Raw genomic sequence first — 44,267 nt, 5'->3', positions numbered from 1 at the left:
GCCGACGCATATTAACAAAAAAAACAAACATCAACATTTTAAACCTTAAAAGTTAACAGTTTACTGTAGTCGGCTATTTAAAAATAATTAGGAGTTAGGTGTATGGGATATAGACTTGTGTTTACAAGCTTAGTTAATGACTTACTTTTACTTAACACTTGCCACCAGCGGCGGCACTGCCATCCGCTTTAAAGCACTTTAAGCTTCACGGTTATATCAGTTTTACAGATATTTAAGTGTTACAAATACAAAACTCCGCACAGGTTACTGTGCAGAGTTTTGTATTTTTATAGGCAGATAAATTTGCGCACTTAAGCCGCCTTCAGGCCGGTTTTCAAGTTTTACTTTGCCGTCGTGCATATCAACAATACGCTTAATAATAGCAAGGCCTAGGCCACTGCCCTCACTGCCTCGCGCAGCATCACCTTGTTTAAACGGTTCAAATACCGACTCTAATTCACTTTCAGGAATACCTGGGCCATTATCGTTTACCGCAATGACCACATACTTCTTATTGGAGTTATAATAACTAAGTACCTCTATATCGCCGTCAGAATAACGAATTGCATTTTCAATCATGTTAGTTACAACACGCTTTATAGCCACGCTGCTGAGCGGAATACTCTCTATACTTGGGTTACTTTTAAAGGTTATAGAACGCTGATGCTTTAACTCACAATTAACGACTTCACCCACTAACGCGTTTATATCTTCACAACTGAGTTCTTCGCGTTTGTGGTGACGTAAATATTCAATAAATTGATCGATAATACCGTTCATATCTTCAATATCGTAAATAATCCCTTCGCGAAGATACTCGTCTTGGTCGCTCATCATCTCGGTTGCTAAACGAATGCGGGTAAGTGGTGTGCGTAAATCGTGAGACACACCCGCCATAAGTAAACGCCGGTCGTTTTCAAGGGCAGCGATACCGCGCGACATTTGGTTAAACGCACGCGTTACTTCTATTACTTCAGTAGAGCCTTCTTCTTCTAGCTTGGTGCTAAAATCGCCTTTACCTACTTTTACAGCGGCTTGTTGCAGTGCTTTAAGCGGGCGGTTTAGGTGGCGTGCAAATAACCAACCACCTAGCACACTCAAAAAGCCAATACTTGATAAGTAAAACGTTAAAAATTCGAGGTTGTTTTCTTGATACCCTGAAAGCGGAATTTTAACCCAATAGCCAGGCGCTTGCGGGGCCTCTATCCAATAAACGAGTGGGCCAGTTTGCGTAATACGCACCCGCGCCGAGCCATTTAACTGCGCAGACATACTACGTGAAAGCATGGGGTATTCACGGGTTTGACCAAGCCCTTGGCGCATGGCTTCGCGCTGGGTCATGACATCAATACCGGTTATTTCAAAAAACTTTTCTGATAAGTCGTCGTTTATTTCTATACCGTCTTCCCAGTCAATAAAAACAGTTTTAACTTGCTTAGCAAGCATTAAATTCACTTGCTCTATGGTCGGTTTTACAACATATAAACTGACTGTTACATAAGACACAACTTGGTTTATAAGTAATAACGCCGCTACCAAAAATACAGTTTGCCCAAACGCACTACGTGGAAAAAATCCCATAAAAACTACTTTTCACCGTCAGGAACAAACACGTACCCTAATCCCCACACAGTTTGAATATAACGCGGGTTAGCCGCATCTATTTCAATCATGCGGCGAAGGCGCGACACTTGCACATCAATACTGCGCTCTAGGGCACTGTAATCTCGGCCACGCGCTAAGTTCATGAGTTTATCGCGGCTAAGCGGCTCTCTTGGGTGTGACACAAGCGCTTTAAGTACGGCAAACTCGCCGCTGGTTAGCGATATTGTTTTATCGCCTTCGCTCATTTCACGAGTGGCTAAATTAAGCGTAAATTTACCAAAGGCAATTAGGTTTTCTTCTGCGGCGGGCGCACCTGGCACTTCTTTAGCGCGGCGGCGTAATATGGCTTTAATGCGCGCAAGTAACTCACGAGGATTAAATGGCTTTGGAATGTAATCATCTGCGCCAAGCTCTAAACCAATGATGCGATCGACTTCGTCGCCCTTTGCGGTGAGCATAACAATAGGGATTTCGTTTTCTTTTTGGCGTAACCTACGGCAAATAGATAAGCCATCTTCACCGGGAAGCATTAAGTCGAGAACCATTAAGTGAAAGTTTTCACGCTCTAAAAGCCTATCCATTTGCTCTGAGTTTGCAGCGGTTCTAACAATAAAACCTTGCTCTACTAAATAACGCTCCAATAAGCTGCGTAAGCGCATATCGTCGTCTACAACCAATACTTTTGTCGTTTCGTGTCCCATTACCTGTTTCTTATTTTTATATCCAATTAAGTATTAATATAAATGAAAAAACAAATAATCAAAAACTAATTACGGCCTTAGATTGTTACTGAACATTTCAAACAACAATAATGGCTGCTTTAAACACTTTAAGCTCGACAAATTTTTCTAAGTTTATTACCGTGCCCATCATTAGAGCTAATAATTAAAAGTCGATGAAAACAAATTTAATTACCCGTGAAGGCTATTTGCAACTGCAACAAGAACACGACCACCTGTGGAATGTAAAACGCCCTGAAGTAACAAAAATAGTCAGCTGGGCAGCAAGCTTAGGCGATCGCTCTGAAAATGCCGACTATCAATATAATAAGCGACTGCTGCGCCAAATAGACCGACGTGTTCGCTATTTGCGAAAGCGTATTCCCGATTTAAATATTATTGATTACTCCCCCGTGCAAGACGGAAAAGTATTTTTTGGTGCGTGGGTCGAAATAGAAAATGAGCAAGGCGACATAAAAAAGTTCAGAATTGTTGGCCCAGACGAAATTTACGACAGAAAAGACTATATTTCTATCGACTCACCCATGGCTCGGGCGCTTATTAAAAAACAAGTTGATGACGATTTTGAAGTAATGACACCGCAGGGAAAAAAAGAATGGTACATAAACTCAATTGAATATCAAAAAACGGCTAAGTAGTATTTGATTCAGATCATATTAACTTTTGATTGTTTAAATTATCTCATTAGGCTATATATAAATAGCTCGCACATAATTTTAATGTGAGATTAGCAAAGGTTGTAATGGTTATGTCAAACGTAGTACAGCGCATATTTAGTAATGCCGTATTGTTTGCACTTTTTATGAGTGTGAGTTTGACTTTGCATGCCAGCAAGCAAAACACCAACCTTGAACACCCAACCGTTTTAAATAATTTAATTGCCTTAGATATTCCCGATCAGGCAACTCCTGACTTTGACGAAGATTCATTTGTTGATGTCACTTCCCTTAAGGCAGCTCAACCACTCCCTAAAGGCGCTCACTCTTTTTACAAGAGTTCATCTTTTAGCAGACCGTTTAGCACTGCGTACCAACGTGGGCCCCCTGTTATTTAATTTAATTTATTACTTTCAATTTAATTAAATTTTAACTAATAGGTGGATATTATGTCTAACTTTAAAGAATTACGTACCCAAAATATCTCTCATGGTGTTATTGCAAAATCATTTGCTGACAATCAACCGTTAATCGATTTGGCCTCACCCGCTTTAAAAATGGTGAATAACTTTACACAAAAAAAACCTGTTCGAGCACAGCACGAAACAATAATCGCTGATGCCCTAAAACAAACGAGCAGCCAGCAGTCTGACTTTGTATTAGTAATGGATGACGACCACAAGCTAATAGGTATTGTTTCAAGTGCTGATTTACAAAGTGCTAAAATTACTATTATTGCTCAACGTTTAAATACACCGCGAAATGAAGTGAGCCTTCGCCATGTAATGACCCCAATAAACCAGCTAATGGGTGTCAGCATGCAAAGCTTAAGTTATGCCTGTGTGGGCGATGCTTTGCAAACAATGGAGCATCAAGGGGCGATGTTTTTATTAGTAACAACAGCCAATAACGAAATATGTGGATTAATTTCAGCTCGCCAAATTGCTAAAACATTACATATTCCGCTGCACATTAGCCCAATTGCCACTTCGTTTAGCGACGTACTAGAAAGCGTAGACCACCCTCATTAGAGGTTGTTTTATCGCTTAACTATCTCAACCAAAGCAACCGTCTTAAAGCAAGTTAAATAGCTTGCTTTAAGAGCTTTTTATTACAACTTCATGTGATATTATTCAAGCAATTAGCCGACCCAGATATTTATTTCTGGTCTTATTTTTTGTTTAAAAAGGTTTTTGCATGAGCGATATCTCTGCACGTTTAGCCAGTGAGCTAAATGCACAACAACAACAAGTTGTTGCTGCAACAAAATTACTTGATGAAGGCGCAACTGTTCCCTTTATTGCCCGCTACAGAAAAGAAGTCACCGGCGGTTTAGATGACACTCAATTGCGCTTACTAGAGCAGCGTTTATCTTACCTTCGAGAACTTGAAGAGCGTCGTAGCTTTATTTTGTCGACTATCGAATCTCAAAAGAAGCTCACCGCAGAGCTCAAAGCCGACATCACTAGCGCGCAAAGTAAAACAGAACTCGAAGATTTATATCTTCCCTATAAAGCAAAACGCCGCACCAAAGGCCAAATAGCCATAGAAGCAGGTATAGAGCCCCTAGCCGATGCGTTATTTACCGACGCGAGTTTAAATCCTGAGCAACACGCTGAGCAGTACATTAATGCTGATAAAGGCTTTGATGACACAAAAGCCGTGCTTGATGGTGCTAAATTTATTTTAATGGAGCGTTTTGCCGAAGATGCAAAATTACTCGCTAAATTAAGAAGTCACATAAGCCAAAACGGCGCAATACAAAGCACGGTAATTAAAGGTCAAGAACAAGCGGGCACTAAATATCGCGATTACTTCGATCATCAGGAGCTACTTACTAAAGTTCCTTCTCATCGTGCATTAGCTATGCTGCGAGCTCGCAACGAAGGCATACTTCAATTAAATGTAAACCCTGAACCAAGTTCTGAAAACCCTGCTCAACTTTGTGCAAATATGATTGCACAGCACTACCGCTTAAATATTACCGACCAAACAGCGAGTGCTTGGCTTTTAAGCGTGGTGCAATGGGCTTGGAAAATTAAGCTAGGTTTACACCTAGAAAACGAATTTTTTGCAGCCATGCGCGAAAAAGCAGAAGCAGGCGCTATTGATGTATTTGCTAAAAACTTAAAAGACTTACTAATGGCGGCACCTGCAGGTCCACGCACAACACTTGGTCTTGATCCCGGTTTACGTACCGGTTGCAAAATTGCTGTTGTAGACAGCACAGGTAAACTGCTAACTACGCAAACTATTTTCCCTCATGCCCCGCAAAATCATTGGGATAAGTCGCTGCGTACACTAGAGCAACTTTGCCGCCAACACAAAGTAGAACTTATTGCCATTGGTAACGGTACAGCGTCGCGCGAGTCAGACAAATTGGTTGCTGAGCTAATGAAAGCAAATACCGAGTTAAAACTTAATAAAATTATGGTGAGCGAAGCTGGCGCGTCGGTTTACTCGGCATCTGAATTTGCAGCTAACGAATTTCCTGACTTAGATGTGTCATTACGTGGCGCGGTATCGATTGCACGTCGCTTGCAGGATCCGCTTGCTGAACTTGTTAAAATAGAGCCTAAATCAATTGGTGTAGGGCAATATCAACACGATGTGTCGCAAAGCCAACTCGGACAAACACTGACAGCCGTTGTTGAAGACTGTGTAAACTCGGTAGGTGTTGATTTAAATATGGCGTCGGTTCCTTTACTTACACGCGTATCAGGATTAAACAAAACCTTAGCGCAAAACATTGTAAATTACCGCGATTCCAATGGATCATTTACAAAACGTAGTGAGCTAAAAAAAGTAGAACGCTTAGGGCCAAAAGCATTTGAACAAGCTGCTGGTTTCTTACGAATTAACAATGGCAGCGACCCACTTGATAACTCATCAGTTCACCCTGAAGCCTACCCTGTTGTTAAGCAAATTTGCGAAAAAAACAACGCAGAAGTAACCACATTAATAGGTAACAGCGAATTTTTAAACAAGCTTGTTGCTAACGACTACACCAACGAAAAATTTGGTTTACCTACGGTTACCGATATTATTGCTGAGCTTGATAAGCCGGGTCGCGATCCACGTCCAGAGTTTAAAACGGCTGAGTTTAAAGCAGGTGTAGAGAAAATAAGTGACCTAAAACCAGGCATGATTTTAGAAGGTGTTGTATCGAATGTTGCTAACTTTGGTGCATTTGTTGATGTGGGTGTTCACCAAGATGGTTTAGTACATATTTCGGCGATTACTAATAAGTTTATATCTGATCCTCGCGAAGTAGTTAAAGCGGGCGACATTGTAAAAGTTAAAGTAGTAGAGGTAGATGCCTCGCGTAAACGTATTAGCTTTACCATGCGTTTAAACGACGAAATAGACACCAGCAACAAGCCAGCCCCTGCTGCACAAAAACAACAGCCGCGCACTAACAATGCGCAACCAAAAGCTGCTAAACCTAAACGTGATAGCGGTAATGCGGTTATGGGTAACGCGTTTGCTGATGCATTTGCGAATGCCAAAGTAAAAAAATAGCAGGCCATTTAGCATGTTTAGCTTTTAAGTAAAATCGGAAAGCGCTCTACGCTTTAAAATAAAAAAACCGCGAAAGCGGTTTTTTTAATTCAAATCAGTAAGCATTAAAAATAATTTATTGTGAATAGTTTAATATTCGAAGTTCAGGCTATTCGCTAAGAGGTTGCTGAAAAACCACTTTGTGTGGATGGCGAAGTTGCCATTTGATAAAAATTAGCAATTCGCCCTGCGCGTGCTTCCACGTCTGCATCTCGTGTTTGCTCTTCACTTTCTGCCGTTTTAGTTTCTTGCGTTTCACTGCTTGTGAATGATGCTTTGCTATTGTTTTCAGCGCTGTCGTCTTCCTCATTTTGAGGCGCTGCAAGTTCAGCCTGAGCTGCTACCAGCTTTTGAGTAGCGTCTGCCGCTATTGATCGATCAGCACCTGAAGGCTCCGCTGGAGCTAGGGCTGCGGCTCTAACCGTTTGCATTTTTTCTATGGTTGCTTGGGGATCACCTGGAATTTCAGCAACGTCAATTTGCACCTCGCCGCCCACTGCATAGTTAGTGCCGTCAGGGCCACGTTGATATTCGTAACTTGGCGAACCCGCATATTTACCGCCTACAGAAGCATGAGCTTGTTCGTGAATACGCACTTCAGTATCGCGCGCTTTTAGCTCTTTTATTTGCTGCTGCTCTTGCTCTAAAACTTGCTGTTCTTGCTCAGACTCTTGTTGCTGCGCTTTTTGCTCTTCAGACTCCTCTGGATTCTCGGCGTTTTCATCGTCGCGCGCTTGAACCACTTTTTCGTCAGCTAACTTACCCGATGCACTATACGTTGCACCCTCATTATTACCTGGTAATTTGGCTTTTTCAGCATCGCTTTGCGCTTTGGTTTCGGTATTACTTGCGCTATTTGCAGAAGGAGCAGGAATTACTTCCCGCAGTTGATTGTCACGACGAGCGGTTTCCGTATAAACATTGGCTGTGTTTATATTTATTGATGGAAATGGCGTGACAATATTCATTAAATTACACTTTAATGTCGACTAACGTACCCAGTACGTCATCAGCTGTTTGAATTGTTTGCGCATTAGCTTTAGCGTTAAATTCTTCAACTTTTAGGTTAACAAGTGATTCGTCAATACGCGCAGGCTGAGCAACCGGTGCTGTTACTGCTTCGTCTGGCGTTGCTGCAACTAACTGTCGCTGTTGTGCAAGTTGCGCATCATCTTGCTGTTCTATACTGGCACGGTTTATTTCTGCGCTGGCCTTTTCAATACCTTGGCTTGCACGGTTAAACCCTTCGACACCATTATTAAATACAGATCCGATTGACATGGTAAACCTCCACCACTTAAATATTGTTTAATTATCGCTCAGTTTGTGCGCAAAATAAAGCTTTACGGGACGCAATTATCGTCGCATTTTTAAAGCATTGATTTAACGATAGATAAAAACTCATTTTTGTGAGAAATAAACGGAGCATGAGATGCTTTATCTATTACTTGGTATTCAAACTCAGCATTTAGTACTGACATTTTAGCTATTGCTTTATACGGCACTAATGCATCTAAGCGACCAAATACACCCATAATTTTTACCGGACACGTTGCAAATAAATCGCGTAAATCATTATTTTGTAAAATATCTAAACCGGCCGCTAACGCCTCACTGTTGGGTGCTGAATATTGATTTAGCAATTGTTTAAGCTGCTTTATGTCATCTCTCGCTGACTCACTTCCCATAGCCTGAATAGCCAAAAAGCGCTCAATGGTTTTTTCTCTATGATTAACCAATTGGTCTTTAAACTGAGTTAGTACTTTTTCACTAATTCCCGGCCATTCACAATGCTCTGCAAAATAAGGTGTCGATGCGACTAAAATAACCTTCGATACTTTTTCAGGCCAATGTTTTGCAATGTATAGAGCAAACAAACCACCTAAAGACCACCCCATTAAAATAGAATGAGGTTTTAACTGTTGGCTTAATTGCATAGCGGCATCATGCAAATTATACGGGGTTGGTAATGTGGTTGCGCTATTACCAAACCCAGGCAAATCAAGGCTACGCACTTCTCCTGTATATAAGTTTTCAAGCTCTGGCTGTATGAGTTGCCAAACGCCTTGATTCATTCCCCAACCATGTAAAAGTACTAACTCTTTTTGCATATTTGCATATTCTTAACCAAACTTAGGCTCATAATAACGTTTAAAAAGATGATTGCAATGGAAGGCACTATCTCATGAAAGGTCTGTTTAACTGGCTGTTCCCGTCGTATTGCGTACAGTGCAAAAGCCCTGTAAGTGCAAGCCTAGGTTTATGCGAATATTGCTTAGAAGATTTAGCATTACTAGATGTAACTAAACACCCAAATTTACTTCACCGACCTGATATTGTTGATATGTTTCCTAACTGCGAATTTGACAGGTTATTTGCTTGCGCTTTTTACCGCCCTCCATTTGAGCAGTGGCTAACCCAACTTAAATTTAGTAACCAAATACATTACAAAAAAGCACTTCAGCAGGTTGTACACAGGCAGCTCAATGCGTTTTTTAAATACAGCACGCAATCTCCTGATTTATTTATAATTTTACCTTTGCATAAAAGCCGATTTTTAAAGCGAGGTTTTAATCAAGTAAGCCAAGTATGGCACCCTTGTTTGTGCTCTCGCGTTGTTTTAAATAATGCGCTTATTCGTAATAAAAAAACTCATGCGCAATCGCAGCTCACTAAAGCAAAACGTATTAAAAATCTAACCAATGCATTTATATGTACTGAAGATATGAGCGGTAAAACAGTCGCTATTGTTGATGACATTATGACAACCGGCGCAACATTAAATGCCGCAACTCAGGCTTTAAGGAAAGCCGGCGCTAAACAAGTGTGGGCATTCACAACCTGTTTAACGCCAATTTAGTTAATTTATGTTACTGACCATTTGCGCGGAATGTATGGCCTAAAAACAATGCATTGCTAAGCAATCGACTTGTACCATACCAGTAACCTCTAAATACGGGGTTGTCAGTCATAGCAATAACACTGCCGCGTCCGTACGAATGTGCTATTAAACCAGCGCCTTCAGCTACTTGTTCTACATTTACAGAGTCAGTAAAGCCAGCTAACAACGGGCGTTTTGTGTAGGTTAGTACATTAACAAAAGGGGCATCTGACGCTTCAAGTAACCATGTACTGTTTTTAAATACCGGTAAGGTGTCGCGCGTGAGTGAGAAGGTTAATGGGTGCGTTAAATCCACACTAGTGTTAAAAATAGCCCCAGCAATACGCTGACGCCCCGCTAGATGATCTTTATCGCCATAGCTTAGGCCTTCAGTTTTGAAAGCACCAGCTAAATCCTGTCGCGATAAATAATTTGCTTTAAGTAGTTGCTGGTCGACTAAAAATTTAGCGCCGCCTTTGTGGCCCCAAATAACACCGCCTTTTCTTACCCAGCTTTTAATCGCTACTTTTTCTGCATCTGTTAAGCTATTGTAATTGCCGTGGGCCAACACAATATGGCTATAATCACTAAGCTCAAGTGAACTTAAACGCGTCATTTCAACAATTGTGGGGGCAACACCTACAAACCTATCTAGGTAATACCACACTTCACCTACTTCGTACTGGCTAGTGCCTTGGCCGCCAATCAGTAAAACCTTGGGTGCTTTAACAACTGCCATAGAGCGTGAACCTAAATCAGCACCTTTACTGGTTAAGCCTGTTGTAATAGGTTTTATGGCAATACCAAATTCACTTTGCGCAGTGTTTAACAAAGAAATCCAGTTTTGCTGTGTTTGTAAACCAGCCGGAATAATAATACTCCCTGGCTCAAAATTTATGTCGCCCGCGCTCGATTTTGCCGTTAAGGCGCTCAATGCCACGCGTGCTTTTATACCTTGCTTTAATAATGTATTTAGCATTTTAGGCGCTAAGTAGTCGTCCCATGCAAAACCAAATGCATACGCTGACTCTAAACTTGTTAGGGGCGCTTTAGGTGCTTTATTCCAAGGTGTGTCTGCAACGTCTAGCCCCCAGTTACTTTTTACTTTTGCAAAGGGTAGATTGAATGCATGCGCTAATGTCCAACCAGATACATCGTAAAATGTATTGTCTGCAAAGTTTTTTTGCTCGCTAAATATCGCTTTAACTAGACGATATTGAGGCTGCGCTAAAGGCACATAATAGCTGTTGGTGGTAAAGTTTACGCCACCTGCTTTGAACGGTTTAGTAAGTTCAAATGCCTTTATTTTATGTTGCTCCAATAGCGCTAAAAAGTCAGTAATTCGGGTGCTGTCTTTTGCACCTTCAACAACATAACCTGCAAAGTTTTCATCACCTGCAAGCTCTGCGGCTTGATCATAAAATTTAGCTTGGTAGTCAAGCAATGCTTGACGGTTTTCAACCGCCGCTTTAAAGGTAGATAAGCTCGTTAGTAACTGATTTTTTATAGTAAATGGAAACGTTAAAGGGCCATTAATGGTCTCTTGTATATGGCCTCGAGAGCTTGCTTGCTCAAACAAAATACCTATACCTCCGTTCACGTCTGGGTAAGTTGAACCTTTACCGTAGTAAAAATCGTCAAAGCTTTCTTCTGTAAAATACAGTGCATTATTTTCATCCAATGTTTTGGCATGATAATTAGCAATTGCTTTGGTTAATGTTACGTTTTCAATTGGCGTAATTGGGTGCTTTCTACTTGGAATACCCGGCTGAAAAAAATAGCTGCTGTTTGGGCCCATTTCATGAAAGTCGGTAAGTACATTTGGTTTCCACTGATGAAATTTTGCAATACGCGCACGCGACTCAGGGTGCTGTAGCAATAGCCAATCTCGGTTTAAGTCAAACCAATAATGATTAGTGCGGCTGCTTGGCCAGTTTTCGGTATGCTCACGAGTTTTAGGATCTGATGACAAATTCATGCCGCGGTTACTGTTTGCCCAATTAGCAAAACGTGCAAGTCCGTCGGGGTTTAATGATGGGTCGAGCAAAATAACGGTATTGTTTAATAGGTTATTTATTTCATCGCCTTGTGCTGCAGCTAAGTAATAAGCCGTTAAAAGCGATGCATTGCTTCCCGATGATTCGTTACCGTGCACACTGTAGCCCATCCACACAACTGCAGGTTCATCGTTTGCTTTTTTGCTGTTATTACCCAAACGAGCCAAGTGCGCTTGGCGTATTTGCTCTATTTGAGTTAATTTATTTGGCGCTGTAACCGTTAGCATTACCAGTGGTCGTTGCTCATGTGTGCGGCCAATTATCTCAAAGTTTATTCTGTCGCTCTTTTGAGCAAGTACTTCCATGTAGCGCACGAGTTGGTCGTGTCTTACATGCCACTCACCTACTTGATAACCCAATACTTCTTCTGGCGTAGGAATGGCTGGGTCGAATACAACATCGTCTTCAAAATAGTATGAAAGCGGTTTTGCTACACTTGAAAAGCTCAGCATTACCACCATTATTGTTATTAATAAACGCATATAGATCACTCTAAAAATGTTTGTTAATTGCACGCTAGCATTGCTTAAAATAGATGCCAACTTTTTACGCTCAACACTAGCCGCAACACGATGAGCGGAGTATGATATGCAGTATCCGAGTAATTTAGTCAGGTATAAAGCCGTTTTTATGATTTCTATTTCCGAAACAGCACAAGCACATTTTGCTAAACTATTAGCAGATCAATCACAACAGACCAATATTCGCGTTTTTGTTGTAAACCCTGGTACATCACAAGCCGAGTGTGGTGTTTCTTATTGTCCAGAAGACGCCGTTGAAGACAACGATATTCGCTTAAATTTTAACGGATTTGATGCCGTTGTTGATGCTGAAAGTGCTCCTTTTTTAGAAGAAGCTGAAATTGATTTTGTTACCGACAAAATGGGTACTCAGCTAACGCTTAAAGCACCTAATGCAAAAGCACGTAAAATTGGTGATGATGCATCATTAAACGAACGTGTTCAGCACATGCTTGAAACAGAAGTAAACCCACAACTAGCTAACCATGGCGGCCAAGTAAGCCTAGTAGAGATTACAGCTGCTGGCGTTGCAGTACTTCAGTTTGGTGGCGGTTGTAATGGGTGTTCTATGATCGATGTAACGTTAAAAGAAGGCATCGAAAAAGAAATGATTGCTAAGTTTGACGAGATCACAGGTGTTGCAGATATTACTGATCACGAAGCTGGCGAGCACTCTTACTATTAAGCCAAGTAAATGCTAAAGCCTCTTATATACCGCTTAGGGAGCAACCCTAAGCTGAGTTTAAAGCGGTTTTTTCGCGGCGTAGCACTGTTTGTGCTAGCCGTGATTTTTATTTTTGCGGGTTACTATAGTCATTACAGTTTGCAAATTATTGGCGTTTTAATTTTAATACCTGCGCTATTTTTTGCTTTTTGGGGCTACAGTGGCATTTTTGCCAATCGCTTTTCGCAAGTAATAAAAGAAATAGGGCCCAAACATCACGATCCTGATCTGTGGAAATAAGCCTTAATCTAGCAGCTGATTATTAGCTTTAAGCGTTTGATATTTTATTATTAATGTAACTCCACGCATTAGCATAAAGCAGCTCATCGCAAGCCATAGCCCATTATTTTGCCAATCATTAAATACCCAAAATACACCAAAAAACCCAATAGCTGCCGATAGCAACATACTATTTCGCATATCTTTAGCGCGCGTTAAACCAACAAATACACCATCAAATAAAAAGCAGCTCATTGCTAATAATGGCAAAGCAATTACCCATGGTAAATATTGCGTAGCCTCATTAATAACCTCAGGTACGTTGGTTAATAGCGTAATTATATAAGCGCCAAACACAGCAAAAAACACGCTATAAATCACGCCAAATAATATTCCCCAAAATACACTTATTTTTACCCACAGCTGTATTTTACTTACACTTTGCTGACCTTTAGCTTGGCCTACTTTAGCCTCACTTGCGTAAGCTATGCCATCCAGAGCAAAGCTGACTAACATTAAAAAGTTTAGTAATACTGCGTTCGCTGCAAGGGTTGTTTCGCCAATACGCGCGCCATAAAAAGTCATAAAGCTAAAACACAACTGAAGTATTAAAGAGCGAATGAAAATGTCGCGATTTAAACTCAATAACCCTGCCATTTTTTTAAAGCTAAACCAGTGCGGAGTACTTAACACTACACCTTGTTTTTTTGCGAGTTTAGTCACTAAAAACAGCGCGAATACCAGCGCAGTATAATCAGCGATTAACGATGCCCATGCCGCGCCTGCTACAGCCCAATCTAAAAAAACAACAAAATAAATATCAAGCACAATATTTACACTATTTGTTACCAACAATAAGTAAAATGGCCCTCGTCCATAATGAACGCCTAACATCCAACCCAATAAAACCAAGTTACATAGTGCCGCTGGCGCGCTAAAAATTCGAATACTAAAATAAGTATAGGCCTCGCTTAGCACGGCATTATTAGCGTCTGATAAAAATGCTATTGCGTGTTTTATTAAAGGAGACATAGCAATAAGAAATAATGCCACTATGCTGGCAAGTAATAGGCTTCGTTTTAGTAAAGCAGCTAACTGGGTTAAGTCATTTTGGCCATAGGCTTGGGCAACCATGCCGGTTGTGCTCATTCTTAAAAAACCCGCGAGCCAAAATAAAATGGAGATAACAGCTGAGCCCAACGCAATACCAGCCAAATAATGAGCACTGCCTAAATGGCCAATGACCGCGGTATCAACTATTCCTAACAGTGGCACGGTGATATTTGATAATATCATTGGTCCTGCTAACAACAGCAAGCTTTTATGGTGTGCTTTATTATGTATAAGAAATTGTTTCATTTAGTTTTATTGACTCTTATTGGGTTATCTTTACGTGCTCATGCTGGTGTTATTTTACAGTACCACCATGTAAGTGAAACCCTGCCGGCGGTCACTAGTGTGAGCGAAGAAACGTTTACAGAGCATCTAAACTATTTAAAAAATAATGATTTTAATGTTATTGCCTTAAATGAACTACTTGATGCTTTAAAACAAGGCCATACCTTACCTGATAAAACCGTCGCCATCACGTTTGATGATGGTTACAACAATAATTATGATCAAGCTGCTCCAATACTCGAAAAGTTTGGCTATCCATACACAATTTTTGTTAACCCTAAGCTCATAGACGAAGGTAAACGCTATGTGATGGGTTGGGATAAACTTAAAGAACTGAGTAAAAAAGGCGCACTTATAAGTAACCACACCGCACAGCATGACTATTTACATCTAAAACTTGACGGTGAAACTAACACGCAATGGAAAAAACGTATCACCCAAGATATTGTTCATTCACAACAACGTATAAAAGAAGAGATAGGCCACAACTATAAATATTTAGCTTACCCCTACGGAGAGTTTGATAACGAGTTACAAGCTTTAGTGACAGAGCTTGGCTATATAGGCATTGGCCAGCATTCTGGTGCTCTAAATAAACACACTAACTTTAGTCGATTACCTCGCTTTCCTGCATCTGGCGTTTATAGCGACATAAAAACACTGGCAACCAAATTAAATTCTCAGGCATTTAATATTACTCAATTAAGCTATGAAAATAGCGTAACAACCCAAAACCCACCTGCGTTAACTATTAGGTTTCAAGTTGATGATTTTAACAAGTCACAACTGGCTTGTTATGTGTCGGGGATTGGCAAAGCAAACTTGAACTGGGTGACTGATAATACGGTAGAGGTAACATCACCTAAAAAACTGAACAAAGGCCGTTCACGCTTTAATTGTACAGCGCCTTCAATTAAAAAACCGAACAGCTATTATTGGTTTTCTCAGCCTTGGGTTATTCAATAACTTTGAGCTTTCTATTTATTTAGTTAGGTTTAACTGCTTGGCTTAATAATCGCTCAGCCATTTTATCAAGTGCAGCCACTTCATTGGCTGCATTTAAATCAATGGCGGCTTTAGGCATTCCCCACACAACTGATGAGTATTCATCTTGCGCTAACGTGTATGCACCGTTTTGCTTCAGTGCTAACAGTCCTTTAGCCCCATCAGCGCCCATACCTGTAAGTATTGCTGCCACTATATTTTTTGATCCACAATTTACAAGCGAATCAAATAGTACGTCAACGGCTGGTTTATGCCGATTTACAGGCTCACCATCGTCGAGCTGGCAATACAAAGCAATTCCTCGCTTTTTTACGCTTAAATGAAGCCCGCCGGGGGCAATATAAGCCCAACCTGGGCTTAGCTTGTCGCCATGTTGTGCCTCTTTCACATTAATTAAGCATGTTCTATCCATACGCTCAGCAAACGAGGCACTAAATACGGGAGGAATATGCTGAGTAATTACAATAGGAGGGCAATTAACTGGCATTTTTATTAGTACTTCTTTTATTGCCTCGGTACCCCCGGTAGATGCACCAATTGCAATCACTTTATTTAATAAAAATTCAGTCTCTGAACTTATAGGTTTTGTATCGGGTGGCGCTTTTTTAAAGCTGCGGATTCGTGCACCTGCGGCTATTCTTACCTTTTGTTGAACCAGTGACGCGTAATGACTCAGCTGGGCTCTTACGTTATTTGTTGGCTTAGCAATAAAATCCACAGCACCTAGCTCTAACGCCTCTAATGTAATGGGCGACCCCTTCTGCGTAAGCGTAGAAATCATAACCACGGGCATAGGCCTTAGGCGCATTAGGTTTTTTAAAAAGCTAATCCCATCCATTTTTGGCATTTCTACGTCTAAGGTAAGTACATCGGGATTAAGCTTTTTGATCATTTCGCGTGCTTGGTATGGATCTTCAGCACAGCCCACTACGTTAATGTCGTTAGCTTGTTGCAGTATTTCTGTAAGCAACCCTCTAATTAAAGGGGAGTCATCGATTATTAATACATTTATCATAGCGACTCCTAAAACAACTCTATATTCGATACCACTTCTTGCTTTTTAAGGTTTTGCAAGTAACGTACTTCGCGCTTTTCAATGGTATCGTTATGTAATTTTTTAAGTTTTTTCATATACACTTTACCCGTTTGTGGATGAAAAAATATTTTTCTAGGCCACGGGCCACCCATATCATGGGCCACTAAATTTAACGCTTCTTCTTTAACATAGGCGGTAGCAAAACTAATATTACCCAGCCCAATATCTGTCATTGCACTAATTATTTTTCCGCCACCAAATAGCTTAATTTTTAAATTATGACGAGACGCACCGTTTTTTAATACTTCATTAATTAGGTATTCCATAGCCCAATTACCATAACGGCAGTTTAAGCCGTGTGCACTTTTAAGCTCTACGCCTTTTTGTATCGGCAGCATAAAATGATTCATCCCGCCAATACCTAACACTTCATCGTAAACACAGGCCGCAATACATGAGCCAAGTACCGTTGAAATCAATTCATTATTTTTAGATACATAAAACTCCCCTGGAAGCACTTTGGCAACAACATGATTTCTTCCTGAATCCCAGTAACGCTTAATGTGTTCAAAACTGGGTAAAACACTTCTAAATTCAGCCTGCATGTGCTCTCAATTGATACATAGTTTTTCCTAAATTTTTATAATTTGAGTGCTCTTTACCCATACTCTCTGAGTGACCTAAAAATAAGTAACCGTGATCGCTTAGAATATTTGCATAGCGTTTAAATAAATGATCTTTCGTTTCTTTATCAAAATAAATAACCACGTTGCGGCATAAAATAAGATCAAACGGCCCTTTCATTGGCCAGTCTTGCAATAGGTTTAAGCGCTTAAAAGAAATACGCTCACGCAGCGTGTCTTTCACTTTATAGTGTTCGCCATCTTTACTTTTTAAAAACCAACGCTTTAGATGAGTGGCATCTAAGCCATTTACGTTTGCCGCGGTATACACACCTTTTTGCGCTTTTTCTAACACGTTAGAATCTAAATCGGTGGCTAAAATTTTTACATCCCAATTACTTGGAAATGCATTATTTAGCGTCATTGCTAAGCTGTAGGGCTCTTCTCCTGTTGAGCAGCCTGCAGACCATATTCTGACCCGCTTGGTGTCTTTGTTCGCCTTTATTAAGTTAGGTATAAGCTCAGATTTAATAAATTCAAAATGATGAACTTCACGAAAAAAAGACGTTAAATTAGTGGTAATTGCATTTATAAACGCATCAAACTCTTGGTCTTTATGCGTATCTAAGTAGGCTAAGTAGGCTTTAAAGTCGTTTAATTTTAGCGCTCTTATCCGCCTTGCTAAACGTGAGTACACCATTTCACGTTTATGATCGCCTAATACAATACCGCAAGCGTTGTAAACTAAATTGGCAATGTCTTTAAAATCGCGATCGGTACACAGAAACTCTTTCATTAGCAGCTCTCATACATAGTAGTGAGTGTGGCCTTATTGAGCGCTTTTCCAATAAGGCCTGTAATCAAATAATTAAAATTCTTCCCACTCGTCTGCCGAATCAATAAAATTATCGCCTCTTGGCTTGCTTTGTACTGCGTTACTTTGTGATTTGTGAGCTAAACTTGGGGTATTCATCGTGGGTGACATAATAGCCATGTCTTGCTGACCCAGTGAAAAGAAATTAAGGAGTCTGCGCATTTCATTTGCTTGCTCAGCCATTGATTCACCTGCAGCCGATGCTTCTTCAACTAAGGCTGCGTTTTGCTGGGTCATTTCATCCATTTGAGATATAGCTTTATTTACTTGCTCTATACCTGCACTTTGCTCTTCAGATGCCTCTGTAATATCTGAAATCATTTGCGTCACTTTTTGTACCGACACCACAATTTCTTTAAGCGTTGCACCTGATTCATTAACAAGCTGAGAGCCATCTGCTACTTTACCTACACTATCTCTTATCAGCTCTTTAATTTCTTTAGCGGCCCCTGCTGAGCGCTGAGCTAAATTACGCACTTCACCTGCAACAACCGCAAAGCCACGCCCTTGCTCTCCCGCTCTAGCTGCTTCAACGGCCGCATTAAGTGCAAGCAAGTTAGTTTGAAATGCAATTTCGTCAATCACACCAATGATGTCAGCAATCTTTTTACTCGATTCATTAATTGCCGACATACTCGTCACAGCACGATTAACCACTTCACCACCTTGAATCGCTTTATCGCATGTTTCTTCTGCGAGTGTATTTGCCACTTTAGCATTGTCTGCATTCTGACGGACTGTACTCGTCATTTCTTCCATACTTGAGGCGGTTTCTTCCAATGATGATGCTTGCTCTTCCGTGCGCTGACTTAAATCTGCGTTCCCCTGAGAAATTTCTTCTGCGCCACTGGCCACTAAGGTTGCTGATGAACTTATACGATTAATAACCTCCGTTAATTTATCTGCCGTGGTGTTTGCGTCGCGTTTTAATTTATCAAACGAGCCTTTGTATTCTTTTTCAATTCGCTTAGATAAGTCACCGGTTGCCAAGGCATCTAGCATATTGCCAGTATCTGCGACCGCATCGTCAACAATTTTAACTAAACTGTTTAACCCTTGTGCCAAGCGTAAAAAGAACCCCTCTTTACCCTCTTCCATTACACGCGTATCAAGGTCTCCCTCTCCTGCAGCACTCACTAATTGCGCTATTTCTCTTTCTATTGCAACCTCTGCGGTTCTATCTTCCCACTCTACAACGGTGCCAATTCTCTCTTGCTCTGGGGTTATTATTGGGTTTGCAACCAAACCAAATGTGCGTCCACCAACCTTTATTTGCGTGCTGTAAGTATCTTTTAACGTTGCTAATAAGTTTTGTTGGTGCGCTGGGTTTTTATGAAATACATCAATATTTTGATTAAGTAGATTTTTGCTATCAAAATTAGGTAAGTCTTTTCGAAGGTCACTTTCAGCAATACGCATCATATTTCTAACAGCTTTATTCATGTACACAATGACATTTGCTGAATCTGCAATCATGGTATTAGTCGCGACAGTATCAAGTGCTTGACGCACACGAAGGTTTTCTTGTGCTATGGCACGCTCTGCGTCAGCTTTAGCAACCTTTTCAGTAATATCGTCCCACTCAACAATGGTACCGAGTTTCTTTCCTTCTTGGCTGTACCATGGCGTCGCTATTAATGTAAAAATAAGCCCCGCTAAACGCAGCTCTGCTTTATAAGGCTTATCTAAATTTTTTAATAAATCTCGTTGGTGTGACGGCTTCTTATGAAAATCATCGACACAAGTACCTATTAAATTATCAACAGAAAATTGTGGCAATACGGTTTGTAGGTCTTTTTCACGCGCTTTTAACATGTCTTGCACGCGCTCGTTTACGAATACAATATTAAGGTCTTGGTCTGCAATCATTACATTTGCTTGGCATACTTTTAAGGCGCTGGCTAAGTCTGCAGTTTTACGCGAAGATTTTTCTAACTCTTTTTGAGCTGTTATATCGGATGCGTATTTAATTACTTTAAATGGCTTGCCATTCATATCATAGATTGGGTTATAAGAGGCCTGAATCCAAACTTCCTGACCTTGTTTACCTATTCTTAAATATTCACCCGAGTCAAATTCACCGCGCCCTAACTTAGCCCAAAAAGCTTTATATTCATCACTATTTGCGTGTTCAGGTGTAACAAATAATCGGTGGTGCTGCCCTATAATGTCGTTAAGCTGATACCCCAACGTATTTAAAAAATTATCGTTTGCATCAATAATAGTGCCGTCTAAATTAAACTCTATTACTGCTTGAGACTTACTAATTGCATTAATTTGCCCTCTTGCCTCTGCTGCAGCGAGTTTTTGTGGTGTTATATCCGTCGCAAATTTTACAACCTTAATAACTTGCCCCTGGGAGTTTATAATTGGGTTATAAGTGGCCTGAATCCAAACCTCCTTACCACTTTTGGTAAAACGCCTAAATTCTTGAGATATAAACTCGCCGCTGTTTAATCGTACCCAAAAATGTGTGTAGTCACTCCCTTGGGCCTCAGTGTTATCAACAAATAAAGAGTGATGCTGGCCTTGAATCTCTTCTAGTTGATATTCCATTACGCGAAGAAAATTAGCATTAGCGGTAATTATTTTACCGCTTGGCTCAAACTCAATCACAGCTAATGACTTATTTAATGCGCTTACAATTAAATCATTATTTGATTCAGACTGTTTTGGATTACTAAACCATCCCATGCTCATCACCACCTTTAAGTTATTTTTACTTTATTTAGCAAATACTGACTCTAAATATTCATTGTTTTTTGCAAGTCGATTAACGCCACCATTTTTTCACCCACGTTAACTAACCCTGCCACATAATCGTCGTTATTTGTTTCTGAAATACTTGGTACCGCTTTGGCGTCTTGCTCTGAAATACTGTAAACCTCAGAAACGGCATCAACGGTAATACCAATAATTTTACTGTCGTGCTCAAACTCTATTTTTACTACAATTACCACTGTAAGCGGCCCATACTCTATACTGGGCAAGCCAAATCGCAGCCTTAAATCAATAATCGGCACTATGGTGCCACGCAAATTTATAACGCCTTTTACAAATTCGGGAGCGTTGGGTAAAACGGTTATTTCCTCCCAGCTACGAATTTCTTGCACAGTTAAAATATCTACGCCGTACTCTTCATCAGCCATAATGAATGTTAAAAATTGTTTCACGCCCTTTTGCTGCTGCAGATTTAGCTCTGAAATCATAACGCCTCCAAAGCAACTTGCGACTCAATACTTAACTCTTGGCTGCCCGGCTTTTTTTAATCCTGAAAGCTTTATCAACCCGCTTATATCAACTATCAATGAAACCCGTCCATCGCCCAAAATAGTCGCACCGGATATACCATCTACTTTTTGGTAATTTGCCTCTAAACTTTTAATGACAACCTGTTGTTGCGATAGGAGGTCATCTACCAATAAACCCACTTTTTGATTGTCGGTTTCTACGACAACAAGCAGGGTTTTATCAAGAGACTCAATGGCGTTATTATGATTAAAAATATCGTAGAGTCTTAAAATTGGAATGTATTCATCACGCAATCTAAGTACGTCTAGGCTTTTGCCTACACGGCTTACTTTGGCAATATCAATTTGCAGCGATTCAACAATAGAAATAAGCGGAATAATATAGGTATGCTGGGCCACTTTAACTAATTGACCATCTAAAATAGCCAGTGTAAGCGGTAATCTAATTGTAAACGTTGATCCTACACCTGGCGCGGATGTAACCTCTACAGAGCCATTTAATGACTGAATATTACGCTTAACTACATCCATACCAACACCACGGCCAGATAAGTCACTCACTTCATCCATAGTGGAAAAACCAGGCATAAATATAAGCTCGTTTATTTCCTCATTGCTAAGGTGGTTGTCGGCAGAGATCAGTCCATTAGCAATGGCTTTTTCTTGAATTTTTTTAGTGTTTAGCCCTTGCCCATCATCCATTATTTCAATAACAATATTTCCGCCTTGGTGAAATGCATTTAAAGTGACCGTTCCTACTGGATCTTTTCCGGCTTGCAGTCTTTTCTCAACCGTTTCTAGGCCATGATCTAATGAGTTTCTAACCAAATGAACCATAGGATCAGAAATTTTTTCCATCACGGTTTTGTCTAATTCGGTTTGCTCGCCTATCAGCTTTAATTCAACCTGTTTATTTAGCTTTTGCGCAATGTCGCGCACCAAACGTGGGAAACGGCTAAATACAAAATTAATTGGCAACATGCGGATACGCATTACGTTTTCTTGTAAATCGCGAGTGTTGTGCGCAAGTTGCGCTAAACCTTCTTGCAATGCCGTAATTGTTGCTGGCGTAATGTCTTGCTCGCTAAGTTGATTAAGCATAGCTTGAGTAATAACAAGCTCACCCACCATGTTTATTAATGAGTCAACTTTATCAATCCCAACGCGAATAGAAGTCGACTCGGGTGTTGTTGATTTTTTATTCGTATTAGCAGAGGTTGGCTTTATGGGCTTAGCTTGTTCCGCCTGCTTTGGCTCTGGCTCTTGGATTGATGGCTCTTGATCTACTGTACTGCTGTCAGCATCAGGAGTGGGTAACTCATCAGTAAACAGGCCGCCACACAATTCAATGGTAATATCAGCATCATCTTCAACCCATTCGAACACCTCTTTAATTGCGCTTTCACCATGACTGGTATTTAAGAAAAAACGCCAATGTAAAAAGCACTCATCACTACTCAAATTGGTTATTTCAGGGACTTCATCATAAAAAACGGTGGTATCTAACTCGCCTAACTGCTCAAGCTCACTAATCATAATGAGTGGTTCATTACCTGTTTTAAATAAGTGATGATGAGGCTTAAAGTCTATTTGGTATGTATCGCTATCAGACTGGCTATCTGAAGTTTGAATGTTGGACTCTTGCGTTGTGCTATTTATTCCTAGCACTTCTTCAAATTGTGCTCGTAGTGTATCGGCTTCAGTTAAGTCGGGCTCTTGCTCTGCCTGCAATCCAGCCAGTAACGAACGAAGGCAATCAACCGCTTTAAGTAATAAATTAACGTGCTCGGTTGTCAGGGTGCGCTCGCCTTGACGAATTTGGTCCAGTAAGGTTTCAAGTACATGAGTAAAATCAGACACCGATGAAAAACCAAATGTCCCACTCCCCCCTTTTATTGAATGGGCGGCTCTAAAAATAGTGTTAATAGTTTCTAAGTCTTCCTCACCGGGTACTAAGTTTAAAAGCTCAGCTTCCATGGTATCGAGGCCTTCAAAACTCTCTTCAAAGAAAACTTCAAAAAATTGACTTAAATCTATACTCACTTTGCGCTCCTTGACTAACGAATAACCTTTTTAATTACCGCTAGTAACTGCTCAGGATTAAATGGCTTTACTATCCAGCCTGTTGCACCAGCCGCTTTACCTTCTACCTTTTTTTCTAAGCCCGACTCGGTTGTTAGCATAAGTAGTGGCGTAAATTTATAATCGGGTAATGTACGTAGCTCTCGAATTAATGTAATACCATCCATAATGGGCATGTTTACATCTGAAATAACCGCATCAAAACCTTGCTGCTTAGCAATAGCCAATGCCTCACTGCCGTCTTTGGCCTCTGTTACATCAAAGCCTGCGGTTTTTAAGGTAAAGCTCACCATCTGACGCATTGATGCTGAATCATCAACCGCTAAGATTTTTTTCATATAAACCTCTAACTATTTCTTTCGATTGTTAAATAATGACTTAAGCCAAGCTGATTAATGGTATGTGCTAATGCTGCACTACTGCCGACCCATATAATTTTGTGTTGGATGGTAAGTAAGTGTTTTTGAAGCGCACATAACAGCTGAATAGATGCAGTATCTGCAGACACTACACCGCTAATATCAAGACTGATATCGTCGTTGCTATTGAGTTCTTGTAGTAAGTCTTGGTGGAGCGTTTCAACTTGGGTAATCACAAGTTCGCTTGGAAGTTTTAACATTTAAAATTGTGTAATCCCTTTCATTTCAATTCATAACAAAAGCTTAGCTCTAGTTGTTAAAATTGCCATAAAAGGGTCAAAAAAAATTTAATAAATTTATAAACAGGAATGAAAAACAAAAAAGGGAGCCTAAAGCCCCCTTAAAATACGTGAAAATTTAAAAAGTACAGTTTTTAGTAGTAGTTTGCAATAACTTTAAACTCTTGCGTTAATTGAGTTGAATTAATAAGCGGCACACTGCCTTGTTTAAACTCAGGTTTGAAAATAGCTCTTAGCGCTCCTGTATCATCAACCAACGCAACTGATGCGCTATGATCAACCGCATAATCAGCTTTTGTTGTATCACTAATTGCGTAAATTAGGCCAAGCTCTCTTACTACTGGAAAAAGATCTTTGTGCTCCCCTGAAACAGCCAAAAAATTGGGGTTAAAGTAATCTATATATTGTTTTCGTTTTTCTGCTGTGTCTCTGTTTGGATCGACCGACACAAACCAGATTTGTAATGGGTAATCAGCTTCCAGCTCTTTATAAACTGCGTTTAACTTAGCCAATGTTAACGGGCATATATCGGGACAACTTGTGTATCCTAAAAACACTAAATTCCATTGCCCTTTAAATTGCGCTTTTGTCACTGGTTCGCCGTGCTGATTTTTTAACGTAAAATCCAAAAGTGATTTAGCGTTTTCATAAACAAGTGCATTTAAGTTTTGAGGATCGTTTTCACTTGAGCACGCTGATAAAAATAAACTTAAAACAACAATTACTAAAAGCCATAACCGCTTCATAAAGGGAGCCATTTATCTATAAATAAGACCACGAAGAGTACCATTAAATGCACTATCGAAAAACGAAATAAATCCATAGCCTTGTCGTTATTAGCTGCAAATTTTAACTTAATGGCTTTGTACATAAACACACTATTTAGCGCACAAGCTCCAACTAAGTAAATACCCCCTGACATACCAATTAAGTATGGCATCACACACACTAAGGCCAATAAAACTGAGTATGCAACTACACATGTTTTACAAAAGTCGATACCGTGGGTAACCGGCAGCATTGGAATTTTTGCACGCTCGTAATCACTTTTTCGGGCAATGGCTAAAGCCCAAAAATGAGGAGGAGTCCAGGTAAATATAATCATAACAAGCAACCACGGCGCTGCTGCCATTTGGTTTGTTTCAGATACCCAACCAAGCAATGGCGGCATCGCTCCAGCAAGTCCGCCTATTACAATATTTTGAGGTGTTGCACGTTTTAAAAATGACGTATAAATGAAGGCATAACCCACTAATGCAAATAACGTTAATATTGCTGTAAGCGTATTAGCCCACACCATAAGCATGATGAAACCAGCGATACCAATACTTGCCGCAAACGTTAATGCATGTGCTTTACTTAAACGCCCTTTAGCAACAGGGCGATGACGCGTTCTTGCCATTTTAGAGTCTATTTCGCTATCTACTACATGGTTAATAACGGCAGCGGCAGCAGATAACAGGCCTATTCCTAATAGACTAATCATCTGAACGCCTATTCCACGTCCAACATCCGGGGCTAATGCTAATCCAACCCAGGCTGTTAAAACCAACATCGCCACCACTTTAAATTTACTGATGGCTAAGTAATCTTGTAATAGATCGTAAGCACGCAAGCTAAGTGATTGAGTATGTGCAGGCTGTATTGTTTTTTTGTTTATTGTTAGTGCCATTATATTTCTCCTTTATGTGCGTGATTTTAGGTAATAACACAACCTAACCATACTTAATAACAGTATGGCAGCCATTAGGTTATGCGCCAGTGCAACACCCAACGGAAAGTGCCAATGTACCAAAATGAGTCCTAAGCTAATTTGGCAAAATAAAGTAACCAATACTGCTATTACGCAGCTTTTAATTTTTTGAGAGTAAGCGTGACTGTAAATTTTCCACATAATAAGCGCCAAAAATATGCAGGTTACTAATGCCCAAATACGGTGTAATAAGTGAATAGACATTCTTGCTTGTTGTGAAAGCACACCAAACTCGTAGTTGCTGTGCTCAAGCGGTAACTGAAAAACACTCCTCAGTGAAAAAGGCTGAGCGTAATCACACAAGGGTAAACCATTACAGTGTGGTGCTGCGTAATTAGCCGCAAGCCAGCCGCCAAGCGCTATTTGTAAAATCAGCACAAAAAGAGCAATCAAACTTATTCCATAATACCGCTTAGCCCCCGCATCTCCGCCCATAATGGGTTTTGCTGTTAACCTTAAATACAGCAATGTAATTAGCGATAAAATACTAAAACCACCCAATAAATGCCCCATCACAATAAGTGGTTGCAGATTCATAGTGACAGTCCACATACCTAAGGCAGCTTGAAACACAACAAGTAATAGCAATAAAGATGTGAGCTTTAATGGTGTAGTTGGAAATTGACGCTTTAAAAAAGCAACAATAAACAGCGCTAAAATCATCAATCCTAAGGTGCCCGCAAAATACCTATGAATCATTTCTTTCCAGGCTTTTGCTTTTTCAAACACCATATCAGGGTAGCTTTGTGTTGCTAAAGCAATATCAGCTTCATGTTTAGGAACCGTTAAAAAGCCATAACACCCGGGCCAATCTGGGCAACCCAGCCCTGCATCACTCAAACGAGTGTATGCACCCAGTGCAACAACAACTAAAGCAAAAAGTCCGGTCAATAAAACCCAATTCTTATAATTTTTGTACATCTTTAACCTCACACTAAACGGATTAGCTTGAACGAGAATAATTAAGTAGTTTTTTTAAATCCTTTAATAGCCCTTTTTGAACTAAGCGGTTTTCTTGAGGCTTTGCTTTGTATGGGTACTCAAGTACCACAAGCCCCATATGATCAATTAAATACAAACTTGCGGGGGTCAAGCTTGCTTGCTGGGCCATTTTTTTCCATGGTAAGTCAGCTTGTGAAGGACTTCCCATAACAGCCATATCTACCTTTCCTTGATTTTTACCAAGCGCTATATACAAATTATTAAGCGCCTCAAGTTGCTCGTTACATGACGCACTGCACTCACTCGAATAATTAAGCGCTATCGTCCATTGTTTAGGATTATTTTGTTGCCAGTTTTCTAGTTTTATCTCTTCATTTAGAAATTCACCGTGATTTGTAACCGCACTAGGTAACCAATCGAATTTGAGCGCGCTATAGGCTAAAAACAAAGGGATAGCACAACAGGTTACAAACAATAAAAGGGGTTTATTTTTCATTTTTATTCCTTTTTTTACTCGCAAAAATGGCTACAACAACACATGCAAAGGCGATTAAAAACCACTGCACCGCATAGGCGTTATGTTTTTGTGGGCTCATTACAACCGCTTCGTAATGCGGTATCGCAATTTCATCACCCTCACCTTGGCGATATGCCATAAAGTTAACCAATGGGAAATTAGTGTGTGATTGTATAAAGCTTAAGTCGATTGATTGAATGCGTTTGGGCAAATCACCACTCGAGGTCTTATCTTCTAGGGTAAAACTACTGAGGTTATTCTCTTTAATTTGTGCTTTGACCGTAAACTCACCTTGGGGCATAACTACTGCAGGTAAAATATCCCGTGATAGCGGGGCTCTCACCCAACCTAAATTAACCAATACTGCACGCATATCATTATTTGGTTTTAACAGGGCGAGTAGGTCGTAACCCACTTGTCCGTTATATACTTGATTATCTAACAACCAGTAATGTTCGCTTAAAAGTGTCCCTTTAAGCTCGACTAGTACACCGGTTTTATTCCACTGCTTTGGTAAATTTAGCAACTGCGACCAACTCATGACACCATGAGTTTGTATTTGAGCAATAGCAGTGAGCTGTTGCTGTTTTTTTTCACCTCGTTCTAATTGCCAAAAACCTAGGCGCACACATACCAGTACAACAACCACAACCATACAAATTGTGATTATTGAACTAAGCTTTTGTTTGTGCCTTAAAACTACTTGCATAAAGGGTCAACTCAGTGATTATTAAAATTATTATTGTACTGTTGTTAATGTTTATACTTTTTAACTTATTTAGTAGCGCTATTTATTATGGTGTCTGGAAAAACAAACGGGCGACCTATGTCTCACTTTTTAGGACGCCGAGTGTTGTTTTCGGTTGTTGTATTATTGGTCACAATCGCAGCAGTTAAGCTCGGTTATATAAAGGCAAATAGCTCGCCCATAAACGTTACAGCACATATACAAACACAAATAAACACAGCCATACCACATCTACAAAATGCCAATACCAAGCAGCAGCTTGAAACGCAAAGTGCTTTTCTTTGGTAAAATGACCTTTTAATATTCGTATTAAAATGACAAATAAAAGTATGGCTCCGAGTGTGACATGCATGCCATGAAAGCCTGTAAGCAAAAAGAATGTATTACCGTACACACCGGCATCTAATGTTAAATTTAAGTCATTATATGCATGAACGTATTCCTCTACTTGCAATGCTAAAAAGCACACGCCTAATAACACCGTAAGTCCTAAAAACACTTTCAGTGGTTTACGTTTGTTGTTTTCCATTGCAACATGGGCAAAATGTAACGTGACCGATGAAGCGATTAAAATTAACGTATTGATCAATGGTAGGCCTTGCCACCCCATAGCTTGGGTTGTGTCACCGGAGGGTGTAACAACCAAAGGCCACATAGCTTCAAAGGTAGGCCACAACACTTCATTAGTCATAGCATTGTTACCCGCGCCCCCCAACCAGGGCACCGAAATCATACGTGCATAAAATAACGCACCAAAAAAGGCCATAAAAAACATAACCTCAGAAAAAATGAACCAGCTCATGCCTTGTCGAAAAGAACGATCCATTTGTGCTGAGTACAACCCTTGGCCTGACTCGTGAATAACATTTTTAAACCAGCCAAATAACATATATAAAAGAACGGCTATACCGGCATAAAGTAAATAAACACCGCTCCCCCCTTCCTTGCCAACTTCCATCACTGTTAAGCCTGCGCCTACGGCGATAAAAAACAACGCAACCGCTCCTACAATGGGCCACGGGCTTTGCTCTGGTACGTAATAATGCTCATGTTCTTGATTCATTTTACTTGCTCCTAGTTTCGCACTAGTGTTTGTTGCTAGTTATTACTGGCAACTAGTTGCTCACTAATATCAAATACGGTGTAAGACAAAGTTAGCTCTTCAACATCACTTGGAAGCGCTGTATCAACATAAAAAAGCAATTTAAATTCGAGCTCTTCCCCCGCTTTTAGGGGTTGTTGATCAAAGCAAAAGCAGGCCATTTTGTGTAAATATTTTGCCGCTTTGCCTGGTGAAACAGACGGTACTGCCTGCATAACTTTATCGAGTTCACTACTATTTTTTGCGCTAAAAACGACTTCTCGCATTTCTCCGGGTTTCACAACCACACTGTACTCTTTTGATTTCACCTCAAAAGATGCACCGCTTTGTGCATGAGTTGTAAAACTCACGCTAACGTCCCTTGTTTGCTCAATCACGCTACTTTGCTGCGCTTGCTCTAACGATGGCTTACCATTTAGCCCGGTTAAGTCACAAAACACGTCGTATAACGGCACTAAGGCAAACGCAAACGCAAACATACCTATACTGATAATAATCAAGCGTTTAAGGAGCGGTGCGTGGGTCATTATTTAATTTCCGGTGGTGTTGAAAAGGTATGGTAAGGCGCAGGGGATTCAACTTCCCACTCTAACCCTTCAGCGCCATCCCATACTTTTGCAGGGACTTTTTCGCCGCCTCTTGCACATTTAAAAACAACCACTACAAACAACAGCTGAGATAAACCAAATGCAAAACCACCAATACTTATAATTGCGTTGAAGTCTGCAAATTGCAGTGCATAATCAGGAATACGACGAGGCATACCAGCCAAACCCACAAAATGCATTGGAAAAAACAGCACATTTACACTGACTAACGACAACCAAAAATGCCACTTAGCCAGCGTGATATTAAACATATTGCCAGTCCATTTTGGCAGCCAGTAATAAGCACCGGCCATGATTGAAAATACCGCCCCTGTCACTAACACATAATGAAAATGAGCCACTACAAAATAAGTGTCGTGGTATTGAAAATCAGCGGGAGTAATAGCAAGCATCAACCCTGAAAAACCACCTAATGTGAACAGCACTATAAAAGCAATACTGAACATCATAGGGACTTCAAAGCTAATAGAACCGCGCCACATGGTGGCTACCCAATTAAATACTTTAACGCCGGTAGGTACCGATATCAGCATTGTGGAGTACATAAAAAATAGCTCTGCAGCTACCGGCATACCGGTGGTAAACATGTGATGCGCCCACACAATAAAGCTTAACAATGCTATAGATGACGTTGCATAAACCATAGATGCATAGCCAAATAGCTTTTTACGCGAAAAAGTAGGCACTATGGTTGAAATGATACCAAACGCTGGCAAAATCATGATGTAAACTTCGGGGTGACCAAAAAACCAAAATATATGCTGGAACATCACCGGATCGCCACCGCCGGCAGCGTCAAAAAAGCTAGTCGCAAAATATTTATCGGTTAAAACCATGGTCACCGCCCCTGCCAAAACGGGCATAACAGCAATGAGTAAAAATGCCGTTATTAGCCATGTCCATACAAACAGGGGGAGTTTCATCCACGTCATGCCAGGTGCACGCAAATTAACTATAGTCACAACCACATTAATAGCACCCATAATTGAGCTAATACCCATTATGTGCACCGCAAATACAAACAAGGCAGTATTGTCGTTACTGTATGTGGTTGAAAGCGGAGCATAGAAGGTCCAGCCAAAAGCAGGACCTCCTCCAGGCATAAATAAAGAAGCAAGCAAAATTAAGAATGCGAAAGGTAAGATCCAAAAGCTCCAGTTATTCATTCTAGGTAATGCCATATCTGGCGCACCTATCATTAACGGTATCATCCAATTGGCTAATCCCGTAAAGGCAGGCATAACGGCGCCAAACACCATTATTAAACCATGAACTGTAGTCATTTGATTAAAAAAGTGGGGATCGACCAACTGCAACCCTGGCTGAAATAATTCGGCCCTGATCACCATAGCCATGGCGCCACCAATTAAAAACATGGTCAACGAAAATATTAAATATAAACTGCCAATATCTTTATGATTTGTTGTATAAAGCCAGCGCTTAAAGCCTTTAGCTGGATGATGAGCATGATGCGCTTCATTGGCGTTTGGTTGTTCTGCTATGCTACTCATTAGTTAGCCTCCACGTCGGCATCAAGTGCTGCTTGAATCTCACTAGGCTGAATAACATCACCGGTATCGTTACCCCATGCATTTCGCTTGTAAGTAATAACCGCAGCCAATTGTTTTATAGATAACTGCTTGGCAAATGATTGCATTGCCGTGCCTGGGCTCCCATGAATAAGTATGTCTATATGACCTTTTATATCGCCAAGTACAATTGGGCTGCCTTTAAGAGCCGGAAATACGCCCGGTAGCCCTAACCCCGTAGGTTGATGACATGCTGCACAACTTGCCAAGTATACTTGAGCGCCCAGCTCCATTAGCTCTTCTTTAGGTAATGTTTGATCAAGTAAAGCGGCATCAGCTAAAGCTGCTTGTTGCTTAGCTTGTTTAGCATCGGCCAACCATACTTTAAAGTCAGCCTCAGATTTGGCCTCTACCACAACGGGCATAAACCCGTGATCTTTACCGCACAGCTCGGCACACTGACCTCGGTAAATGCCTTCTTCGTTTATGTTGGTCCATGTTTCGTTAATAAAGCCTGGGTTGGCATCTTTTTTAACGGCAAAGTCTGGTACCCACCAAGAGTGGATAACATCATCTGAGGTCATTAAAAAACGAATTTTTTGATTAATTGGCAGTACGAGGGGTTTGTCTACCTCAAGTAGATAATTTGGGTTTTTATCAGCTAAATTAGTTATTTCATCCTGAGGAGTTGCAAGCATTGAGTAAAACTCTACATCTTCTCCCATATATTCATAATGCCATTTCCACTGTGAACCTGTAACTTTAATTGTTAAGTCGGCTTTACTGGCATCTTCCATCGCTATTAACGTTTTTGTAGCTGGCACTGCCATAGCAATTAAAATAACAAATGGAATGGCGGTCCAAAGAATTTCTACTTTGGTGCTTTCGTGGAATTGAGCGGGAACCGCTCCTTTAGATTTGCGATGATGAATGAGTGCCCAAAGCATAATGGCAAACACTATTATCCCAATCACACAACATATAAAAAATATGGTCATGTGTAATTCGTAAACATTTTCACTTATATCTGTAACGCCTTTACGCATATTAAATTGGCTATTTGCCAAGGCTAACTGCGGAAAAACACACAATATAAGCCACAAGGTACAACTAAGTTTACCCATGTGACGACTCCTTTGATGCTGTTGCTAGTGCAAAGCGAAGAGGCATACGGCTTAAACGCCAATTCGTTATTTTTATTTTTTTATTAATGCCGTTTTATTTATAAAAATTGGCATTCACTGCGCTAGCAAAAGTTTATTGTGTGTGCTCAAAACTTAAAAGCGATGAGTATTGCCAGCGTCAGCTTATTAACAATTAGTTAATATTTAACCACCATGCAAGTTTTTTGTATTAAAAACAAACAATAAATATATAAAAAGTAGAGAGTTGGCTTAGTTGAACGTAGAAGAAAATGGCTCAAATCGAGAGGTGGTAAGGGCTAAGGATGAAATGAAAGAGTGTGAATAAAAAACAAACAAAATTTTAAAAATAAAAAAACGCACCAAAAAAGTGCGCTTTTTATAAAATAAGAAAGAACTACATCCAGTCCGCGTTACGAATTACACCCAGTCCGCGTTACGAATTACACCCACTGCTAAGCCTTCAATGTTGAACGACTCAGTTTCAAGATCGACCTTAATTGGTGCAAACTCGTCATTTTCAGCATGAAGCAACACCTGGCGACCCGCTTTTTCAATGCGTTTTACGGTTACATCGTCATCAACACGGGCAACCACAACTTGACCATTTTCAGCCACTTGTGTTTTATGCACAGCAAGTAAATCGCCATCCATAATGCCTATATCTTTCATACTCATACCGTTTACGCGCAGTAAAAAGTCGGCAGCTGGTTTAAACATTAATGGGTCAATTTTACAGTGGCTTTCAACATGTTCTTGCGCCAAAATAGGGGAACCTGCCGCAACTCGGCCAATAAGCGGTAAACCTAATTGTTCTGGCTCCTCTTCTTCAACAAGTTGAATTCCACGGCTTGCGCCAGGTTTCATTTTAATCACCCCTTTTTTGGCAAGGGCTTTTAAATGTTCCTCAGCGGCATTTGCACTTTTAAACCCTAACGTTTGTGCTATTTCGGCACGTGTAGGCGGCATACCAGTGTCTTTAATAAACACTTTAATTAATTCGAGTATTTGAGCTTGGCGTTTAGTTAATGGGCGCATACAACTGGTTTTCCATACAGTACATTTAACTGTGAGTATATACAGTTAAATAAAAATCGCAAATTTAAATTATCCGTTCAAATAGCCAAATTACTTCCTTACGTGTACATTTTAGGGGCTTTCTAAAATAGCCTATAAAAATAGTAACTTGCTGCATTAAATTTAAAGGAATCTATATGAGTATTTGGCATCAACCCATTACATTAGCATTGTGTAAACAATTGGACGAAGGCATTAATGGCCAAGGGACGCTAATGAAAACCATGGGAATAGAAATAACAGAGATAGGCGACGATTATCTAGTAGCAACCATGCCTGCAATCCCTGCACACCATAACCCTATTGGCATGGTTCATGGCGGCGCAAACGTTGTACTCGCCGAAACCGTAGCGAGCTATGCTGCTAATTTTGTGGTTGATTTCACAAAGTTTTACTGTGTTGGGCAAGAAATAAGTGCAAGCCATTTAAAGGCTTCTCGCAATGGTACATTAACGGCAACAGCACGCGCATTTCATATTGGAAAACGAAGCTCTGTTTGGGAAATAAAAATTACAAACAGCCGCAACGAGCTATGCTGCGTATCAAAAATGACCGCAGCCGTTGTTGAGCGAAAGGCGTAAGTTATTTTTCGAGAGGGTAAATTGTTATTTCCATACCCGCGCCAATAGCAGATATACGCAGTAGTGTATCTGCATGTAAAGCTTGATTAAAACACTTTGGCGACGTGCCTGACTCAAACCCTATATCAAACGTTCTACGTGAGCAGCTTAACCATTGCTTTAATGCATTGCGTGAACATGACTCAATTAGCTCACATATATGGTTTATTGCTTTGTCTGGTGATTTTACATCGCCAGCTACCTCAATACGTGCTAATTGACGGTATTCGTCTTTGTCATAATGTAAAATCGTTGCGACTTTTTTTAGGTCGGCCACCAGCACACTAATATCTTGTTTTGACTCAAGCTCTAGATCTACATTTAAAAATTGAATTTCCGACATTGTCTCGTATTTATCCTCTAATGGTTACCATGCAAACTTTAACGCAGTTTTACCTTTATACCAAATCAACACCCTATAAATAGACGTTTTATATGGTAATACTCTTATTTTAGAGTGCGATTGCTACTTACAATTGGCGCTATTGTGCTGAAACGCTATTTTAATGCACTAGTGCGACATTTTGTCGCACTCACCTTGCTCAACCATCGCGTAAAATGTCTTGTAAAAATAATAAGATAAACACACATGAAAAAAATTTTTAAACCAGCACGTAAACTTCATAAATGGTTGGGCTATTTATTAGGAATACAAATACTAGCTTGGTTGCTTGGCGGTTTGGTTATGAGCGCCATCCCGCTTGAAAAAGTACATGGTAAACACCTAGCAACACGCACCCTAGTTAACCCCTTTAAAAGCAGCGATTACGTGGCATCAATTGATAATATTGTTTCACAAGTCACTAATCCGACTAAGATAACCTTTGCGCATTTTTTATCTACCCCACTTATAACTGTAACCAGTGAAGGCAACCCTCAAAGTTTTAATGGCATGACTGGGCAACCATTCAAAGCCCCCAACAAACAGCAAATAATTGCTAATGCACACGCGCATTTACTTATTGATGCTCAACCAGTAAGTACCACTTTATTAGGTTTAGGACCAAGAGAAAGCGGTTATAAAAAAGATGTATGGAAAGTACAATTTAACGATACATTGAGCACCACACTCTATTTGTCATCAGATACAGGCAAAGTGATTACTGTGCGCAGCACGCTGTGGCGAATTTTTCGACTTTTTTGGATGCTGCATATTATGGATTACGATGAACGTGAAAACTTTAACAATCCTCTATTAATTAGCTTTGCTGCAACCAGTGTGCTTTTTTGTTTAACTGGCTTTTTACTGCTATTGCAAAACATAAGGATTAAACGCAGATTTAAATAAGTTTATGTTTGCCTGTTGAGCCAGTAAACTAGGTACTCCTGTAGTTCACGTATGTGATGGATATGATCCGATTGATTTTGGCCTTACTGGCTTGCTGTGTCTGTTTTTCGGTATCAAGTAAAGACTTTACTCGCTTCTCTACTGCTAAAAAGCACTTAATAAAAACGCTACCGCACAATGCAAAAAGCCTGTATTGCGGTTGTGCTATTAAAAAACAAGGTAAAAAACTAGTGCCAGATCCAATGGATTGTGGCTATGTACCTCGTAATACATTTACCCGCTCAGGCAAAGTAAACCAGCGCGCCTTACGTATTGAATGGGAGCATATTGTATCGGCATGGGAGTTTGGGCATCAACTACAATGTTGGCAAAATGGTGGGCGGAAAAACTGCCGTAAAGTCAGCGAAAAATTTCGAAAAATGGAAGCTGATATAAATAACTTAGCCCCCGCAATTGGCGAAATAAATGCTGACCGCTCTAATTATCGTTTTGGCATGCTAGGTGGAGCCGCGACTCAATACGGCCAATGCGATGTAAAAGTAAACTTTAAGCAACGTGTTGTAGAGCCACCATTTTATGCCCGTAAAAAAATTGCCGACGCCTATGCTTACATGCAAAAAACCTATGGTTTAAAAATTTCAAAACAACAACAAAAACTTTTTAATGCGTGGCAAAAGCAAGACCTAGCACTAAAAAGCACTATACAAAAAATGTAATGATATTCCCGCTAATAAGCGAACTTAAAATACTGCTTTACCAATAAAAAATGACACAATTATTTACATAAAGAAAAAGCAAAACGTTGAATAAATAATCAGGTGTTGTAGTATTTTAAACAACTTATTTACAGGAAGTACCGAATATGTTTAAAAACAACACTCTATCGCTTGCAATTATTAGCGCGCTCTCAGTTTTTGCTTTAACAGGTTGTGGTGGAGGCGGAGGTAGCAACACTACACCAGCGCCTGTCACGCCACCTACAAGTAGCACACCGACATGGACTGCCGGTGTATTTGAACCTTCAGACGAACTCAAAAACTTTTGCGAAAACCCACGTACAGGTAACGACCCGTTTAATAATAATGAGCCTTACCCTGACCAAGCTGGTTCAGCCTTATACGAAAAACTATGGCTTCGCTCATGGAGCGACGAAACATACCTGTGGTATGACGAAATAGCCGATAACGACCCTGAATCGTTCGATACCGTCGCTGACTATTTTGCTCAACTAAAAACCGAAGAGCTAACCGATTCAGGCGCTAAAAAAGATAACTTTCATTTTTCAGAACCCTCTGAAGATTACTTTCAAGAAGCACAATCGGGCGTTACCTCTGGTTATGGTATTAACTGGGCATTTATTGGTGATTCAGCCGATAGAATTTTACGTGTTGCTTACCTTGAAGATGACTCACCAGCTAGCCAAATTGGCTTTCAACGAGGCGATACCGTACTTGAAGTGGATGGCGTAAGCATTAATACCAATACCCAAGCAGGGATTGATACTTTAAACGAAGGCTTATTTAGCCCAACCAACGGTGATTCACATACAATTGTTGTTCGCAGTAACGACGGCACGGAAAAAACATTTAACGTCACAGCGGGTAACATTGAGCAAACGCCTGTTCAAAATGTAAAAACGATTGTAACAAGCAATAACACGCGCGTTGGTTATATGCAGTTTAATAGTCATATAGGTATTGCCCAAGAGGGCTTAATTGATGCAGTAAATAAATTTAGAACCGATAACGTAGACGAACTCGTTATTGATTTTAGATACAACGGCGGTGGTTTATTAGCGCTGTCTGCGCAGCTAGCGTATATGGTGGCAGGAAGTGCCAATGTACAAAACCGCTTTTACTATCAAACACAACAAAATGATAAACAGCCTGTCGATTCTCCATTTCCATTTATTGACGAAGAAATAGATTACTCAACGTTTTTTAGTACTGGCGATAAATTACCTGATTTAAACTTATCTAAGGTATATGTACTAAGTACATCAGGTACCTGTTCAGCCTCTGAAGCATTTATTAATGGCTTAAAAGGAATAGATGCAGAGGTGGTACTTATTGGCGATACAACCTGTGGTAAACCATACGGATTCACGCCTACACACAACTGTGGAACAACCTACTACACCATTCAATTTAGTGGCGTTAACAGTAAAGGCTTTGGCGAATATGCCGCAGGCTTTACCCCAACACCAACACCACAATTTAATGCCGATGTACAAGGGTGTGTTGTTAGTGATGACTTTGATAATCAACTTGGTGATAGCAACGAAAGGTTACTATCTACAGCACTTTTTCATATAGATAATAACGGCGCATGCCCGATTACAACAACAGTCGCTAATAGTAAAGTAGATGTACCAAGCTTTGCTGCTACGAGCGAAAAACTGCAGCCTTTAAACGCACCAAACGATCTTCCCCGCGGTAACATGGATCTAACATGGCCTACGTTGTCTGAGGAGCAATAATGGTAAAGTTACTGACGGTACTCACTGTATTAATAAGTATAGGAGGGTGTAATAGTATGAGTAATGCCGTTGCAAAGCCTGCGCTATTAACAGAGGTTAACCCAGGCGTTATAACTGTGCTGCAACAGGCAATTATAAAAGCTAAAGGCGGTACGCTAGTTACACTGGCCGACACCGTTTTTACCAAACGCAGTGAGTTATTACTAAGCCATGGAAATAGTAAAGATCCCAATGGCATGCCCATTATGGGCGCGCATAATATCAAGTCAGAAAAGTTTGTTTTGCAAATTATTGGCGAGCAATGCGTGCTGTATTACCCTAAAAAAGATCTCACTATTGAGCTTAAAAACGTAAGTTGTAAAGCACAGTAATTTAAAAACTAAAAAGGCGTACAACTTGTTGTTGTACGCCTTTTCATTGTAAAACTGTTTAAATGCTAATTGCCAAAAATAACTCGATCGGGAGCCCTTCAATTTTTTTACTTAGCAAGTTTATTAAAATGCGCCTTTAATAAGCCTGCAAAAGCTTGTACTTTCGCAGTGCGATGCACTAAATGATGGGTCACTAACCACACATCGGTGGGCCAATTTAGTTCACTATGTAGCACAGGAACCAAATCGCTATATTGCGCTGCTACATCATGTTGTAAACCACCAATCCCTAAGCCTTTAATAATCGCGCGTGTAGCCTCGGCAGTTTCAGATACACGTAATTTGATTTGCGATGCAGGAATGTTTTCGTCTGCCCAAGCAAAATAAGGTACCCGCGCATTATATCCCGCCACTCCGGATACAAAATTATGGTGCAATAAATCACCTAGTGATTTAGGCATGCCATGCCTTGTAATGTAGCGTTTGTTAGCATACAAACCCGATGTAAGCTTTGCTAAGTGCTGAGCTATGTAATCACCTTCATCAGGTTTAGGGCCTGCACGAAGCGCAATATGTGCTTGCCCGTGATCGAGCCGCAAGCGTTTTTGCTCCAAAATAACTTCAAGCTGCACTTGTGGGTGTAATGCCTGAAATTGCTCACATACATCACCCATAACATCAATAAACCCACTCACCGTAGTAAGTAATAAACTTCCGCGTAAAGTACTGTCGGCAGCGGCAATATCGTTATGTAACTGTTCGAGTGAGGTATCTATAGTTTGCGCTGTCGCAAATAATTTAGCGCCAATTTCAGTTACCTTGTAACCACGAGCATGGCGATGAAACAAGCGGGTATCTAGGTTTTTTTCAAGGCTGTTAATTCGTCTTAACACAGTGCTGTGGTGCACATTAAGTGCCTCTGCTGCAGCTGTAAGTGTGCCAAGCCGCGCCACTTCAAAGGCCACTTTTACGTCTTGCCAGTCATCAAATTTAATTGCCATGCGCTCTGCCTTTAACTTGTGTGCATATATGCACATAAGTGTTGCGTTTATTTGGGTTTTCTACAAGTAAAAGTTTGCTACATTAGGTATGTAACTTAAAACATAAAAAGGCCAAACTCATGTCAGCACCAAAAATTATCGCGCTTGCGGGCAGCTTACGTAAAGAAAGCTTTAATCAAAAACTTATTAATGAAGCAGCACGTTTTGCTCTGCAAACAGGTGCTGAAGTAGAAGTTATTCAGTTAAACGAGTTAGATATTCCACTATTTAACGAGGACATTGAAGCACAAGGCACACCCGCTGATGCACAACGTTTAAAAGACAAACTTCGCTCTGCAGATGGTATTTTACTGGCAAGCCCAGAGTATAACGGCTCGATCACTGCGCCATTGAAAAACGCTATAGATTGGGCGTCACGCACTGAGCAAGGTGCAGTACCGGCGTTTCGTAATAAAGTTGTGGCCTTATTTGCTACTTCACCGGGTGGATTAGGAGGTTTACGCGGTTTAAACCACGTACGTGATATTTTAAGCGGCATTGGTTCGTTAGTGCTTGCCGACCAACTTGCTGTACCGTCTGCGTTTTCTGTTTTTGATGACAATGGCCAAATTAGCGACCCAGAAGTAGCCGATAAAGTATCTTCGCTTGCTCATCAATTAGTCAGTGTTGCAAGCAAATTAAAGTAACCTTATACGCTTTACTTTTGCTTTGTCGCCGCTATTTTTGCGGCGATAAAATCAACATGCGTTACATATAATAGACCCGCTATTTTACGTATTACATACTCTTCTTGTGGGTCTATTTCACCGTCTGCGTAGGCTAAACGCCACAGCAATTCTATTATCTCTATTCGCTCTGCCGCACTGCAATGCTCATTAATCTGCTTTGAAAACTGAAAGTAATCAATTGCACCATCTAAACTACTTGCTGCATTGGTAGTGAGTTCTTCAACCTCAGAATCAGTTAAATTAAAGTACTTTTTTAAGGTTACAGTCAGGGTGTGTTGTTCATCATGGTCAAGCTTGGTATCTGCACGCATTACTTCAATTAACAACGCTGCTACCGCTGTTTTTAAATCGTGTGGCTCTATACTTGGCGCTGGATCATCGAATGCTGTAAAAAGCTGTTTTATTTGTTTGAACATCACATTATCTCTTTTGGGTGTTAGACTTAACGTACATAAACCGAACTTGTATGAGTATTTAATGGGTATTAAGTTCGCAAATTAAAGGATACATTTTATGAAAGGGTTATATTCACCGCGCTTTATCATTAGTTGCGTACTGGTGGGCCTTTCGAATACGGGCACTGCACTGGCCGACACCGTCGAAAAAGAAAAATCATACGACTTTGATAACAAAGTTCATTATTATCAAACCAAAATTGACAACAGCAATTATAAAATAGAAATACAATCAGACGATTACAAACACTTTGCTAATCAAAGTATGTTTTTACTGCGCCATGCAGACAGGTTATGCCGTGGTAACACCTTTATGTTAAAAGTGCTTGAAGGCGTGCAAGAGTACGAACGTTTTCCTACTAAACCACGCGCTTATCAACCACCTTTAACGGTTTTATTGCAATGCGAGGAGCCTGAATAATAAGCTTACTCTTCGTATCCCCATGGTGCAGCGGGTGGCGTAATAGGTTTAGTTAAATCAAAGTCCACCTTAAACTCGCGCCCTTGGCGAATTAACCGATACGTAAATACCTCAGGATAAATATGCATTTGCCATGTATTACCTGCCGACTGTTCAATGCCTTGTGCTACAAATAATTCTTTAGAGTATTGATCGGCCGGGAAAGACTGCATTTGTGCAAAACCCGCATCAAGTGTATGACCGCCATACATAGTAGAAGCGTCGTCAGTGCCATCTTTATGGCGATGATCATGCTTTAAGCTCAAACCACTGCCCGTTTTAGTAATGATCCACGTACGCGATGCATCATCACCCACATGAAATGGCACTTGTAGCTCGCTATCAGTACATTTACGTACATGCATAACTAATTTTTTATTATCAAATGAGCTTGGGCCTTTTGCGTTATCTACACTTACTTTGCCCTCAAACGCCTTACCACAATGCGCAGCTATATTATTAAAAAATGCATCGTGTGTCGGTATAGATACCAAAGGCGCAGGGCGCGCAATAGCGGCTGATGAAGCAAGTAATAACGTTGCTACCGTTAATAATTTCATAAAGTACTCTTATAATAGTTTTTTAATACCATAGCGGTTTAAGTTAATAATAGGAAATAGCTGCGACAAGTGGCTTTTCTGCTCTGTTTTTCATTAATGTTAAAAGTGAATAATGGAAGTCTTGAAAAATTACCTCACCCCATATTCGCGAATAAACACCAAAATTTGTATTATCTTGCACGGTCGTTTTTAAAGTTAAAATGGTATTGCCGCTTTTATCTTCACTTAACGCATACCCACCGTAAAGAGGTGAAAAGTATTCGCCGCCTAGTTTTACATGTTTATCGAGTGCATCATCGGGAATAGCATCAGGGTCTATGTCAAACCTATAAAGCATCTGTTTATTTGGCTGCCAATCAGTAATAACTTCTTTAAATATAACCCCTTTTTGCCATTTACTGGTTCTAATTGCACCAACACCCGTAGCATTCATATTTGCCTCTAAAGGTTTAGGTACACCGATTAACTGGGTAAGCGAAAATGGCAATTCTTGTGGCTCTATGGTGCTTACATTTGCAAGCTGCTGCCATACACGATTTATAGGCGCTTCAATAATTATAGAGTTGGTGACTTCGTACGTTTTTGATAAATTTAAATAATTTACCTCAATAGGTGAGAGCAACACAGGAAGCAAAGCGATTGAAAGTAAAGGCCGGTTAGCGTTTTTTGTTTGACGGTTTTTAATAAAGCCTGCCAATAAACCACCCATACTTGCAAAGAGCATAAAAGCAGGCAAAGCCATTGCCACACAAATACTGCCTTCAAGTAACGTAATAACACTTACAAGTAAAAAAACAAAAATTGGCTGCCAAGCAATTGTCACCATTTGCCTTTTTGTTAATATTTTTGAGCTTTTAAATTCAAAGTGAATACGAATATAGCCAATTGCAACGGGCACTAAAAACATAAAGGAAATAGACACAAGGCTACTTAAATTATAAGTATCAAGCAGCTCTACAAACAGCCGCATAAATATGCCGTAAAGCGTACCGAGTAAAATACCAATTGATTTAGGGGAGTTGAATTGCATCTCTATTCTTTATTGTTGTTATTAACAATCAGAAAGTAACAGATGTATTATTCCACCACAAATAAAACAAAATTAGCGGCTCCTGCAAACAAATAGCTTGAAATAAAACGGCTTTAACAACCACTAAGACTAAAGGATAATAACCTGCCATTAACACGATACAATTCGGTAAATAGTGCTCCGCCTCCTTAATTAAAAATTTAAGAGCATGATCTATATAAACTTTTAATCATTTTCTGTAATTTATGACTTTTAGTGTAAAGCTGTTTTTTAAATTAACTGTATTAAAAACAACCATACACGACCTTTTGCCTATACATTCCTGAGTAAAAGCTGATCTACCCTGCCCCTTCACTATTCATTTGCTTTAACAAAAGCCGTATTAGTAAATAAGCAACGAGTAACAGGAGGGACTATGTCAGTAACCCCAAAGGGTCACAACTCAGATCACAAAAGTACATTGCACGACAATACCAACAGCTATCAAAACAACCATAAACCCAGTTCAGAGTTTAATACCCGTGACGAATACCTAGAGCACGAGCTGCAAATTATGCAGCCTAAGCGCTGGCGGCCTAATTTACCCTTTAGAGACTACCGCTTTGAATTTGAAGACACGATTCCAGCCATGGCGGGCACTATTGGTAAAGTGGTTATGGTGGGTGCTATTGCCGCTACATTTGCAGCGCCACTAGGTTTAAGCGATGCGTTTGTGTTAGAGAACGTACGCTATGAATTACTGATTGTTTCTATTTTTATTATTTTGTTTTCGGGCTTTATTTTACCTACCGCTAACTTAGCGGGTACTCATGGCCCACTTATTCCACTTATTCCTATTGTGGTTGCCGCTGGCGGCCATCCTATGGCGTTTGGCTTACTGATTGGTGCCTTTGGCTTTATTTTAGCCATAACCAAAGGGGGGAGCTTGCTGGCACGCTTAACAAGTAAAGGCGTGTGCGGGGGCTTACTTATATATTTAGGCTTTATTGGCACAATTTCGCAGGTTAAAAAACTGTTTGCATGGGCTGAGGCCATTGATATGACGCACATTGCGTTTATTGTTATTTTGGCGACCATTTTATTGTATGCGTTACTTGAGCACTTTAAAAAGCGCTGGTTAGCTGTGCCGCTTAGCTGCCTTATTGGCGGTGTGGTTGCATTTGCACTCGGTGCGCCGTTTGAATTTAATACCGCGCCGGGCTTACCAAATATGAACCCAGCTTATTGGTGGGGCGAAAACACGGGTTGGATGCTTGGCCTACCAACGCTTGAAAGCTTTGTGGTTGTACTGCCTTTTGCGGTATTAGCTGTGGCTATGTGGTCACCGGATTTTTTAGGGCATCAAGTATTTCAAAAAATTAGTTACCCACAACGTACTGAAAAAGTACAAATGAACATAGACGACACCATGCTAAGCGCATCAGTCAGACAAACCTTTGGCTCGCTGGCCGGTGGTGCTAACTTTACCTCATCGTGGGGGACTTACATTGTTCCTGCCGCTATTGCTAAACGCCCTATTCCGGCGGGCGCCATTTTAACAGCCGTATTTTGTATTGTTGCGGGCTTATGGGGCTACCCAATGGATTTAGCCATATGGCAACCCGTGCTTTGTGTTGCGCTTATTGTTGGTGTGTTTATTCCGCTGCTTGAGGCCGGTATGGAAATGACACGCGAAGGCAAAACAACGCAATCAGCCGCTATTGTGGTGTTTGCCTCAACCTTGGTTAATCCGGCTTTTGGTTGGTCGCTTACTATGTTACTTGATAACTTAGGGCTAATTGGTTGTAAAGAGCGCAGCGCTGAGCTAACTAAAATGAGCCGCTGGGTGATTCCACTTATTATGTTTGTGCTACTTACCACTGTAATGGCAATTGTAGGCATGTTACCTGGTATACCTGCGTTAATGGCTGACTTTAGGCATTAACCTTTAGCTACCACATCTAATATTTACCTACAAAAAAGCACG

47 protein-coding genes are annotated in these 44,267 nt (G+C 40.4%); 17 read left to right on the top strand and 30 right to left on the bottom strand.

Going from position 1 to position 44,267, the window contains the following annotated elements; genetic code table 11:
* Positions 1 to 264: 264 nt before the first annotated feature.
* Positions 265 to 1,581: a two-component system sensor histidine kinase EnvZ gene (gene envZ / locus P20480_RS10510; protein WP_006793807.1), complete on the bottom strand. Its 1,317-nt coding sequence runs from the start codon at positions 1,579 to 1,581 to the stop codon at positions 265 to 267.
* Positions 1,582 to 1,586: 5 nt separating this feature from the next.
* A complete protein-coding gene (gene ompR / locus P20480_RS10515; protein WP_006793806.1) occupies positions 1,587 to 2,306 on the bottom strand; it encodes an osmolarity response regulator transcription factor OmpR in 720 nt (239 codons plus the stop codon).
* A gap of 194 nt (positions 2,307 to 2,500) precedes the next feature.
* On the opposite strand from ompR, the gene greB reads away from it, so the two are divergent.
* From greB to P20480_RS10535, 4 genes are all read left to right on the top strand, one after another.
* Complete coding sequence (gene greB / locus P20480_RS10520) at positions 2,501 to 2,983, top strand: transcription elongation factor GreB (RefSeq protein ID WP_006793804.1); 483 nt, start codon at positions 2,501 to 2,503, stop codon at positions 2,981 to 2,983.
* 110 nt (positions 2,984 to 3,093) lie between these two features.
* Positions 3,094 to 3,399, top strand: a complete 306-nt coding sequence (locus tag P20480_RS10525) for a hypothetical protein (RefSeq protein WP_008129110.1) — start codon at positions 3,094 to 3,096, stop codon at positions 3,397 to 3,399.
* Between the two features lie 51 nt (positions 3,400 to 3,450).
* Positions 3,451 to 4,032 carry a CBS domain-containing protein gene (locus P20480_RS10530; protein WP_008129108.1) on the top strand — a complete coding sequence of 194 codons (582 nt, stop codon included), beginning with the start codon at positions 3,451 to 3,453 and terminating at the stop codon, positions 4,030 to 4,032.
* A gap of 166 nt (positions 4,033 to 4,198) precedes the next feature.
* Complete coding sequence (locus P20480_RS10535; RefSeq protein ID WP_008129106.1) at positions 4,199 to 6,523, top strand: Tex family protein; 2,325 nt, start codon at positions 4,199 to 4,201, stop codon at positions 6,521 to 6,523.
* Positions 6,524 to 6,678: 155 nt separating this feature from the next.
* On the opposite strand, the gene P20480_RS10540 is transcribed toward P20480_RS10535, so the two are convergent.
* The 3 genes from P20480_RS10540 to bioH form a co-directional block, all read right to left on the bottom strand.
* Entirely contained in the window at positions 6,679 to 7,530 is an 852-nt protein-coding gene (locus P20480_RS10540; protein WP_008129104.1) for a putative metalloprotease CJM1_0395 family protein, read from the bottom strand.
* Between the two features lie 4 nt (positions 7,531 to 7,534).
* Positions 7,535 to 7,843 (bottom strand): hypothetical protein, encoded by a 309-nt coding sequence (locus P20480_RS10545; protein ID WP_006793799.1) that lies wholly within the window; start codon positions 7,841 to 7,843, stop codon positions 7,535 to 7,537.
* Positions 7,844 to 7,932: 89 nt separating this feature from the next.
* Positions 7,933 to 8,673 (bottom strand): pimeloyl-ACP methyl ester esterase BioH, encoded by a 741-nt coding sequence (bioH, locus tag P20480_RS10550; RefSeq protein ID WP_008129101.1) that lies wholly within the window; start codon positions 8,671 to 8,673, stop codon positions 7,933 to 7,935.
* Between the two features lie 74 nt (positions 8,674 to 8,747).
* On the opposite strand from bioH, the gene P20480_RS10555 reads away from it, so the two are divergent.
* Complete coding sequence (locus P20480_RS10555; RefSeq protein WP_008129098.1) at positions 8,748 to 9,422, top strand: ComF family protein; 675 nt, start codon at positions 8,748 to 8,750, stop codon at positions 9,420 to 9,422.
* Positions 9,423 to 9,432: 10 nt separating this feature from the next.
* On the opposite strand, the gene P20480_RS10560 is transcribed toward P20480_RS10555, so the two are convergent.
* Positions 9,433 to 11,982 (bottom strand): M14 metallopeptidase family protein, encoded by a 2,550-nt coding sequence (locus tag P20480_RS10560; protein ID WP_008129096.1) that lies wholly within the window; start codon positions 11,980 to 11,982, stop codon positions 9,433 to 9,435.
* A 148-nt stretch (positions 11,983 to 12,130) separates the two neighbouring features.
* On the opposite strand from P20480_RS10560, the gene nfuA reads away from it, so the two are divergent.
* Both nfuA and P20480_RS10570 read left to right on the top strand, forming a co-directional pair.
* Positions 12,131 to 12,706: a Fe-S biogenesis protein NfuA gene (gene nfuA / locus P20480_RS10565; RefSeq protein ID WP_006793795.1), complete on the top strand. Its 576-nt coding sequence runs from the start codon at positions 12,131 to 12,133 to the stop codon at positions 12,704 to 12,706.
* 9 nt (positions 12,707 to 12,715) lie between these two features.
* Positions 12,716 to 12,985, top strand: coding sequence for a hypothetical protein (locus P20480_RS10570; protein WP_006793794.1), 270 nt, complete (start codon positions 12,716 to 12,718; stop codon positions 12,983 to 12,985).
* A gap of 3 nt (positions 12,986 to 12,988) precedes the next feature.
* Here the strand turns inward: P20480_RS10570 and P20480_RS10575 are convergent, their stop codons facing one another.
* The gene (locus P20480_RS10575; protein WP_008129093.1) at positions 12,989 to 14,260 is read right to left on the bottom strand and encodes an MATE family efflux transporter; all 1,272 of its coding nucleotides are present in this window, start codon (positions 14,258 to 14,260) and stop codon (positions 12,989 to 12,991) included.
* A gap of 42 nt (positions 14,261 to 14,302) precedes the next feature.
* Between P20480_RS10575 and P20480_RS10580 the strand changes: the two genes are divergently transcribed.
* Complete coding sequence (locus P20480_RS10580; protein WP_008129091.1) at positions 14,303 to 15,328, top strand: polysaccharide deacetylase family protein; 1,026 nt, start codon at positions 14,303 to 14,305, stop codon at positions 15,326 to 15,328.
* Between the two features lie 19 nt (positions 15,329 to 15,347).
* Here P20480_RS10580 and P20480_RS10585 read toward each other — a convergent pair whose 3' ends face one another.
* The 13 genes from P20480_RS10585 to P20480_RS10645 form a co-directional block, all read right to left on the bottom strand.
* Positions 15,348 to 16,382, bottom strand: coding sequence for a protein-glutamate methylesterase/protein-glutamine glutaminase (locus P20480_RS10585; RefSeq protein ID WP_008129089.1), 1,035 nt, complete (start codon positions 16,380 to 16,382; stop codon positions 15,348 to 15,350).
* A gap of 8 nt (positions 16,383 to 16,390) precedes the next feature.
* Positions 16,391 to 17,008, bottom strand: coding sequence for a chemoreceptor glutamine deamidase CheD (gene cheD, locus P20480_RS10590; RefSeq protein ID WP_006793790.1), 618 nt, complete (start codon positions 17,006 to 17,008; stop codon positions 16,391 to 16,393).
* Positions 16,998 to 17,822 carry a CheR family methyltransferase gene (locus P20480_RS10595; RefSeq protein WP_006793789.1) on the bottom strand — a complete coding sequence of 275 codons (825 nt, stop codon included), beginning with the start codon at positions 17,820 to 17,822 and terminating at the stop codon, positions 16,998 to 17,000. Before P20480_RS10595 ends, cheD begins: the two co-directional genes overlap by 11 nt.
* A 72-nt stretch (positions 17,823 to 17,894) precedes the next feature.
* The gene (locus P20480_RS10600) at positions 17,895 to 20,594 is read right to left on the bottom strand and encodes a methyl-accepting chemotaxis protein (RefSeq protein WP_008129086.1); all 2,700 of its coding nucleotides are present in this window, start codon (positions 20,592 to 20,594) and stop codon (positions 17,895 to 17,897) included.
* Between the two features lie 50 nt (positions 20,595 to 20,644).
* The gene (locus tag P20480_RS10605) at positions 20,645 to 21,109 is read right to left on the bottom strand and encodes a chemotaxis protein CheW (RefSeq protein ID WP_006793787.1); all 465 of its coding nucleotides are present in this window, start codon (positions 21,107 to 21,109) and stop codon (positions 20,645 to 20,647) included.
* Positions 21,110 to 21,133: 24 nt separating this feature from the next.
* A complete protein-coding gene (locus tag P20480_RS10610; protein WP_008129084.1) occupies positions 21,134 to 23,194 on the bottom strand; it encodes a chemotaxis protein CheA in 2,061 nt (686 codons plus the stop codon).
* Positions 23,195 to 23,208: 14 nt separating this feature from the next.
* Positions 23,209 to 23,571 (bottom strand): response regulator, encoded by a 363-nt coding sequence (locus P20480_RS10615; RefSeq protein WP_006793785.1) that lies wholly within the window; start codon positions 23,569 to 23,571, stop codon positions 23,209 to 23,211.
* Positions 23,572 to 23,579: 8 nt separating this feature from the next.
* Positions 23,580 to 23,852: an STAS domain-containing protein gene (locus P20480_RS10620; RefSeq protein ID WP_006793784.1), complete on the bottom strand. Its 273-nt coding sequence runs from the start codon at positions 23,850 to 23,852 to the stop codon at positions 23,580 to 23,582.
* Positions 23,853 to 24,025: 173 nt separating this feature from the next.
* Positions 24,026 to 24,637: an SCO family protein gene (locus P20480_RS10625; RefSeq protein ID WP_008129081.1), complete on the bottom strand. Its 612-nt coding sequence runs from the start codon at positions 24,635 to 24,637 to the stop codon at positions 24,026 to 24,028.
* Positions 24,634 to 25,563, bottom strand: coding sequence for a heme o synthase (gene cyoE / locus P20480_RS10630; protein WP_008129079.1), 930 nt, complete (start codon positions 25,561 to 25,563; stop codon positions 24,634 to 24,636). Before cyoE ends, P20480_RS10625 begins: the two co-directional genes overlap by 4 nt.
* Before the next feature lie 12 nt (positions 25,564 to 25,575).
* Entirely contained in the window at positions 25,576 to 26,565 is a 990-nt protein-coding gene (locus P20480_RS10635; protein ID WP_008129077.1) for a COX15/CtaA family protein, read from the bottom strand.
* 22 nt (positions 26,566 to 26,587) lie between these two features.
* Positions 26,588 to 27,082, bottom strand: coding sequence for a hypothetical protein (locus tag P20480_RS10640; RefSeq protein ID WP_006793780.1), 495 nt, complete (start codon positions 27,080 to 27,082; stop codon positions 26,588 to 26,590).
* Positions 27,072 to 27,812 carry an SURF1 family protein gene (locus P20480_RS10645; RefSeq protein ID WP_033025338.1) on the bottom strand — a complete coding sequence of 247 codons (741 nt, stop codon included), beginning with the start codon at positions 27,810 to 27,812 and terminating at the stop codon, positions 27,072 to 27,074. The genes P20480_RS10640 and P20480_RS10645 overlap by 11 nt, the downstream gene beginning before the upstream one ends.
* An 87-nt stretch (positions 27,813 to 27,899) precedes the next feature.
* Here P20480_RS10645 and P20480_RS19175 point away from each other — a divergent pair, with 87 nt between their 5' ends.
* On the top strand, positions 27,900 to 28,139 hold the full coding sequence (locus P20480_RS19175) for a DUF2909 domain-containing protein (RefSeq protein ID WP_370587928.1): 240 nt from the start codon (positions 27,900 to 27,902) through the stop codon (positions 28,137 to 28,139).
* Here the strand turns inward: P20480_RS19175 and P20480_RS10650 are convergent.
* From P20480_RS10650 to lexA, 5 genes are all read right to left on the bottom strand, one after another.
* Positions 28,039 to 28,914, bottom strand: coding sequence for a cytochrome c oxidase subunit 3 (locus P20480_RS10650; protein ID WP_006793777.1), 876 nt, complete (start codon positions 28,912 to 28,914; stop codon positions 28,039 to 28,041). The two genes, P20480_RS19175 and P20480_RS10650, sit on opposite strands and share 101 nt — an antisense overlap.
* 35 nt (positions 28,915 to 28,949) lie before the next feature.
* Positions 28,950 to 29,480, bottom strand: a complete 531-nt coding sequence (locus P20480_RS10655; protein ID WP_008129073.1) for a cytochrome c oxidase assembly protein — start codon at positions 29,478 to 29,480, stop codon at positions 28,950 to 28,952.
* Positions 29,480 to 31,072 (bottom strand): cytochrome c oxidase subunit I, encoded by a 1,593-nt coding sequence (gene ctaD / locus P20480_RS10660; protein ID WP_006793775.1) that lies wholly within the window; start codon positions 31,070 to 31,072, stop codon positions 29,480 to 29,482. Before ctaD ends, P20480_RS10655 begins: the two co-directional genes overlap by 1 nt.
* Positions 31,072 to 32,214 (bottom strand): cytochrome c oxidase subunit II, encoded by a 1,143-nt coding sequence (gene coxB, locus P20480_RS10665; protein ID WP_008129069.1) that lies wholly within the window; start codon positions 32,212 to 32,214, stop codon positions 31,072 to 31,074. The genes ctaD and coxB overlap by 1 nt, the downstream gene beginning before the upstream one ends.
* Positions 32,215 to 32,652: 438 nt before the next feature.
* The gene (gene lexA / locus P20480_RS10670; protein WP_008129067.1) at positions 32,653 to 33,270 is read right to left on the bottom strand and encodes a transcriptional repressor LexA; all 618 of its coding nucleotides are present in this window, start codon (positions 33,268 to 33,270) and stop codon (positions 32,653 to 32,655) included.
* Positions 33,271 to 33,446: 176 nt separating this feature from the next.
* Here lexA and P20480_RS10675 point away from each other — a divergent pair, with 176 nt between their 5' ends.
* Entirely contained in the window at positions 33,447 to 33,890 is a 444-nt protein-coding gene (locus P20480_RS10675) for a PaaI family thioesterase (protein ID WP_006793772.1), read from the top strand.
* 1 nt (position 33,891) lies between these two features.
* Here P20480_RS10675 and P20480_RS10680 read toward each other — a convergent pair whose 3' ends face one another.
* Entirely contained in the window at positions 33,892 to 34,272 is a 381-nt protein-coding gene (locus P20480_RS10680) for a hypothetical protein (RefSeq protein ID WP_006793771.1), read from the bottom strand.
* A 246-nt stretch (positions 34,273 to 34,518) separates the two neighbouring features.
* Between P20480_RS10680 and P20480_RS10685 the strand changes: the two genes are divergently transcribed.
* From P20480_RS10685 to P20480_RS10700, 4 genes are all read left to right on the top strand, one after another.
* Positions 34,519 to 35,217: a hypothetical protein gene (locus tag P20480_RS10685; RefSeq protein ID WP_008129064.1), complete on the top strand. Its 699-nt coding sequence runs from the start codon at positions 34,519 to 34,521 to the stop codon at positions 35,215 to 35,217.
* Positions 35,218 to 35,279: 62 nt separating this feature from the next.
* Complete coding sequence (locus P20480_RS10690) at positions 35,280 to 35,933, top strand: endonuclease (RefSeq protein ID WP_033025341.1); 654 nt, start codon at positions 35,280 to 35,282, stop codon at positions 35,931 to 35,933.
* 146 nt (positions 35,934 to 36,079) lie between these two features.
* The gene (locus P20480_RS10695; RefSeq protein ID WP_008129059.1) at positions 36,080 to 37,696 is read left to right on the top strand and encodes a S41 family peptidase; all 1,617 of its coding nucleotides are present in this window, start codon (positions 36,080 to 36,082) and stop codon (positions 37,694 to 37,696) included.
* Positions 37,696 to 38,067, top strand: coding sequence for a hypothetical protein (locus P20480_RS10700; protein WP_033025336.1), 372 nt, complete (start codon positions 37,696 to 37,698; stop codon positions 38,065 to 38,067). Before P20480_RS10695 ends, P20480_RS10700 begins: the two co-directional genes overlap by 1 nt.
* Before the next feature lie 107 nt (positions 38,068 to 38,174).
* Here the strand turns inward: P20480_RS10700 and P20480_RS10705 are convergent, their stop codons facing one another.
* Complete coding sequence (locus P20480_RS10705) at positions 38,175 to 39,068, bottom strand: LysR family transcriptional regulator (protein WP_008129055.1); 894 nt, start codon at positions 39,066 to 39,068, stop codon at positions 38,175 to 38,177.
* A gap of 119 nt (positions 39,069 to 39,187) precedes the next feature.
* On the opposite strand from P20480_RS10705, the gene P20480_RS10710 reads away from it, so the two are divergent.
* Entirely contained in the window at positions 39,188 to 39,754 is a 567-nt protein-coding gene (locus P20480_RS10710; RefSeq protein WP_006793765.1) for an NADPH-dependent FMN reductase, read from the top strand.
* A gap of 11 nt (positions 39,755 to 39,765) precedes the next feature.
* Here P20480_RS10710 and P20480_RS10715 read toward each other — a convergent pair whose 3' ends face one another.
* A complete protein-coding gene (locus P20480_RS10715) occupies positions 39,766 to 40,212 on the bottom strand; it encodes a tellurite resistance TerB family protein (protein WP_008129052.1) in 447 nt (148 codons plus the stop codon).
* A gap of 97 nt (positions 40,213 to 40,309) precedes the next feature.
* On the opposite strand from P20480_RS10715, the gene P20480_RS10720 reads away from it, so the two are divergent.
* Positions 40,310 to 40,672, top strand: a complete 363-nt coding sequence (locus tag P20480_RS10720) for a hypothetical protein (RefSeq protein WP_008129050.1) — start codon at positions 40,310 to 40,312, stop codon at positions 40,670 to 40,672.
* Positions 40,673 to 40,677: 5 nt separating this feature from the next.
* On the opposite strand, the gene P20480_RS10725 is transcribed toward P20480_RS10720, so the two are convergent.
* Together P20480_RS10725 and P20480_RS10730 are read right to left on the bottom strand one after the other, a co-directional pair.
* Complete coding sequence (locus tag P20480_RS10725; RefSeq protein ID WP_008129048.1) at positions 40,678 to 41,271, bottom strand: hypothetical protein; 594 nt, start codon at positions 41,269 to 41,271, stop codon at positions 40,678 to 40,680.
* A 43-nt stretch (positions 41,272 to 41,314) separates the two neighbouring features.
* Positions 41,315 to 42,301: an SRPBCC family protein gene (locus P20480_RS10730; protein WP_008129046.1), complete on the bottom strand. Its 987-nt coding sequence runs from the start codon at positions 42,299 to 42,301 to the stop codon at positions 41,315 to 41,317.
* Positions 42,302 to 42,716: 415 nt separating this feature from the next.
* On the opposite strand from P20480_RS10730, the gene P20480_RS10735 reads away from it, so the two are divergent.
* Positions 42,717 to 44,225 (top strand): DUF3360 family protein, encoded by a 1,509-nt coding sequence (locus tag P20480_RS10735; RefSeq protein WP_008129043.1) that lies wholly within the window; start codon positions 42,717 to 42,719, stop codon positions 44,223 to 44,225.
* Positions 44,226 to 44,267: the final 42 nt, after the last annotated feature.

It is taken from the genome of Pseudoalteromonas sp. BSi20480, from assembly GCF_000241365.1.
GTDB classification, from domain to species: Bacteria; Pseudomonadota; Gammaproteobacteria; order Enterobacterales; family Alteromonadaceae; genus Pseudoalteromonas; species Pseudoalteromonas marina.
Note: the sequence above shows the minus strand (reverse complement) of the source record. Positions and strands in the feature narration are given on the sequence as shown.

What these genes read in the sequence shown, in the direction of transcription:
- envZ (WP_006793807.1), bottom strand. Translation starts at nt 1,581, where the DNA reads ATGGGATTTTTTCCACGTAGTGCGTTTGGGCAAACTGTATTTTTGGTA.
- ompR (WP_006793806.1), bottom strand. Translation starts at nt 2,306, where the DNA reads ATGGGACACGAAACGACAAAAGTATTGGTTGTAGACGACGATATGCGC.
- greB (WP_006793804.1), top strand. Translation starts at nt 2,501, where the DNA reads ATGAAAACAAATTTAATTACCCGTGAAGGCTATTTGCAACTGCAACAA.
- P20480_RS10525 (WP_008129110.1), top strand. Translation starts at nt 3,094, where the DNA reads ATGTCAAACGTAGTACAGCGCATATTTAGTAATGCCGTATTGTTTGCA.
- P20480_RS10530 (WP_008129108.1), top strand. Translation starts at nt 3,451, where the DNA reads ATGTCTAACTTTAAAGAATTACGTACCCAAAATATCTCTCATGGTGTT.
- P20480_RS10535 (WP_008129106.1), top strand. Translation starts at nt 4,199, where the DNA reads ATGAGCGATATCTCTGCACGTTTAGCCAGTGAGCTAAATGCACAACAA.
- P20480_RS10540 (WP_008129104.1), bottom strand. Translation starts at nt 7,530, where the DNA reads ATGAATATTGTCACGCCATTTCCATCAATAAATATAAACACAGCCAAT.
- P20480_RS10545 (WP_006793799.1), bottom strand. Translation starts at nt 7,843, where the DNA reads ATGTCAATCGGATCTGTATTTAATAATGGTGTCGAAGGGTTTAACCGT.
- bioH (WP_008129101.1), bottom strand. Translation starts at nt 8,673, where the DNA reads ATGCAAAAAGAGTTAGTACTTTTACATGGTTGGGGAATGAATCAAGGC.
- P20480_RS10555 (WP_008129098.1), top strand. Translation starts at nt 8,748, where the DNA reads ATGAAAGGTCTGTTTAACTGGCTGTTCCCGTCGTATTGCGTACAGTGC.
- P20480_RS10560 (WP_008129096.1), bottom strand. Translation starts at nt 11,982, where the DNA reads ATGCGTTTATTAATAACAATAATGGTGGTAATGCTGAGCTTTTCAAGT.
- nfuA (WP_006793795.1), top strand. Translation starts at nt 12,131, where the DNA reads ATGATTTCTATTTCCGAAACAGCACAAGCACATTTTGCTAAACTATTA.
- P20480_RS10570 (WP_006793794.1), top strand. Translation starts at nt 12,716, where the DNA reads ATGCTAAAGCCTCTTATATACCGCTTAGGGAGCAACCCTAAGCTGAGT.
- P20480_RS10575 (WP_008129093.1), bottom strand. Translation starts at nt 14,260, where the DNA reads ATGATATTATCAAATATCACCGTGCCACTGTTAGGAATAGTTGATACC.
- P20480_RS10580 (WP_008129091.1), top strand. Translation starts at nt 14,303, where the DNA reads ATGTATAAGAAATTGTTTCATTTAGTTTTATTGACTCTTATTGGGTTA.
- P20480_RS10585 (WP_008129089.1), bottom strand. Translation starts at nt 16,382, where the DNA reads ATGATAAATGTATTAATAATCGATGACTCCCCTTTAATTAGAGGGTTG.
- cheD (WP_006793790.1), bottom strand. Translation starts at nt 17,008, where the DNA reads ATGCAGGCTGAATTTAGAAGTGTTTTACCCAGTTTTGAACACATTAAG.
- P20480_RS10595 (WP_006793789.1), bottom strand. Translation starts at nt 17,822, where the DNA reads ATGAAAGAGTTTCTGTGTACCGATCGCGATTTTAAAGACATTGCCAAT.
- P20480_RS10600 (WP_008129086.1), bottom strand. Translation starts at nt 20,594, where the DNA reads ATGGGATGGTTTAGTAATCCAAAACAGTCTGAATCAAATAATGATTTA.
- P20480_RS10605 (WP_006793787.1), bottom strand. Translation starts at nt 21,109, where the DNA reads ATGATTTCAGAGCTAAATCTGCAGCAGCAAAAGGGCGTGAAACAATTT.
- P20480_RS10615 (WP_006793785.1), bottom strand. Translation starts at nt 23,571, where the DNA reads ATGAAAAAAATCTTAGCGGTTGATGATTCAGCATCAATGCGTCAGATG.
- P20480_RS10620 (WP_006793784.1), bottom strand. Translation starts at nt 23,852, where the DNA reads ATGTTAAAACTTCCAAGCGAACTTGTGATTACCCAAGTTGAAACGCTC.
- P20480_RS10625 (WP_008129081.1), bottom strand. Translation starts at nt 24,637, where the DNA reads ATGAAGCGGTTATGGCTTTTAGTAATTGTTGTTTTAAGTTTATTTTTA.
- cyoE (WP_008129079.1), bottom strand. Translation starts at nt 25,563, where the DNA reads ATGGCACTAACAATAAACAAAAAAACAATACAGCCTGCACATACTCAA.
- P20480_RS10635 (WP_008129077.1), bottom strand. Translation starts at nt 26,565, where the DNA reads ATGTACAAAAATTATAAGAATTGGGTTTTATTGACCGGACTTTTTGCT.
- P20480_RS10640 (WP_006793780.1), bottom strand. Translation starts at nt 27,082, where the DNA reads ATGAAAAATAAACCCCTTTTATTGTTTGTAACCTGTTGTGCTATCCCT.
- P20480_RS10645 (WP_033025338.1), bottom strand. Translation starts at nt 27,812, where the DNA reads ATGCAAGTAGTTTTAAGGCACAAACAAAAGCTTAGTTCAATAATCACA.
- P20480_RS19175 (WP_370587928.1), top strand. Translation starts at nt 27,900, where the DNA reads ATGGTGTCTGGAAAAACAAACGGGCGACCTATGTCTCACTTTTTAGGA.
- P20480_RS10650 (WP_006793777.1), bottom strand. Translation starts at nt 28,914, where the DNA reads ATGAATCAAGAACATGAGCATTATTACGTACCAGAGCAAAGCCCGTGG.
- P20480_RS10655 (WP_008129073.1), bottom strand. Translation starts at nt 29,480, where the DNA reads ATGACCCACGCACCGCTCCTTAAACGCTTGATTATTATCAGTATAGGT.
- ctaD (WP_006793775.1), bottom strand. Translation starts at nt 31,072, where the DNA reads ATGAGTAGCATAGCAGAACAACCAAACGCCAATGAAGCGCATCATGCT.
- coxB (WP_008129069.1), bottom strand. Translation starts at nt 32,214, where the DNA reads ATGGGTAAACTTAGTTGTACCTTGTGGCTTATATTGTGTGTTTTTCCG.
- lexA (WP_008129067.1), bottom strand. Translation starts at nt 33,270, where the DNA reads ATGCGCCCATTAACTAAACGCCAAGCTCAAATACTCGAATTAATTAAA.
- P20480_RS10675 (WP_006793772.1), top strand. Translation starts at nt 33,447, where the DNA reads ATGAGTATTTGGCATCAACCCATTACATTAGCATTGTGTAAACAATTG.
- P20480_RS10680 (WP_006793771.1), bottom strand. Translation starts at nt 34,272, where the DNA reads ATGTCGGAAATTCAATTTTTAAATGTAGATCTAGAGCTTGAGTCAAAA.
- P20480_RS10685 (WP_008129064.1), top strand. Translation starts at nt 34,519, where the DNA reads ATGAAAAAAATTTTTAAACCAGCACGTAAACTTCATAAATGGTTGGGC.
- P20480_RS10690 (WP_033025341.1), top strand. Translation starts at nt 35,280, where the DNA reads ATGATCCGATTGATTTTGGCCTTACTGGCTTGCTGTGTCTGTTTTTCG.
- P20480_RS10695 (WP_008129059.1), top strand. Translation starts at nt 36,080, where the DNA reads ATGTTTAAAAACAACACTCTATCGCTTGCAATTATTAGCGCGCTCTCA.
- P20480_RS10700 (WP_033025336.1), top strand. Translation starts at nt 37,696, where the DNA reads ATGGTAAAGTTACTGACGGTACTCACTGTATTAATAAGTATAGGAGGG.
- P20480_RS10705 (WP_008129055.1), bottom strand. Translation starts at nt 39,068, where the DNA reads ATGGCAATTAAATTTGATGACTGGCAAGACGTAAAAGTGGCCTTTGAA.
- P20480_RS10710 (WP_006793765.1), top strand. Translation starts at nt 39,188, where the DNA reads ATGTCAGCACCAAAAATTATCGCGCTTGCGGGCAGCTTACGTAAAGAA.
- P20480_RS10715 (WP_008129052.1), bottom strand. Translation starts at nt 40,212, where the DNA reads ATGTTCAAACAAATAAAACAGCTTTTTACAGCATTCGATGATCCAGCG.
- P20480_RS10720 (WP_008129050.1), top strand. Translation starts at nt 40,310, where the DNA reads ATGAAAGGGTTATATTCACCGCGCTTTATCATTAGTTGCGTACTGGTG.
- P20480_RS10725 (WP_008129048.1), bottom strand. Translation starts at nt 41,271, where the DNA reads ATGAAATTATTAACGGTAGCAACGTTATTACTTGCTTCATCAGCCGCT.
- P20480_RS10730 (WP_008129046.1), bottom strand. Translation starts at nt 42,301, where the DNA reads ATGCAATTCAACTCCCCTAAATCAATTGGTATTTTACTCGGTACGCTT.
- P20480_RS10735 (WP_008129043.1), top strand. Translation starts at nt 42,717, where the DNA reads ATGTCAGTAACCCCAAAGGGTCACAACTCAGATCACAAAAGTACATTG.